46 protein-coding genes and 1 pseudogene are annotated in these 50,197 nt (G+C 38.5%); 20 read left to right on the top strand and 27 right to left on the bottom strand.

The features are described 5' to 3' along the window. Nucleotides 1–232 precede the first annotated feature (232 nt). On the bottom strand, nt 233–1,465 hold the full coding sequence (tyrS, locus tag C1642_RS00315) for a tyrosine--tRNA ligase (protein ID WP_000335558.1): 1,233 nt from the start codon (nt 1,463–1,465) through the stop codon (nt 233–235). A gap of 61 nt (nt 1,466–1,526) precedes the next feature. Here tyrS and C1642_RS00320 point away from each other — a divergent pair, with 61 nt between their 5' ends. Together C1642_RS00320 and C1642_RS00325 are read left to right on the top strand one after the other, a co-directional pair. After that, a complete protein-coding gene (locus tag C1642_RS00320; protein ID WP_001274580.1) occupies nt 1,527–2,654 on the top strand; it encodes an anhydro-N-acetylmuramic acid kinase in 1,128 nt (375 codons plus the stop codon). Nucleotides 2,655–2,781: 127 nt separating this feature from the next. Continuing rightward, nucleotides 2,782–3,627 (top strand): alpha/beta fold hydrolase, encoded by an 846-nt coding sequence (locus C1642_RS00325; RefSeq protein ID WP_103235749.1) that lies wholly within the window; start codon nt 2,782–2,784, stop codon nt 3,625–3,627. Between the two features lie 55 nt (nt 3,628–3,682). On the opposite strand, the gene erpA is transcribed toward C1642_RS00325, so the two are convergent. From erpA to C1642_RS00345, 4 genes are all read right to left on the bottom strand, one after another. Further along, nucleotides 3,683–4,018 carry an iron-sulfur cluster insertion protein ErpA gene (gene erpA / locus C1642_RS00330; RefSeq protein ID WP_000993572.1) on the bottom strand — a complete coding sequence of 112 codons (336 nt, stop codon included), beginning with the start codon at nt 4,016–4,018 and terminating at the stop codon, nt 3,683–3,685. 124 nt (nt 4,019–4,142) lie between these two features. Further along, nucleotides 4,143–5,147 carry a putative solute-binding protein gene (locus C1642_RS00335; protein ID WP_001212536.1) on the bottom strand — a complete coding sequence of 335 codons (1,005 nt, stop codon included), beginning with the start codon at nt 5,145–5,147 and terminating at the stop codon, nt 4,143–4,145. Between the two features lie 342 nt (nt 5,148–5,489). Continuing rightward, nucleotides 5,490–6,497, bottom strand: a complete 1,008-nt coding sequence (locus tag C1642_RS00340; RefSeq protein ID WP_000724999.1) for a putative solute-binding protein — start codon at nt 6,495–6,497, stop codon at nt 5,490–5,492. 255 nt (nt 6,498–6,752) lie between these two features. Further along, nucleotides 6,753–7,757 (bottom strand): putative solute-binding protein, encoded by a 1,005-nt coding sequence (locus tag C1642_RS00345; RefSeq protein WP_000746542.1) that lies wholly within the window; start codon nt 7,755–7,757, stop codon nt 6,753–6,755. 256 nt (nt 7,758–8,013) lie between these two features. Between C1642_RS00345 and C1642_RS00350 the strand changes: the two genes are divergently transcribed. Next, nucleotides 8,014–9,945 (top strand): ATP-binding cassette domain-containing protein, encoded by a 1,932-nt coding sequence (locus C1642_RS00350; protein ID WP_103235750.1) that lies wholly within the window; start codon nt 8,014–8,016, stop codon nt 9,943–9,945. A 250-nt stretch (nt 9,946–10,195) separates the two neighbouring features. Next, the gene (locus C1642_RS00355) at nt 10,196–10,753 is read left to right on the top strand and encodes a VTT domain-containing protein (RefSeq protein WP_001009198.1); all 558 of its coding nucleotides are present in this window, start codon (nt 10,196–10,198) and stop codon (nt 10,751–10,753) included. Nucleotides 10,754–10,836: 83 nt separating this feature from the next. Here C1642_RS00355 and cybC read toward each other — a convergent pair whose 3' ends face one another. The 5 genes from cybC to dnaA all read right to left on the bottom strand — a co-directional run bounded on the left by cybC (nt 10,837) and on the right by dnaA (nt 17,528). Beyond that, on the bottom strand, nt 10,837–11,229 hold the full coding sequence (gene cybC / locus C1642_RS00360; protein WP_000987632.1) for a cytochrome b562: 393 nt from the start codon (nt 11,227–11,229) through the stop codon (nt 10,837–10,839). A gap of 37 nt (nt 11,230–11,266) precedes the next feature. Continuing rightward, nucleotides 11,267–13,735, bottom strand: coding sequence for a DNA topoisomerase (ATP-hydrolyzing) subunit B (gene gyrB, locus C1642_RS00365; protein WP_000093729.1), 2,469 nt, complete (start codon nt 13,733–13,735; stop codon nt 11,267–11,269). 52 nt (nt 13,736–13,787) lie between these two features. Continuing rightward, nucleotides 13,788–14,870 (bottom strand): DNA replication/repair protein RecF, encoded by a 1,083-nt coding sequence (gene recF, locus C1642_RS00370; RefSeq protein ID WP_000550810.1) that lies wholly within the window; start codon nt 14,868–14,870, stop codon nt 13,788–13,790. A 14-nt stretch (nt 14,871–14,884) separates the two neighbouring features. Beyond that, entirely contained in the window at nt 14,885–16,033 is a 1,149-nt protein-coding gene (gene dnaN / locus C1642_RS00375) for a DNA polymerase III subunit beta (RefSeq protein WP_001237350.1), read from the bottom strand. Nucleotides 16,034–16,130: 97 nt separating this feature from the next. Continuing rightward, nucleotides 16,131–17,528, bottom strand: coding sequence for a chromosomal replication initiator protein DnaA (dnaA, locus tag C1642_RS00380; protein ID WP_000964768.1), 1,398 nt, complete (start codon nt 17,526–17,528; stop codon nt 16,131–16,133). A gap of 670 nt (nt 17,529–18,198) precedes the next feature. Between dnaA and rpmH the strand changes: the two genes are divergently transcribed. From rpmH to mnmE, 5 genes are all read left to right on the top strand, one after another. Then, nucleotides 18,199–18,333: a 50S ribosomal protein L34 gene (gene rpmH, locus C1642_RS00385; RefSeq protein WP_000831329.1), complete on the top strand. Its 135-nt coding sequence runs from the start codon at nt 18,199–18,201 to the stop codon at nt 18,331–18,333. Nucleotides 18,334–18,362: 29 nt separating this feature from the next. Further along, a complete protein-coding gene (gene rnpA, locus C1642_RS00390) occupies nt 18,363–18,755 on the top strand; it encodes a ribonuclease P protein component (protein ID WP_001240377.1) in 393 nt (130 codons plus the stop codon). A 10-nt stretch (nt 18,756–18,765) separates the two neighbouring features. After that, a complete protein-coding gene (gene yidD, locus C1642_RS00395; RefSeq protein ID WP_000251652.1) occupies nt 18,766–19,086 on the top strand; it encodes a membrane protein insertion efficiency factor YidD in 321 nt (106 codons plus the stop codon). Between the two features lie 5 nt (nt 19,087–19,091). Then, complete coding sequence (yidC, locus tag C1642_RS00400) at nt 19,092–20,852, top strand: membrane protein insertase YidC (RefSeq protein ID WP_001188089.1); 1,761 nt, start codon at nt 19,092–19,094, stop codon at nt 20,850–20,852. Between the two features lie 90 nt (nt 20,853–20,942). Then, entirely contained in the window at nt 20,943–22,298 is a 1,356-nt protein-coding gene (gene mnmE, locus C1642_RS00405; RefSeq protein ID WP_000556128.1) for a tRNA uridine-5-carboxymethylaminomethyl(34) synthesis GTPase MnmE, read from the top strand. Between the two features lie 45 nt (nt 22,299–22,343). Here the strand turns inward: mnmE and C1642_RS00410 are convergent, their stop codons facing one another. Next, nucleotides 22,344–22,607, bottom strand: coding sequence for a metal/formaldehyde-sensitive transcriptional repressor (locus C1642_RS00410; RefSeq protein WP_000018128.1), 264 nt, complete (start codon nt 22,605–22,607; stop codon nt 22,344–22,346). 57 nt (nt 22,608–22,664) lie between these two features. Here C1642_RS00410 and dmeF point away from each other — a divergent pair, with 57 nt between their 5' ends. Together dmeF and C1642_RS00420 are read left to right on the top strand one after the other, a co-directional pair. Then, nucleotides 22,665–23,621, top strand: coding sequence for a CDF family Co(II)/Ni(II) efflux transporter DmeF (gene dmeF / locus C1642_RS00415; protein ID WP_213064242.1), 957 nt, complete (start codon nt 22,665–22,667; stop codon nt 23,619–23,621). 95 nt (nt 23,622–23,716) lie between these two features. Further along, complete coding sequence (locus tag C1642_RS00420) at nt 23,717–24,415, top strand: DsbC family protein (RefSeq protein ID WP_000592161.1); 699 nt, start codon at nt 23,717–23,719, stop codon at nt 24,413–24,415. Nucleotides 24,416–24,466: 51 nt separating this feature from the next. Here the strand turns inward: C1642_RS00420 and C1642_RS00425 are convergent, their stop codons facing one another. The 8 genes from C1642_RS00425 to C1642_RS00460 all read right to left on the bottom strand — a co-directional run bounded on the left by C1642_RS00425 (nt 24,467) and on the right by C1642_RS00460 (nt 31,968). Beyond that, nucleotides 24,467–24,718 carry a GlsB/YeaQ/YmgE family stress response membrane protein gene (locus C1642_RS00425; RefSeq protein ID WP_000269732.1) on the bottom strand — a complete coding sequence of 84 codons (252 nt, stop codon included), beginning with the start codon at nt 24,716–24,718 and terminating at the stop codon, nt 24,467–24,469. Between the two features lie 172 nt (nt 24,719–24,890). Then, nucleotides 24,891–25,418, bottom strand: a complete 528-nt coding sequence (gene hpt / locus C1642_RS00430) for a hypoxanthine phosphoribosyltransferase (protein ID WP_000214980.1) — start codon at nt 25,416–25,418, stop codon at nt 24,891–24,893. Nucleotides 25,419–25,632: 214 nt separating this feature from the next. Beyond that, nucleotides 25,633–26,958, bottom strand: a complete 1,326-nt coding sequence (guaD, locus tag C1642_RS00435) for a guanine deaminase (RefSeq protein WP_086377756.1) — start codon at nt 26,956–26,958, stop codon at nt 25,633–25,635. Between the two features lie 56 nt (nt 26,959–27,014). After that, entirely contained in the window at nt 27,015–28,070 is a 1,056-nt protein-coding gene (locus C1642_RS00440) for an aromatic ring-hydroxylating oxygenase subunit alpha (protein ID WP_000991553.1), read from the bottom strand. A 290-nt stretch (nt 28,071–28,360) separates the two neighbouring features. Continuing rightward, nucleotides 28,361–29,521, bottom strand: coding sequence for a glutathionylspermidine synthase family protein (locus C1642_RS00445; RefSeq protein ID WP_103235752.1), 1,161 nt, complete (start codon nt 29,519–29,521; stop codon nt 28,361–28,363). A gap of 21 nt (nt 29,522–29,542) precedes the next feature. After that, nucleotides 29,543–29,908, bottom strand: a complete 366-nt coding sequence (locus C1642_RS00450; protein ID WP_001256727.1) for a hypothetical protein — start codon at nt 29,906–29,908, stop codon at nt 29,543–29,545. 188 nt (nt 29,909–30,096) lie between these two features. Beyond that, nucleotides 30,097–31,053, bottom strand: coding sequence for a TerC family protein (locus C1642_RS00455; protein ID WP_000447698.1), 957 nt, complete (start codon nt 31,051–31,053; stop codon nt 30,097–30,099). Between the two features lie 318 nt (nt 31,054–31,371). Next, the gene (locus C1642_RS00460; protein WP_000051335.1) at nt 31,372–31,968 is read right to left on the bottom strand and encodes an undecaprenyl-diphosphatase; all 597 of its coding nucleotides are present in this window, start codon (nt 31,966–31,968) and stop codon (nt 31,372–31,374) included. 135 nt (nt 31,969–32,103) lie between these two features. On the opposite strand from C1642_RS00460, the gene C1642_RS00465 reads away from it, so the two are divergent. Next, on the top strand, nt 32,104–33,354 hold the full coding sequence (locus C1642_RS00465) for a low temperature requirement protein A (protein ID WP_001266119.1): 1,251 nt from the start codon (nt 32,104–32,106) through the stop codon (nt 33,352–33,354). 69 nt (nt 33,355–33,423) lie between these two features. On the opposite strand, the gene mpl is transcribed toward C1642_RS00465, so the two are convergent. Beyond that, the gene (mpl, locus tag C1642_RS00470; protein ID WP_103235753.1) at nt 33,424–34,797 is read right to left on the bottom strand and encodes a UDP-N-acetylmuramate:L-alanyl-gamma-D-glutamyl-meso-diaminopimelate ligase; all 1,374 of its coding nucleotides are present in this window, start codon (nt 34,795–34,797) and stop codon (nt 33,424–33,426) included. A gap of 241 nt (nt 34,798–35,038) precedes the next feature. Between mpl and C1642_RS00475 the strand changes: the two genes are divergently transcribed. The 4 genes from C1642_RS00475 to C1642_RS00495 all read left to right on the top strand — a co-directional run bounded on the left by C1642_RS00475 (nt 35,039) and on the right by C1642_RS00495 (nt 39,183). Beyond that, nucleotides 35,039–35,401, top strand: a complete 363-nt coding sequence (locus C1642_RS00475; RefSeq protein WP_002018080.1) for a DMT family protein — start codon at nt 35,039–35,041, stop codon at nt 35,399–35,401. A gap of 183 nt (nt 35,402–35,584) precedes the next feature. Further along, on the top strand, nt 35,585–36,097 hold the full coding sequence (gene purE, locus C1642_RS00485; protein ID WP_000994662.1) for a 5-(carboxyamino)imidazole ribonucleotide mutase: 513 nt from the start codon (nt 35,585–35,587) through the stop codon (nt 36,095–36,097). A gap of 9 nt (nt 36,098–36,106) precedes the next feature. Continuing rightward, complete coding sequence (locus C1642_RS00490) at nt 36,107–37,228, top strand: 5-(carboxyamino)imidazole ribonucleotide synthase (protein WP_000361791.1); 1,122 nt, start codon at nt 36,107–36,109, stop codon at nt 37,226–37,228. A 662-nt stretch (nt 37,229–37,890) separates the two neighbouring features. Then, complete coding sequence (locus C1642_RS00495) at nt 37,891–39,183, top strand: lytic murein transglycosylase (protein ID WP_001252439.1); 1,293 nt, start codon at nt 37,891–37,893, stop codon at nt 39,181–39,183. A 49-nt stretch (nt 39,184–39,232) separates the two neighbouring features. Here C1642_RS00495 and C1642_RS00500 read toward each other — a convergent pair whose 3' ends face one another. From C1642_RS00500 to C1642_RS00525, 6 genes and pseudogenes are all read right to left on the bottom strand, one after another. After that, nucleotides 39,233–39,619, bottom strand: a complete 387-nt coding sequence (locus C1642_RS00500) for a hypothetical protein (RefSeq protein ID WP_001985173.1) — start codon at nt 39,617–39,619, stop codon at nt 39,233–39,235. Between the two features lie 101 nt (nt 39,620–39,720). Next, the gene (locus C1642_RS00505; protein ID WP_001216196.1) at nt 39,721–40,731 is read right to left on the bottom strand and encodes a M57 family metalloprotease; all 1,011 of its coding nucleotides are present in this window, start codon (nt 40,729–40,731) and stop codon (nt 39,721–39,723) included. An 81-nt stretch (nt 40,732–40,812) separates the two neighbouring features. Then, nucleotides 40,813–41,730 carry a matrixin family metalloprotease gene (locus tag C1642_RS00510; protein WP_103235754.1) on the bottom strand — a complete coding sequence of 306 codons (918 nt, stop codon included), beginning with the start codon at nt 41,728–41,730 and terminating at the stop codon, nt 40,813–40,815. 329 nt (nt 41,731–42,059) lie between these two features. Next, the gene (dnaK, locus tag C1642_RS00515) at nt 42,060–44,000 is read right to left on the bottom strand and encodes a molecular chaperone DnaK (RefSeq protein ID WP_001062605.1); all 1,941 of its coding nucleotides are present in this window, start codon (nt 43,998–44,000) and stop codon (nt 42,060–42,062) included. 153 nt (nt 44,001–44,153) lie between these two features. Next, nucleotides 44,154–44,708, bottom strand: coding sequence for a nucleotide exchange factor GrpE (gene grpE / locus C1642_RS00520; protein WP_001262789.1), 555 nt, complete (start codon nt 44,706–44,708; stop codon nt 44,154–44,156). A 128-nt stretch (nt 44,709–44,836) separates the two neighbouring features. After that, nucleotides 44,837–45,765, bottom strand: a pseudogene (locus C1642_RS00525) (LysR family transcriptional regulator). A 107-nt stretch (nt 45,766–45,872) separates the two neighbouring features. On the opposite strand from C1642_RS00525, the gene C1642_RS00530 reads away from it, so the two are divergent. Both C1642_RS00530 and C1642_RS00535 read left to right on the top strand, forming a co-directional pair. Further along, on the top strand, nt 45,873–46,739 hold the full coding sequence (locus C1642_RS00530; protein ID WP_000765233.1) for an MBL fold metallo-hydrolase: 867 nt from the start codon (nt 45,873–45,875) through the stop codon (nt 46,737–46,739). A 391-nt stretch (nt 46,740–47,130) separates the two neighbouring features. Further along, on the top strand, nt 47,131–47,361 hold the full coding sequence (locus C1642_RS00535) for a hypothetical protein (protein ID WP_000733015.1): 231 nt from the start codon (nt 47,131–47,133) through the stop codon (nt 47,359–47,361). Between the two features lie 174 nt (nt 47,362–47,535). On the opposite strand, the gene C1642_RS00540 is transcribed toward C1642_RS00535, so the two are convergent. Continuing rightward, nucleotides 47,536–47,862 carry a hypothetical protein gene (locus tag C1642_RS00540; protein ID WP_001274776.1) on the bottom strand — a complete coding sequence of 109 codons (327 nt, stop codon included), beginning with the start codon at nt 47,860–47,862 and terminating at the stop codon, nt 47,536–47,538. A gap of 210 nt (nt 47,863–48,072) precedes the next feature. Here C1642_RS00540 and C1642_RS00545 point away from each other — a divergent pair, with 210 nt between their 5' ends. Both C1642_RS00545 and C1642_RS00550 read left to right on the top strand, forming a co-directional pair. After that, on the top strand, nt 48,073–49,143 hold the full coding sequence (locus C1642_RS00545; protein WP_000123589.1) for an alpha/beta hydrolase: 1,071 nt from the start codon (nt 48,073–48,075) through the stop codon (nt 49,141–49,143). A gap of 143 nt (nt 49,144–49,286) precedes the next feature. Next, nucleotides 49,287–49,844, top strand: coding sequence for a peptidylprolyl isomerase (locus tag C1642_RS00550; protein WP_001986667.1), 558 nt, complete (start codon nt 49,287–49,289; stop codon nt 49,842–49,844). Nucleotides 49,845–50,197 lie beyond the last annotated feature (353 nt).

Raw genomic sequence — 50,197 nt, forward strand, 5'->3', positions numbered from 1 at the left:
AGAATCCAAAGAATCCAAAGAATCCAAAGAATCCAAAGAATCCAAAGAATCCAAAGAATCCAAAGAAATATTAGAGCAAATACTCTACCCTACTTTATATTTCTTCTTATTTTTTAATTTATTTTATTCTTAATAATACTTAGATGGTTCCACGTGGAACGCTTAATTGGTTTTTATAGTTCTGAAATAAAAAAAGCAGGATTACTCCTGCTTTTCTATCACTACATAACTTTTAGTCAGTGAAAGTTACACGTGCAATTGCTTTTTTCCCAGACTGAATAATAAAAGTCCCGTTTTCTTTTACAGAGAAACTTGCATCTACTACATTCCAGTCTACTTTTACTGCACCTCGTGCAACAGCATCTTTTGCAGCTGCTGCATTTGGATTTAATCCTGCTACGCGAAGTATCGTGGCAATAAAGATTTCACCACCAAACTCACCACGTGAAATAGTTACTTCAGGAGTATCTGCTGGCACTTCACCTTCTGTAATACGGTTACCAGCACTCTTATGAGCATTAGCAGCTGCTTCAGCATCATGGAAGCGTTCAACCAACTCGAGTGCAAGAATACGTTTTACTTCTTGTGGATTACGACCAGCCGCGATTTCATCTAATAAAGCTTTGATCTCATCTAGAGATTTAAAACTTAATAAATCGAAATAACGTTCGATTAAAGAGTCAGGCATTGATAATACTTTTTGGTACATTGCACCTGGCGCATCAAAAACACCAATATAGTTACCTAAAGATTTAGACATTTTATTTACGCCATCTAAACCTTCTAGAATTGGTACAGTGATACACACTTGTGATTCTTGGCCATAACGGCTTTGTAACGTACGGCCCATGAGTAAGTTAAAGGTTTGGTCTGTACCACCTAACTCAACGTCTGCTTCAAGTGCGATAGAGTCATAGCCTTGAACTAAAGGATATAAGAACTCATGAATTGCAATTGGCTGATGGTTGTTATAACGCTTAGTGAAGTCATCACGCTCTAACATACGTGATACTGTTTGCTGGCTTGCCAACTGAATAAGATCCGCAGCAGACTTTTGGTTAAACCACTCTGAGTTAAAACGTACTTTTGTTTTATTCGGATCTAAGATTTTGAAAACTTGTTCTTGATAAGTTTTAGCGTTAGCTTCAACTTGTTCGCGTGATAACGGCGGACGAGTTGCACTTTTGCCTGTTGGATCACCAATCATGGCTGTATAGTCGCCAATCAAGAAAGTAACTTCATGACCCAAATCTTGAAACGTTTTTAGTTTGTTAATAAGAACCGTATGTCCTAAATGTAAATCTGGAGCTGTAGGGTCAAAACCAGCTTTAATTTTAAGAGGACGATTCTCTTTAAGCTTTTTCAGTAAATCTTCTTCAGAAATAATTTCGTGCGTGCCTCGTTGGATGAGGGCAAGCTGTTCTTCGGCGGGCAAGAAATTTGACATCACAAAACCTAAACACATCAGTTATTCAATTTGTGCGATATACTAACATTTTTTCAGCGTCTTGCAGGGGAAGTTGCATATGAGCGCAATCTATATCGGCGTAATGACTGGCACTAGTATGGATGGTGTGGATATTGTTGCGGCTTCATTTGAGCCACTACAGCTTCATGCCACACTTACAGTTCCATTCGAACCCGAGTTACGTGATGAGCTTATGGCATTAACTTTACCCGATGACAATGAAATTGACCGCATGGGTAAAGCTGATGTTGCTCTAGCCAAAATGATTGGTCACGGGATTAATTCTCTCATTGAAAAGCACCAATTAGATCGTAGACAAATTAAAGCGATTGGGTCGCATGGACAAACCATTCGTCATCGTCCAGAGCATGGTTTTACGCTACAAATTGGCGATCCAAACATTATTACTGAGATCACTCAAATCCCGGTCGTTTCAGATTTTCGTCGTAGAGATATGGCAGCAGGTGGTCAAGGCGCTCCATTAGTGCCTGCATTTCATCAGGCATTATTTCAACATCCAAGCATTCATCGGGTGATTTTGAATTTGGGTGGCATTGCCAATGTGAGCATGTTGCCTGCCAATAATCCTGACGGCGTATTTGGGTTTGATACGGGACCTGCGAATATTTTGATGGATGCATGGTGTCATCGCCATACAGGTCATCCATATGATGAAAATGGCGATTGGGCAGCTTATGGTCATCCTATTCGCTCTTTACTCGACCGTCTTTATGCTCATGAGTATTTTTCTAAAGAACCTCCTAAAAGTACGGGACGTGAAGATTTCAATATTGACTGGTTAGATGATCAGTTAATCGATTGGCGTAATGATTTAACTTATGATGAGTTAGAAGATACACCTGAAAATATTCAAGCTACCTTATTAAAACTTACTGTACGTGCCATTCAAAAAGCGATCTATCGTTCTAATATGGAAACAGGTGAAGTTTATGTATGTGGAGGTGGAGCTTATAACTCCTATTTGTTAGAACAATTACGTTGGCGCTTACGTAAGCACAATTGGTCAGTTCAAACCACTGATGTTTTAGGACTCTCCCCTACTTGGGTTGAGGCTACAGCATTTGCATGGTTAGCAATGCGTTTTGTGGATGGTTTAAGTGGTAATTTACCTGCGGTAACAGGAGCTTCAGATTTTAGAATCTTAGGCACGATCACGGCGGTATAAAGCTACTTATTCGATTTAATTGGACTGATTCGACCTCATAACACATTTCCTGACCCGAAATGCTGTTATTAAATTGGTCATAAAAATTCATGATAAATGCCAACAAAAATAAGTAAGGCATGTTCTTATGGATCTGACCAAACGTATTCATCAATACACACGTGGGGCTTGGACATTCGATGTCATTGATTCAGGCCCTATAGATGGCCCTCTCGTGGTTTTATTGCATGGCTTTCCAGAAACTGCTCATAGTTGGGAGCAGACTTCGGAATTATTACATCAACATCAATTTAGAACATTTGCGATCCATCAACGTGGTTATAGTCTAAATGCTAGACCACAAAGCCGCTTTCATTACGCTTTAAGTGAACTAACTGAAGATGTTGCAGTTTTTATTAAGGGACTTGGTCAACCAGTTTATTTAATTGGGCACGATTGGGGTTCTGTAATTGCGTCTAGTGTAGCTATGAAGTATCCGCAGTATATTCAACATCTCACTTTAGTTTCCGTACCCCATCAAGCTGCTTTTTTAAAAGCCTGCTTAATTAGCAATCAACTACTAAAATCTTATTATTTTGCAGTTTTTCAGCTTCCTATTCTGCCCGAACTTTTATTTAAAAAGATGCCTAAATTAGGCCGTAACTTTCTTAAGTCATCTGGCATGACCGAGCAGCAAATTGAAATATTCGAGACTGAGTTTATAAAAGAAAATAGGCTAACTACGGCATTAAACTGGTATCGTGGCTTTTTTTGGGAAAAGCCTGAAAATCCTTTTAAAGCAATAGACGTTCCCACTCTTTTTATTTGGGGTAAGCATGATATTGCAGTAACAGAAAAAAGTGCCAAGTTAAATTCAGGTTATTTTAAAAATAATTATAAGGCTATTTTTATGAATGCCTCTCATTGGATTCCTTATCAAAATGCACCTGAACTCGTACAGTACTTTTTAGAATCTATACATGATCAAGCATAGTCTTATAAGTAAAAAACCTCTCATCATAGAGAGGTTTTTTTATTTAAAATTCTTTTTAAATTGAGAATGAAGAACCACAACCACACGTTGTTGTCGCATTCGGGTTCTGCACAATAAAGCGTGAACCTTCAAGGCCTTCAACATAATCAACCACTGAGCCAACTAAGTATTGATAGCTGAGCGAGTCAACCAGCATCTTTACATCGCCATTTACAAATTCAGCATCATCTTCATTTACGCTTTCGGCGAAATTGAAGCCGTATGAAAACCCTGAACACCCGCCTCCGGTTACATATACACGTAACATGAGATCGTCATTCCCTTCACTATCACGGAGTTGGCGTACCTTATTGGCAGCATTATCTGTCAAAACTAGAGCTTGGGCATTCATGATGATTGTTCCTCGGATTTTGCTGTGCCTTTCAAAATAAAAAAGACCCTATATTGAGTATAGCATAATCAATATAGGGTCTGTCTTCGAAGTTTAAAGCGAATCTTGAGTATTTTTATCAAGATTATTTGTAATTCTCATCTTGTAAGCCACATTCAAAGTTTTTCGCGTCTTGCTTACAACGGAATTGCCATAGTAGTTTCATCATGCGTTTATCATACACCCCGCGTTGTGTAAGGTTAATTCGAGACTCACGCATGAGCTTTTGATAACCCGGTTTATCGGCAGCTGGTACTTCCATCCAATATTTTTGCGGAATATCCGCTTTCATTTTACCCAAGATAGTAAAAGCACGCGGTAACTGACCAGCCACCCACTCTCTAGATTTCTGACCAAAACCAGCTGGGAATTTGTCTGGACGAATAATAATATTTCCAGTCACCTGTAAAATTGGATAGTTTACAATTGCCCCTTTTGTACCTAAGCCTTTTTGTAACTCTAAAGGTTTAAAAGCTGCTGCTGGCGCACCAATAATATCGACCTGATGATTGTTAAATTTGGCCCCGAAGTTAGTCACATCTGCACTCACTGCCTGAGCACCCACCTGCTGAACCATAATTTTTTGTGCTTCATCGTAGTCTAATACGGCGATTTTTTTACCGGCAGCTTTCGCTACGGTATTAATACTACGGTCGTTTACTAAAAGGTAAGCATCTCCTACCGGAATAACACCTACTACCTCATAGCGGCCATTGACCATATATTTACTAAAGGTTTGGCTCGCTAAACCTTGCATGACTTTAACAGCAAGTTTGAGATCTGGAATCGCGCCAATTGCATCTAATGATCCCGTAAATGAGTTGAATTGACGTCCGCGCATGCCTGATACACTAATACCATCACATTTGCCCGCTTTAAAATCTTCAGCAATCACTGCTTCATTCTGGTTTACTTTTAGTTCGATATCAGCTCCCCAGTTTTTCGCTGCAAGCTGATAGTCCTTCATGAGTGCATAGACATCGCCATTTTTACCAACAAAGTCAAAAACACATATGGTTTGTTTGGCCTCGGCTGCAAATGAAATTGTTGTGAGTCCCATCGCAAGTAAAAGCGTTTTGGAAAATCGCATATTCTTTTCCTTTCCTTGTAAATTTTTTGTTTTTGGCATCAAGAAATTTCACGCTGGTTGGCATGATTCTCATGAGATACGCTTCATCTAAGATTCACAATTTAGATATTGTTATGATCAATTCTGTTTATCCGAGCTCAATAAAAAATAACGGGTTAAATTCCCTTAGCTCTTTTAATGACTCACTTCCTTGTTCTATTTTCTAATATCTTCATATATCCAGATGAAGTTTTATCCTCAATTTAGATTAGCGTCTTTTTAATGAATCACAATGGCTGAATTGACAGTCTATAGAAAGCAAAAAAGCCTAGAATAAATCTAGGCTTTTAAGTTCAAAATGAATTATTCACCAGGCATTGAACATTCAAAGTTAGCTTTGTCTACAGAACAACGTGCTTTTTTCAATACAGACATCATACCTGCATCGTAAATACCGCGTTTAGTTAAATCCATACGGCCATCACGTAACATTTTTTGATATTTCAGTTTGTCTTCAGCACTTAGGTTCATTTTGTATTTACCTGGAATTTGTGCTTCTAAACGGTTAATCATTGCAAAGCTTTTTGGTAATTGTTTCACGAACCAATCACGAGACTTTTGACCAAAGCCTGCTGGGAATTTATCAGCACGCAATACTAAATCAGCCGTTACATGTAATACTGGGAAGTTCCACATTACACCGTTTGCACCCAAACCTTTGTTCAATTCTAATGGTTTGTAAGCATAAGCAGGCGCACCTACCATATCTACCTGACCATTATTAAATTTAGCAGCAAAGTTTGAAATATCAGAAAGAACTGCCTGAGCACCTACGCGCTGCACCATAATTTTTTGTGCATCGTCATAACCTAACACGGCGAATTTTTTACCAGCAGCTTTTTCAACTGAGTTGATGTTTTTATCACGTACAAAAATGAACGCTGAACCTAACGGAGAGATACCAGCAACTTCGTATTTTTTACCGCCAAGGTTAGTTGTCATTTTTGCAGCATTACGTGCATCTAATACATAAGTAATAGCACGTTGTGCAATTTGGTTATTAGGAACGCCGCCAAGCGAGTCAATTGATCCGGCAAATTTGTTATATTGACGAGCACGCATAGCTGTCATTGCTACGGCATCACATTTACCAGCTTTAAAATCATTATCTGCAACAGCCTCGTCCTGACGAGGAACTAAGTTAATTTCAGTACCCCAGCCTTTTGCAGCTAGAGCCCATTCTTCCATCATTTTATATGAGTCGCCTGCTTTTCCTAAGAGGTCGAATACACACACGGTACTCGCTGCTTGCGCTGAAGCAGAAAAACCAACAACAGAAGCGGCAGCCATAGCAAGTACGATTTTTTTCATTTTCTTCATCCTTCCACGGAACAGATTTTTTGTTTGAAGTTTCCTTTCAAACACAGATATTAATCATGTTTTTTAGAAAAAAATAGAGCTTTTACTCAAATATTTTTATCTCATTGAACCATTGTTTGTTCGACTTAAATTATTTATTAAAATGAAAAATCGCTAACTTTCCGTAAGTTATTTTTTATATTCACAATTTTCATACCCATATTCAGCTTTGAAATATCTGTAGGGTTTTTGTGATTAAAAAACAAACTACTCTCCAGTAAGCGTACATTCAAAATTTGTCCGTTCAATGGTGCATCGTGCGCGCTTGAGTACACTCATCATTGTCGCGTCATATACACCTTGTTTTGTTAAGCCAAGGCGACCTTCACGTAATATTTTCTGATATTTCAACTTATCTTCGGCTGAAAAATTTAATTTAATTTTAGGAGGAATACCGGTTTCTAACCGTTTTACCATTGCGAAGTTCTGTGGCAACTGTTTAATAAACCATTCACGAGACTTCATTCCAAAATTGGCCGGAAACTTATCACTTCTTGCAATTAAATCCCCTGTGACGTTCACCACAGGAAAAGTAAACATAGCTCCATTTGCTCCAATTCCCTTACCAATTTCTAACGGTTTATAAGCATAAGCAGGTGCAGCAATTGCCTCGACTTGGCCACTATTAAACTTTTTCACAAAATCGGTAATCTCAGAAGGAATAGGCTGGGCACCTACACTTTCAACCATAATTTTCTGGGCTGCGTCATATTGCAAAATAGCAAACTTAGTCCCACGTACTTTCTCAATTGAGTTGAGGTTTCTATCTCTTACAAATAAGTATGCTAGTCCAATCTGGACAATTCCAACCACCTCATAGTTTGTTCCATTTTGCGTGGTTAGCATGCGATGTTTATTACGTTGATCCAAAACATAACTAATCGCCTTTTGAGCAATAGCATTACTTGTCACGCCCCCAATTGCATCAATCGAGCCTGCAAATTTATTGTAGTTTCGTGCTCGCATTGAAGTCATATAAGCTGCATCGCATTTACCCTCACGCAGCCTACGATCTACTAGAGCTTCATCTTGAAATGGAATTAATGTAATGTCCGCTTGCCAACTTTTTGCCGCAAGTGCCCATTCTTCCATCATTTTGTAGGATTCACCTGATTTACCCAATAAATCGAATACACATACGTTTTGCCCCGCGTGTGTTGTCCCCATAGCACAGCAAATGACTGCACTTACTATCCCCAATCTTTTTTTCATTTGACTTTCCTTAGTCTGGTTTTATTAGTTAGTAGCTCATTTATCAACCAAGTTTTAAATTGTTTTTATTTTAGCCATATTTTTCTAAATGTGGCCTATCTTGCTCAAAATTTGGATATTTTCAGACGAATAGCTTTAATCGGGATCAGTGAAACCATGCAATCTCAGTATTTATAAACTAAAACTCCGAAAGTTTTGTCTTCATGATCAGTTCTCTTTAAAATACAGCATCCCTAACTCACCTCGATAAGACAAGATGATTCAATTTGACCAAGTTTCTTTACGCCGCGGTGGACGTGTTCTATTTCAAAAAGCGTCTATGCAATTACACCCAGGTTGGAAGATTGGTCTGACTGGGGTCAATGGTGCAGGTAAATCAACACTATTTGCAGCATTACTCGGTAGCTTAGGAGCAGATGAAGGCTCGCTTACTCGTCCTTCTGTATGGACTGTGGCCCATATGGCGCAAGAAGTTAAAGCCCTAGACATGCCTGCTATCGACTTTGTCCTTTCTGGTGATGAAGAATATTGGGATATTCAAAATAAACTTGCTCAACCAGAACAATTAACAGACTCGGATTTGGCTAAATTACATGGCCGTTTTGATGAAATTCATGGTTATTCTGCGCCATCTAAAGCAGCTCAGCTGATGGCTGGCTTAGGGTTTCTAGAACATCAATTACGTTTAAACGTTGCTAGTTTTTCTGGTGGATGGCGTATGCGTCTAAATTTGGCGCGTACATTGATGAGTCGTTCTGACTTACTCTTATTGGATGAGCCAACCAACCACTTAGATTTGGATGCAATTTTATGGTTAGAAGATTGGCTCAAAGCTTATGAGGGCACCCTCATTTTAATCTCGCATGACCGAGATTTCTTAGATGCAATTACAGACCATATTCTTCATATTGAGAATCAGGAACTTACTCTTTACACGGGTAACTACTCCACATTTGAGACCACTCGAAGTGAACGTTTAGCACAACAACAACAAGCTTTTGAAAAACAGCAAGAAGCCCGTGCTCATTTACAAAAGTTCATTGATCGCTTTAAGGCTAAAGCCACTAAAGCTCGTCAGGCACAAAGTCGTATTAAGCAACTTGAACGCATGCAGCAACTTGCACCTGCTCATGTAGATACACCGTTTACTTTTAGTTTCCGTGAACCTACCAAAATGAGTTCACCGTTGCTGACCCTAGAAAATGCCAGCATAGGTTATGGCGATAAAAAAATTGCTGAAAAAATTAAACTTCAAATTACGCCAAACTCGCGTATTGGCCTGCTTGGTATGAATGGTGCGGGTAAATCAACATTGATTAAAAGCTTGGTGGGTGATTTACCATTACTGGCAGGTGAACGTAAAGCTTCCGAGCTACTTAACATTGGTTACTTTGCGCAGCACCAAATGGACGCTTTAGATGGTCAAGCCAGCCCAATGCTTCAACTCGCTCGGATAGCCGATAAACAAATTAGTGAAGCAACATTACGTTCTTTTTTAGGTAGTTTTGGCTTTAGTGGCGAACGCATGGATACTCCATGTGAAAGCTTCTCTGGCGGTGAGCGTGCTCGTTTAGCCTTAGCACTCATTGTATGGCAGCGCCCAAATGTTTTAATTCTGGATGAACCAACGAACCACTTAGATCTTGATATGCGTCATGCGCTTAGTATGGCCTTACAAGATTTTGAGGGTGCAGTCGTTCTGGTTTCTCACGAACGTCAACTTATTGCCAGCGTTTGTGATGAACTCCTTTTGGTACACGGTGGCAAATGTACCGAGTTTGAAGGTGATTTGCAGGATTATGCTAAATGGCTACGTGAAGCACGTCAGCAACAAATCAATGCTCAGACTGCGGTAGCACAAAATAATTCATCTTCTGCCGCTCCAGCTCCCGCTAAAGTCGATAAAGAAGCACAGCGTAAAGAAGCAGCTCGCCGTCGTGAACAAACTCGACCAATCCGTAAAAATATTGAAAAGGTTGAATCTCAAATTGAAAAGCTTCAACCACGTCTTGCTGAAATCGAAGAAGCTTTAGCAGATACTTCACTATATGAAGCTAATCGTAAGGACGATTTGCTTAAACTAATGAATGAGCAAACCGAACTCAAAACTAAGCTTGAACAATATGAAGAGCAACTCTTAGAACTCATGATGGAACTTGAGGAAATGGAAGCCTCATTTGAAAACTAAATATCTTGGCCAGTACTCGTATATTTAAGTATCTGTACTGGCTTTTATTTTTATTAGCTTATAAAAATATGAACGATCTCTAATAAAGTTTCATTCAGCTGTTAAATTTTTGAGATAGATTCAAATTTGATAACATATAAAACTTAAGCTACATCTTAAGGGTTGCCATACACAGATAATTTAACTAAATTCTGTAACTTCGTTTTTACCCTTCTTGAGTAGGTATTTAATTCGGGATCAGACAAACTGAATGAATTTTATTGATTTTATTACTAATTTTGAACAATTTTTACCTATTTTGATTCAGGAGTATGGTGCATGGGTTTATGCCATACTCTTTTTGATTATTTTTTCTGAAACCGCGTTTGTGTTTATGTTCTTTTTACCTGGAGATAGCTTACTTTTAACTGTAGGTGCACTGTGCTCGGTGGTTGAACTGATGCATCTTGGTTATATGATCACTCTGCTCACCATTGCAGCAACATTAGGCTATATCGTCAATTATTCTATTGGCCGCCATTTTGGAAACCGTATTTTTGAAGCAAAATCACGTTTTATTAAGAAAGAATATTTGAATAAAACGAACCGCTATTTCTTGCAACATGGTGGTAAAACTATTCTTTTAGCACGTTTTATACCTTTCGCACGTTCTTTTGCACCCCTCGCTGCCGGCTCAAGCAATATGAGCTATGGAAAATTTTTGATTTACAATGTGGCAGGAGCTATTTTGTGGATCTGTATCCTCTTAACGGCTGGCTACCTATTTGGCCATGCACTCATTCAAGTTACAGATTTTGTAGAAAATTAATAAGTTTAGTTAAATGAATTTATATAGCTAAAAATAAAGGGAATGAATCAATCATTCCCTTTATTTGATTTAGAAAAGTAACTTTATCTAAACTTTTTGTGGTTTTCATTACGAATATTTACCAGATTAATTGCTTCAGTTTTGGCTTGGTCCAATTGTCCCTTATCAACAAAAACCGTAACCCGATCAATTTCAGCAACCAACTGATCTAAACCCGCTTGGTACTCTTTTACCTGTACATTTTCAGGGGGTAAACCTTCCAACTTATGAGGTAAAGATAATTTTGAAGATAATGCTGCCTGACGCATAATCACAAGCTGCTGTTTAGCGTTATCGATATCTTTTGCTTCAGCAAAGGCTTTAGTGCTCTTCGCTAAAGTTTTCATGTCGGCTTCCAAGTCTGCTGCAAATGCAGAATGACTCACTAAAGCCGCACATGAAATCAGCATACTTGCTAGAATTTTTTGACTCATCATCTTCTCTCCCTAGACTGATTTAGAATCTTGCTATCAATTAAGCATCAATATCCGCATTTAATGCATTTTCTTCAATAAAGGCACGACGTGGTTCAACATCATCGCCCATTAAGCATGAGAACATGCGATCAGCTTCAATTGCATCATCAATAGTCACCTGTAACATATTACGGTTTTCAGGGTCCATTGTGGTTTCCCAAAGCTGCTCAGCATTCATCTCGCCCAGACCTTTATAGCGCTGGATCATCATTCCACGGCGTGAATCTTGCAGAATGTGCTGCCATACCTGATGGAAATTAGCGACTTGAATACGACGATCACCTTTTTGTAAGTATGCGCCATCTTCAATTAACTTGAACCAACTCTTCGAGTTCTTCAATAAACGAGCATATTCCGCAGAATTCAATAAACCTGCGTCAAGTAAGTAAGCATGTGGCAAGTTATGAACATATACAGTTACACGTGGCCAGTAATGCGCAGATTTCTCGCCTTGAGCATTCTCGCGTTCAAATGTTTCAAGCGTAATTTCAGGGCGCAAACTTGGCTGTAGTCTTTGTACAGCTTCACGTACTTGATCTGCCCATTGTTGTACATAAGCTTGATCATGGTTTTGATCTGCTTTAAATGCGTCGACTTCGAGTAATGCATCCAGTAAGCTTGCTGGATAACGTAACGTTAAGCGTTGTAAGCTCTTTTGTGAAACTTGATAGTCTTGAATTACTTTTGCCAGCGCTTCACCTGTAATTGCAGGCGCATCAGCACTAATATGTAAAGCAAGCTCATCAATCGCATTTGAAATCAAGTAAGTTTCTAATGCGTCGTTATCTTTAATATATTGCTCTTGCTTACCTTTTTTGAGCTTATACAAAGGTGGCTGTGCAATATAAATATGACCACGTTCCACCAACTCCGGCATTTGACGGAAGAAGAATGTTAATAACAATGTACGAATGTGCGAACCATCGACATCGGCATCGGTCATAATAATAATTTTATGATAACGGAGCTTGTCAGGGTTATATTCTTCACGGCCAATACCACAGCCAAGTGCTGTAATTAATGTACCCACTTCCTGACTAGAGATCATTTTGTCAAAGCGCGCACGCTCAACGTTCAGGATCTTACCTTTTAAAGGTAGAATAGCCTGCATTTTACGGTTACGGCCTTGTTTGGCACTACCACCCGCAGAGTCACCCTCGACAAGATACAATTCAGACAGCGCTGGGTCTTTTTCCTGACAGTCAGCCAATTTACCAGGCAAACCTGCAATATCTAATGCACTCTTACGGCGTGTCATTTCACGTGCTTTACGTGCAGCATCACGTGCGCGTGCAGCATCAATAATCTTGCCTGCAATTGATTTTGCAGCTTGTGGATTCTCAAGTAAGTAAGCAGAGAACTCTTTGTTCATTGCTTGCTCTACCGCTGGTTTTACCTCACTTGATACCAATTTTTCTTTTGTCTGAGACGAGAATTTCGGATCAGGAACCTTAACAGAAATAATGGCTGTTAAACCTTCACGCGCATCATCGCCAGTCACATTCACTTTTTCTTTCTTGAGAATATTTTCATTTTCAAGATACTGATTTAAGCCACGTGTTAAAGCTGCGCGGAAACCTGCTAAGTGCGTACCACCATCTTTTTGTGGAATGTTGTTTGTGAAACAGCGAACATTTTCTTGGTAACTATCGTTCCATTGCAATGCTACTTCTACAGCAATGCCGTTGTCAGCATCGGCTGTGAAATGGAAGATTTCGTTGAGATGGTTTTTACCTTCGTTGATGTATTTTACAAACTCAGATAAACCGCCTTCATAGTCATACACATGCTCAAGGTTAATACGTTCATCACGTAAAACGATACGTACACCAGCATTCAAGAAAGAAAGCTCACGTAAACGGCGTGCTAGAATTTCAACATTAAAAATGGTTTGACTGAATGTTTCTGCACTTGGCCAAAAACGTACAGTTGTTCCGGTATTATCCGTTTCACCAATCACACGCAATGGATATTGCGGATCACCATGATGATATTCTTGCTCATGGATTTGACCAGCACGGTAAATTGTTAAATGCAATTTACTTGAAAGTGCGTTAACAACCGAAACACCTACGCCGTGTAAGCCACCTGAAACTTTATAGCTATTATCGTCAAACTTACCACCTGCGTGCAGAATCGTTAAAATTACTTCTGCAGCAGAAACCCCTTCTTCAGGGTGAATATCGGTTGGAATACCGCGGCCATTATCTGAAACACTGACCGATTCATCCTCGTGAATCGTGACAATAATTTCATCACAGTGGCCAGCTAAAGCTTCGTCGATTGCATTATCGACAACCTCAAACACCATATGGTGTAAACCGGTACCGTCGTCTGTATCCCCAATATACATACCCGGACGTTTACGAACTGCATCTAATCCACGTAATACTTTAATACTAGAGGAATCATAAGCCTTTTCATTGGTTTGTTCTGTTTGAGAGGCTGATTGAGACTCTGAACTCATGGTTTCTCCCTAGCAAATATAGGTTTATTCAAAGATGGGTAACATCAAAAAATTATGGCGCAGCAAGACTAACTTGACCGGATTCAACACTGAATAATTGATATGAAATAGACAGATCATGTAAATGTTTTTTTACCGATGCATGATCTAAAGTTGTCATAAAAACCTGGCTACCAAGTTGGCTTAATCGTTCAATTAAACGTTGTTGTGCGGTTAAGTCTAATTCTGCTGTCAGATCATCTAATAATACCACAGTTTCCTTATTACTCGCATGCAACATTGCAATTTGTGACAGTTTTAAGGCAATAATCAAGAGTTTTTTCTGACCTCTTGATAAAACATCATCAGCATGTCCAAATGGCGTTTTTAAGCGCAAATCTGCCCGATGAGGACCATACTCGGTATAGCGTCTCTCGATGTCTTTTTGATGCTGATTCAGCAAGTCTTGCATAAGCCCCTGCTCTGTATGAAAACCTGGGCTATATTCCAGCTCAATCTCCAAATCAGGCAGTAATTGACTTAAGTCATTTTGGAAATAAACATTCCATTGCTCGACAATACTTAAACGCTGTGAATGCAAAATCTCGCCATAATTACTCAACATTTTGTTCCACGGTTCTAAATCAGCTAATGAAAGATTACGCCGTGTTTTGAGTAAGGTATTACGCTGCTTTAGCGCACGAGAGTAATATTGCCACGCAAAATAAAATTCAGGTTCCACGTGGAACATAAGCCAATCTAAAAGTTGTCTTCTTGGCTTGGCACCATGATCAATAATATCCGTACTTTGTGGATCAATATGCTGTAAAGGAAGTAACTTTGCGAGCTGACCTTGAGTCGCAACGGTATCGCCATTCACTTTCATGAGTTGCTCACCAGAAGCGAGTTTCTGCATACCAATTTTTTCAGTTGCTGACTGAGCAAATACAATCGCGTCGTCAGCTTCATATTGAATATAATTTTTGGGTATATGTGTACGGAATGAGCGACCTGTTGCAAGCAAGTGGATCGCTTCTAAAATTGATGTTTTACCCGAACCGTTTGCGCCATAAAAGACATTAAACGGTTGCAACCCATGGAGTGCAACCGTTTTTAAATTACGCACACGTTCAATATTTAAGCGCGTAAGATGCATATAGTTAAACCAGATTAAACACGCATCGGCATAACCACATAGGTCTGGTCAGGATGAGCCGGATCTTGAACCAATACAGACTGATTCGCCTCAGTCATGCTCATATTTACATCATCACCATCTAATACACCCAACACATCGAGTAGGTATTGAGCATTAAATGACATTTCTAATGGGGCACTTTGATATTGGATCGCTAAATCTTCAATTGCTTCATCTTGTTCAGGGTTATTTGCACGAAGCTGTAAAGAATCCTGATTGAAGTTTAGGAAAACACCACGCAATTTTTCATTACTTAAAATTGCTACACGTTGTAATGATTGTTTAAATACGTCATGACCAATCAAAACATGTTTATCACCACCACGTGGAATAACACGGCGATAATCAGGGAATTTCCCATCAATCAATTTAGTTGTAAAACGAACTGTAATATCACCTTGTTCTTTATCACGGCTTGGCGTATTAATCGTTACATTTAATAATTCACGGCCAATAAGCAAAGTGAGCTGTTCATCTTCAATGCTGAGTAAACGTTGCAATTCGCCCACAGCTTTACGAGGCACAATCGCTTGTACCAACTGAGATGAAGTAGAGGAAGCCAAAATTTCACAAAGTGCTAAACGGTGACCATCAGTTGTTACTGCACGCAATTGATTTTCATCAATTTCTAATAAAGTACCAGTGAGGTAAAAACGTACATCTTGTACAGCCATTGCAAAAGCAGTTTTTTCAAATAAACGCTTTAATTCACGTTGAGTCACCTGTACTTGCGTACCCTGGCTATTCTCAGTGGTTAACAATGGATAATCTTCAGCCGGTAGTGTACCTAGCACAAAACGGCTATTACCAGATTTTAAAATACATCTTTGATCTTCAGTAATTTGTAAATCAATCAATGCAGCTGTAGGCAAAGATTTACAAATTTCCATCAATTTACGAGCAGGAACAGTTGTCTCGCCTGCCTCAAGGCACGCCCCTTCTGATAAAGCGGTGCTCGCTACGAGTTCAACTTCTAAATCGGAACCCGTAATAGTGAGCGCTTGAGCATTAGTCTGAATTTTGACGTTTGAAAGAATATTCAAGGTATGACGACGTTCTACCGCACCGACCACATGCGATAAAACATTGAGTAAACTTTCTTTAGCGATTTTCAAACGCACGATTCATTCCTCTAGCAACTTGGAGCAAACATTTCATTTTTTAGCTGTGTACTATGCTGCACTTACGTAGACTTTGCAACAACGTCTTATTATTTCATTAACTTTGAAGCAAACGTAATAAGTTCTTATAATCTTCATCAAAGATTGGGTCTTCTTCCCGTAAACTGACGACTTTTTCACAAGCATGCATCACTGTACTGTGATCACGCCCACCAAAAGCCATTCCAATTTCAGGAAAACTATCTCCCGTTAATTCACGGGCAAGCCCCATCGCCAACTGACGTGGTCGAGCATAAATTCGGGTACGCTTTGGACCTACCAGCTCTTTTAATGGAATTCGGAAATATTCACTCACTACACGCTGGATATTTTCTACACTAATTGTACGAGCACGGATCGCTAAAACATCTTTTAAAGATTCCCGTACGACATCAAGGTCAATTGGAGCACCTTTAAAACGTGAAATTGCGACAACTTTATTCAGTGCGCCCTCAAGTTCACGTACGTTCGCTACGACTTGTTGGGCAATAAACAACGCACAGTTTCTAGGTAAATCAACGCCACTATTTTCAGCTTTTTTAAGCAGAATTTCGATTCGAGTTTCAATATCAGGTGGTTCAACACCTACTGATAGCCCCCAGGAAAAACGAGAAACCAAACGAGGATCAAGTTCTGTTAATTCTTTAGGATATCGATCTGACGTTAAAATAATTTGTTTGGATTCATCAAGTAAGGCATTAAATGTATAGAAGAATTCAACGAGGCTTGCTTCTTTTCCTGCCAAAAGATGAATATCATCTACTAATAACAAGTCTAAAGAACGGCAATTTTTCTTAAACTCTTCTACCTTTCCTTTTTGTAATGAGCTCACAAAATCTTGTACAAAACTTTCTGAAGTCATATACATGACTCTTGCATTCGGCTTCGCTTGCAGTAAGGCATTACCAACTGCTTGCATTAAGTGAGTCTTACCAAGACCTGTCGGGCCATATAAAAACAAAGGGTTATGTTGAGAAGCACCTAACTGTGTTAATACTTTTCTACAGGTTTCTGCTGCCATTTGGTTAGAACGGCCTTCAACAAATAGTGAAAAAGTAAATTGTGGATTTAATAGTTTCTTTTTTGAACTCTTAGAACTAACCGCAGTATTAGCAACAGGTTCCGGTTCTCTTTTAACCTTAGCAGGTTGAGGTATAGGGGCAGTTTGTAAAGCTGCTGTAGTTGTTGCAGGCTGTTCACTAGAGGACAAAATACTACCAGGACGAGAATCTACCAAGATTTCAACCTGACGCACCCGCCCTTCTGACAATTGTTCAGCCAATATAGAAATTAACTCTAAATGATTCTCTTGAATATAACGCGTCCAATAAGGATTAGGAGCATAGAGACGTAGTATCCCCTCTACTTCTTCAGCTACTAAAGGGCGAATCCACATCGCAAAGACGTTATCAGAGAGCTCTTGTCGCAAGCGAGTTAAGCAGTCTGTCCAAAGCATGTGTATCCCCTATGTCTGCGTTTTAAATTCAAATCATTTAAAGATTAACCCTTCCTGATGAGAAGGGGTCGCCATTCTACCCAAGTTATCCACATCTGTCATGACGATTTCGTTTGATTTTGCCTAAAAAGAAATCTCTTGTGAATAAATTTAAATTCAAAATCAATTGTGAATAACTTTTTGTACATCCTGTGGATAAATTATCACATAAACTTATCCACAATCCATAAAGACAATAAAAACAGAGTTATCAACAGTTCAAATATATGTTTTTTAAATTTAAAACTGTGAAATCCACAAGAAAAGTCCACACTAATAAGAATAAATTTAAATTTTAAAATTTGAATTTATTTAATAGGGCTGATCCAAATTGTGGATAACTAAAAAATATGAATTTAAATTCAAATATACCAAATCAAAACCAACTTCACATCAAGGTTTGTTGATAAGTATGTAAATAAGAAGTGTATATCTTAAAAGTCTTAATAAAAATAAACAATTACTTTGTGCATAACTTTTAAATAAGAAAAATAGGCTAAATATAAAGAGAAGATAAAAAGTTAAAAATTTGACTTAAATACAAAACTTTCACGGTTTTTCATTGACAGCGTAAACATTGCACAATAAAATCGCGGACCTTTATAGAAAGATCATTTTTGGGAGTTTCGATATGAAACGTACTTTCCAACCATCTGAATTAAAGCGTAAGCGCGTTCATGGTTTCCGTGCTCGTATGGCAACTAAAGCTGGTCGTCAAGTATTAGCTCGTCGTCGTGCAAAAGGTCGTCATAGCTTAACTGTTTAATACTGTTACGCTGACCAGACTTGGGTGTGATGGCACTTTACAGTTTTAGCACAGATCTTCGTATACGCTGTGCTGCAGATTATAAAAGTGTATTTGATGGTGCGCTTTTTAAAGTGCATCAACCCCATTTTTTATTTCTTGCAAAATTAACCGAACAGCCTAACAGCCGTTTGGGTATTGTTGTTGCTAAGAAAAAAGTGCGTCGTGCGCATGAAAGAAATCGAATAAAACGTCTTGCTCGTGAGAGCTTTCGTCTACATCAGCCGAAATTTGGGTCAGACATAGATGTTGTTGTGATGCCTAAAGTTGGTATAGAAACGATTACGAATGCTGAGCTATATCAACAATTAGATTTTGCTTGGCAAAAATTACAACGCTTAGCGAAAAAACATTCTAAAGTTGTCCCAACCTCGCAGAATTAAGAGATGACCAATGGTTCGTATTTTGCGTTGGTTCATTCGACTGTATCAAATTGCGATTAGTCCGCTTCTTGGACCCCGTTGTCGTTATATCCCAACTTGTTCCCAATATGCGCTAGAAGCATTACAAACTCATGGTGCAATCAAAGGCGTTTGGTTATCTTCTAAACGTATTTGTCGTTGTCATCCGTGGGGAGGCTCTGGATACGATCCGGTACCGCCTAAAGCAATTCGTTTTATTTCGTTTCATCAAATAGATTCTCAAACGCATCATGTTGCTGTACCCTTTCGTGATCGTTTAATGAAGCAAAATCTCTCTAACCATTTGGGGTAATAGATATGCAACAATGGGCCAGGTTTGCAATTCTCGGGGCCATGTTTGTCACCGCATATTTGCTCATTTTGGCTTGGCAAAAAGATTATGGAAATGCTGCAACTGCACCGCAACAACAAGCGGCGGCTGTAAGTTCACATGAAGTATCTGCTGATTTGCCAAATGCTAAAACTGCAACAGTGGCTTCCGATGTGCCACAAGCAAATATTGCGCAGTCACAAACCACAGATGCAACTGCACCTGTGAATCAACAGCTTATTTCAGTACAAACTGACCTTTATCATCTTTGGATCAATCCAAAAGGTGGTGATATTGTTCGTATTGAATTACTCTCTCACGACAAGAGCAAAGACAGTAATCAACCATTTGTTATGCTTGAAAATGATGCCAAGCGTACTTATGTTGCTCAGTCTGGCTTAATTGGTTTGAATGGACCAGATAGCAGTCGTGGTGGTCGCCCATTATATGCTGTTGAAAAAACATCATATACTTTAGCTGATGCTAAAGGGGTACAAGATCAAAGTGGACATTCTGAGAAAGTTTTAACAGTTCCTATGGTGTTTAAGACACCAGAAGGCGTTGAAATTATTAAAACTTTTACATTTACTCAAGGTCAATATCCAATTGTTGTCAAACATCAAGTTGTTAACCGTAGCCAACAAAACTGGCAAGGTCAGATGTTTGGACAGTTGAAACGTGATAATTCGGAAGATCCAGGTAAGTCTTCTCAGGGTATTTTCACTTTAGGTACGTTCTTAGGTGGTGCATGGGGTACTCCAGATGCTCACTACAACAAACTTAAGTTTGCGAATTTCTCTGAAGAAAAACTCAATACCGAAGCTAAAGGCGGTTGGGTTGCAATGGTTCAGCACTACTTTGTAAGTGCTTGGATTCCAGGAAACCTTAAACTGACTCAAGCAAATGGTCAGCCTTATGTCGCTAAACTTGAATCTCGTCAGTCTGCGGATCATATGAATATTATTGGCTTTACTTCGCCAGTAATTAATGTTCCGGCGGGTACTTCAATGGAAGTCGATGCGAAGCTTTATTCAGGTCCAAAAGTACAATCTGAATTAAAAGATTTAGCGGTAGGTTTAAACCAGACTGTTGACTATGGTTGGTTATGGCCAATTGCGAAGTTATTGTTCCTAGGTCTTCAATTCTTCCATAGCATTGTAGGCAACTGGGGATGGTCAATTATCTTACTTACCATTATGGTGAAGATGATTTTATGGCCTTTATCTTCAAAAAGTTATCGTTCTATGGCGAAAATGCGTGTGATTGCACCAGAAATGCAACGCATGAAAGAAGAATTCGGTGAAGACCGTATGCGCTTCTCGCAAGAAATGATGGCGCTTTACAAACGTGAACAAGTTAACCCGCTTTCTGGTTGTTTACCGTTATTGCTACAAATGCCAATTTTCCTTGCTTTGTACTGGGTACTCATGGAAAGTGTGGAATTACGTCATGCACCGTGGTTAGGCTGGATTCAAGACTTGTCTGCGATGGACCCATGGTTCATCTTGCCATTAATTATGGGTGCGACAATGTTTGCTCAGCAAATGTTGAACCCGCAACCAGCTGATCCAATGCAGGCGAAAGTATTCCGCATTATGCCGATTATGTTTACGGTATTTATGTTGTTCTTCCCTGCGGGCCTTGTGTTGTACTGGATTGTGAACAACAGTATTACAATCTTACAGCAATGGTTTATTAACAAGAGTGTTGAGAAAAGTCGTATCAGTAAAGCTGAATCGGCATCTTAATCCTTGAACTTTTGCTGAATCAATCCGCTTAAGATGGTAATCTTAGGCGGATTTTTCTTTGGCTGTATTTTAGGTTTTTAGGTGAATAATATGCATAGTCAAACCACAATTGCCGCAATTGCAACGCCACCAGGGCGTGGTGGAGTGGGCGTGATTCGCTTATCGGGACCTAAGGCTTATGATATTGCTCAAAAACTGACGCAAAAAAACTTACCTGAAGCTCGGATGGCGGGTTTTCGTAAGTTTTATGATACTGATGGAAGTATCATGGATGAAGGCATTGTCTTGTGCTTTCCAAATCCACATTCTTTTACCGGTGAAGATGTTGTAGAACTTCAAGGCCACGGTGGCCCTGTCATTCAAAATGCCTTACTTGGCCGTTTATTTGAGCTTGGGGCAATTGCTGCAAAAGCTGGGGAATTCTCCATGCGAGCTTTTGAAAATGGCAAAATGGACTTGGTACAAGCTGAAGCAATTGCCGATTTGATTGATGCGACCTCTCAAGCTGCGGCTCGTTCGGCAGTCCGTTCTTTACAAGGCGCTTTTTCAACAAAAATTAATACAGTTTTAGAAAAACTGATTCATTTACGTCTGCACGTAGAAGCTGCGATTGACTTTCCAGAAGAAGAAATTGATTTTTTGGCTGATGGCAAAATTTTAGCTTTGTTGGAGGATGTTCAACAATCTGTACATGCCGTTCAAACCTCTGCACGACAAGGGCAATTACTCCGTGAAGGTCTACAGGTTGTTATTGCGGGTAAACCAAACGCGGGTAAGTCGAGTTTGTTAAATGCACTTGCTGGTGTTGAGCGTGCAATTGTGACCGATATTGCTGGTACAACTCGTGATGTTTTACATGAAAAAATTAGCTTAAATGGTTTACCAATCACCTTAACAGATACAGCAGGTCTTCGTGAAACGGGAGATGTAGTTGAGAAAGAAGGCATTCGTCGTGCAATCAAAGAAATTGAGCAGGCCGATTTGTTGTTATTGGTCTACGATTTAAATCAAGGCGATGATCCCTTAAAACTGGCTCAAGAATACTTTGCTGAACATATTGAACCGCGTCGTCTCATGTTAATTGGCAACAAATGTGATTTAACTGGTCAATCAGCCGAAATAAGCGATTATCAAGGATTCCGTCATATCACAGTTTCAGCAAAACAAGAGATGGGCGTACAAGGCCTCGTAGATGCGATTACAGCGCATGCAGGATTTCACCCTGAGGAAGATACATTTATTGCGAGAACACGTCATTTAGACGCAATGAAGCGCACTCAGCTCTATTTGGCAGAGGCACGTGAGCAACTTGTTGTATTTAACGCAGGTGAACTCGTTGCTGAATCACTACGTCTTGCTCAAAATGCTTTAGGTGAAATTACGGGTGACTTTAGTGCCGATGACCTATTAGGCAAAATCTTTGGTTCGTTCTGTATCGGAAAATAATAAAAAACTGGATGATGTAGAGTGCTATGTCATCCAGTACTTTTCTCAGCCGTATCTTTTTAAAACTTTTAAAAATTCATCTAGCTCATTTTGATCGACTTCTGCGCCTTTAAGTACGTGATGATGTAAGTGCTGTTCCATTAATTCACTCATCAAACCGTTTATTGCACCCTTTATGGCTGCAACTTGCTGCAAAATATCTATACATGAAGATTCTGGTTGTTCTATCGCATTTTCAATGCTGTTGATTTGCCCTTTTAGTCGTTTTACACGATTAACAATTTTTTTATCCTGACCAATGTGACTCATCTGTTTTCTCTTGTACAATTTAATATACTGGTAGGGAGTATATTGGGTTTAAATTTTATGCAGGATTATAGTGTATCACGTCATCATCAACATCAGTTTGATGAAGGAAATCCACTTGCACAAAAACGTATTTTGATTGCAACCATTTTAACGGCGTCCATGATGGTACTGGAAGTATTTGGTGGGTGGTTCTTCAATTCAATGGCACTACTGGCTGACGGTTGGCATATGAGTTCACATATGTTGGCCCTTGGTTTAGCCTACTTTGCCTATCGTGCAGCCCGTCATTATTCCAATGATCATCGTTTTAGCTTTGGAACTTGGAAAATTGAGATTTTAGCCGGCTATAGCAGCGCAATTTTGCTGATGGTTGTGGCTATTTTTATGGCTTTTCAGTCAGTTCAACGTTTATTTAACCCGGTTGAAATTTTTTATAATGAAGCGATTCCAATTGCAATTTTAGGTTTAGTTATTAACTTGATTTGTGCCTGGTTACTTCATGATGATGGTCACCATCACCATCACCATCACGAGCATGACCATGGGCATCATCACCATGATTTAAACCAAAAAGCTGCGTTTTTACATGTGGTTGCAGATGCAGTAACTTCTGTTTTTGCAATTGTAGCGCTTTTCGCAGGTAAATATTTTGGATGGGATTTTTTAGATGCACTTTTAGGAATTTTAGGTGCTATTTTAGTTGCAAAGTGGTCTTTTGGCTTAATAAAAGAGACAGGAAAAACCCTTCTAGATGCTGAAATGGACCATCCTGTAGTTGATGAAATTCGGGAAGTAATAGCTGAATTTCCGAAACATATGGAAATTACAGATATTCATGTCTGGAAAGTCGCAAAAGGTAAATTTTCTTGTATTTTGGCACTTGAAACTGACGATATCTCTTTAAATGCAGACCAGATTCGTGATGCTTTATCGATTCATGATGAAATTGTGCATATTTCAGTAGAAATTAATACCTTAAAACCTGTTTATGTTCCACGTGAAACATTGGCATAACTGAGTAGAAGTTTGGTTATAACTCGGTAATCGGTTCTGTTTTCTCTAACGGAACTGATTAAAATGTTCTCCTCTCCTGCCTCCGAGTCGGTTTTATGATTAAAAAATTAGGAATATTGGCGTTATTTAGTTTAACTACAAGTTTGAGTTTCGCTAATGTAGATACTGTTCGGGAAAATATTAAAAAACAATATCCTAATTTGAAAATTAGTAATATTCAGAAAACCGAAATGCCTGGACTATATAGTGCTAATCTGGACCAGCAAATTATTTATCTTGGTGAAGATGGGCAGCACATGTTTGTAGGCTCTATGATTCGGTTAAAAGACCAAAAGAACTTAACTAAAGATCTGGTTTTAGGACAGAACTCAATTGATTGGAAACAGTTGCCTTTAAAAGATGCTATTAAAACAGTCAAAGGTAATGGCCAGCATGTTTTAGCAGTATTTTCTGATCCAAACTGCCCTTATTGTAAACAGCTTGAGCCTGAACTCGACAAGCTGAAAGATGTGACTATTTACACGTTCATCTATCCTTTAAAACCTCAGTCTATTGTGGTTTCTAGACAAGTTTGGTGTGCACCGAATCAATCATATTCATGGAAAAAATTAATTGAGCAAGGTGTTAAACCAACGGTTGCGAGCTGTACAAACCCGATTGACCGTAACTTGGAATTAGGGAAAAAATTAGGTTTTAATGGCACACCTACTCTCATTTTTGCTAACGGATTTAAACTCGTCGGAGCGCGCTCTGCTGAAGAAATTCAGGCAGTTTGGAAAGAGTTAGGTTTATAAAATGACTTAAAAAAAGCACCATTCGGTGCTTTTTTAAATTAAATTTCCTACTTAGCTTTTTCGTGCAATTAGGTTATAGATAAAGAGAATAATGACGGCACCAATGACAGAAGCAATAAAGCCCGCCGCTGAATTTTCTCCATAAAGACCAAGTAAGCGACCGCCATAAGTGGCTAGAAGTGAACCTGCAATACCAATTAAAGTAGTAACAATAAAACCTGCTTTATCATCACCTGGGTGTAAAGCACGAGCGATTAAGCCAGCGAAGAAACCAACCACAATAGCAACAATAAGTGACCACATATTTGTTCTCCAGTTGTTTTTTTGATGAAGTTAATGATTTTGCTTCATATTCTATCGTGCGGTAGAGTGATCTGTTTTGTCTGTAGCAGATTGCGACTTTTTGTGTCTTTTTTGTTCAAAGCTCAGCCTTTATATAAAAAAATAGCACCTTGCGGTGCCATTTTTATAAAATTTATAGGCCAATTTCACCAATAAATGGTAAGTGACGATATTTCTGGTCGTAGTCTAAGCCATAACCAACAATAAATTTATCTTCAACTTCAAAACCTAAAAATTTAACTTCTAAATCAATTTCACGGCGAGATGGTTTACTCACTAATGTGCATAATTGAATTGAATTTGGTTCGCGAGTTTGCAACATTTCCACGACTTTGCTTAAGGTGTTGCCTGAGTCAATAATATCTTCAACCACAAGCACGTCTTTACCACGAATTTCACCATCAAGATCTTTTAAGATTTTAACGTCTCGACTTGAAGTGGTACCGCCGCCATAGCTAGACACTGTCATAAAGTCGAGTTCATGTGGTTTGGTAATCGTACGGCATAAGTCTGCCATGAAAATAACAGAACCACGAAGTAGACCAATCAGAACCAATTCTTTGTCACTATTTGCATAGTGAGAATTGATTTGCTCGCCGAGCTCTTTGACTTTTGCTTGAATTTCTTCGGTTGAAATCATGATGCTCATTGCAACAGTCATGGCAGATTCCTACAAGATATAAAAGAAAAAATAAAAAAGGTGTTGACCAGCAACACCTCGAAAATCTGAGTTAATGGTAAAATTTTAAAGCAAAATGACGTTTCATGCACCCTTTGATGGCTGTGAAATTTTATCATTTTGCGGAATATGTCGATCACGTTTTAACGCAATAGCACATATTCCAAATAATAACAAAAACTTAACAATGCCTTTTTTATTTGGCTGTTTCTTTTTGATAAGCACGGTTTCCATAAATATAAGTCGCCTCAATATTACGGTCATCACCTAAAGTGAATAATGCAAACAGTGAATCTTCAACAGACTTAGATTTAGACTGGCGAAGTTCCTGTAATGCTGTTGGCTTTAAGTTTAGTACCACAAAGTCTGCTTCTTTACCGACGTTGAAGTTACCTAACTGATCCTGCAAATCGAGTGCTTTTGCTCCGCCTAGGGTTGCATGATAAAGCGCTTCATAAGCTGAGAGTTTATCACTTTGTAACTGCTGAACCTTATAAGCCTCGTTAACAGTTTGCAGTAAGCTAAACGATGTACCAGCCCCAATATCTGTCCCTAAGCCTACTTTCACTTGTTTTTCCCAAGTTTTTTTCAATGGAAATAAACCACTGCCTAAGAACAAGTTTGAAGTTGGGCAAAATGCGATAGCCGATTGTGTATCATGCATACATTGCCATTCTTCATCTTCTAAGTGAACGCAATGCGCAAACACAGAACGCTTACCAGTCAGGCCATAATGTTGATAAACATCTAAATAGCCTGCTTGTTCCGGGAATAAAGATTTCACCCAAGCAATTTCATCTTTGTTTTCACTTAAATGCGTATGGACATACACATCCGGAAATTCTTGTTTTAACTGCCCTGCTCTTTCTAATTGCTCAGGTGTAGAAGTCGGCGCAAATCGTGGCGTAATTGCATACAGAGCACGGCCTTTACCATGCCATTTTTCAATGAGCGCTTTAGTGTCGCTGTAAGCCGTTTCTGGCGTGTCACACAACGCTTCTGGAGCATTACGGTCCATAAGTACCTTGCCGGCAATTAAACGCATCTGAACGCGCTCTGCGGCTTCAAATAAGGCATCAACAGACTCGGGATGAACTGTACAGAAAACGAGGGCCGTGGTTGTCCCATGTTTTAAGAGTTCCTGAACAAAGAACTGGGCAATTTCGCTTGCATATGTTTTGTCTTGAAACTGGATTTCAGTTGGGAAAGTATAAGTATTAAGCCAGCTTAAAAGTTGTTCGCCGTAAGCTCCCACCATTTCGGTTTGCGGAAAGTGAATATGGGTATCAATAAGGCCGGGTACAATCAATTGTTCTGGATAATGTTGAACCTCAACTCCAGCAGGTAGATGCTGTTGAGCATCTTCCCATGCACCAAACCATTTGATCTTTCCGTGTTCACTAATCAATACACCATCTTCCAAATAACGTACTTGATTTGGAATATCAGTTGGCTCAGAGACAGTTTGTTGAATATCTAAAAAACGACCACGCACAACGGTGGTATTTGCGATCAATGACATGGAAAGCCTATATATTTTCACTTTTTTCGATTGATTGTACCCCAGTTAGCCAAGATTTAAACGGTATAACGTTTACTTAGTCCCCATTCAGCCAAAATCCGTCGATAAGTCGTTGATGAACGGTCTGCTTCAAAATGTGCTTCCATCATTAGATCAAGCGGTAGTTCTTCTGGTTTTTGTGATTCGACCATGTCTTGGTCTTCGGCAAAAATTTGCGCATTAAATGCATATACTTTTTCTAAATCACCTGTTTGGTCAAAGTTACGTGTGAGTGGAACAAATAAGCGGGTTTTATTACTTGAGATAGGACAACAGGCATTTAAAATTTTTAAGATCCCACCTTCTGGAAAATCGACAGTAAGCACGGCAGAAAATGGCGGATAAACCTCAAAAGTACGCTTCCATAAAAAGCCTTCTGGTTCGAGATGTTTCAGTTCATGCGGATAATTACTGACATTGCTGATATAGACCGTTTTTAAGCCATAGTTAGTACGTTCAGTGTGATATTTTGGGACGATGGGATTATCACGATTCGCAAAGGCGTTGTGATGCACCCATGCAAAATGAGCGACATCAATAAACCCTTCAAGCTGACGACCACTAGAACCACCAATATCCACAAAAGGTGGCAAAATCGCTTGATGCTCTGCATCATCCCAAGTATCTAATACAGGAATATTGGCTTTAGCAATATCACGACCATGAATACTGGTCCAAATGAGGCCATATCTTTGCACAACCGGAAATTTGGTCAGAGAAAAACGATCAGAAATTTTAGTTAGTTCGGGCTGAGCTGGTATTTGAGTACATTTCCCTTCAGTGTTATAGCGTAGACCGTGATAAGGACAAACAATCTCCTCACCATCGACCCAACCTTTGGTTAAAGGCACGCCACGATGTGGGCAAATATCTCGAACCAGATGAATTTCTCCACTTTCTGTTTTGTATAACGCCATATTGACGTCTAGTAGCTTGACTCGTTGAGGTGCAGTAGAGACATCTTGAATACGCGCAACCGGATACCAATGGCTCGATAAAATTTCCCAATCTTTTGCTTCAAAACTGCTGTTACACGGCATGGCAAGGGGAGTTAAAGTTGGAATCGCATTCATGGCATCACTCCTTAAAAAAATCAGGGCTCTCGCGAGCCCTTAAAATCTAGGCTTTTTTCTTTTTAGGAGATGCAAAGAGCTTGCCAATATTGAATTTTAAGAAAGTAAACTAGAATAAAAAATTTAAAATACATAGAGTTAAATCATTATATTTTTGAATTTTTGTTCTAATTTAGCTTTAAAAGCGAACATTGATTATTCGCTATATATTTAAAATGCACTGATTGACTGCGTCGAAGGCACAATAAAAAAGCACCTAAACAGTGCTTTTTTAAATCTCTATTCGCTTATTACTCGACAAAATAATGTGCTGCAAAGTGGGCATCATTACCAATGATGTCATAACAATCTTCACGAATAGACATGCCTGCACATTGATGTCCAACCATCCATAAACCAAGAGTAGGTAGTTGTCCTGAAAATAATGGGGTATCTACCCATTTCTGTACGACATAACCATATTTGTCATATTCATCAAAATAAAAGCTACCAGAAGCCGCGCCTTGGTCATGGCCGTCTTGTAAAACCCGAATATTGGCCCCTTCCCTTGCTAAAATCGGCTTTTTCACCCATTTACCGGACAAAGCTTGTTGCGGGTCATAGGTATGGGTTTCAACCAATAATGGATGGTTTGGATAACGCTTCCAAAGCTCAACCAAAATCGCTTTATTTGAAAGTAACATTTTCCAGCAAGGTTCAATCCACTGTGTTTGTGGGTGGATATATTGAGAAAATGCTTCTTCCCAGATCCATTCCCATGGATAAAGTTTAAATATGTTCTGAATGGGCTGATTATGGAGATCAACAAAATCTTGCCCGTTCCAACCTATGTTCTCCATAGAAAGCTCGGAAACTTGTAGATGAGCTTGGTAAGCGGTATCCATCAAATACTCTAGATTGCCCCAGTCTTCCCTTCCAGCTTCCTGACAGGCAGCAAAATGCACATGGCTACCACGCGGTAAAATTGTCTTCCAGTGTTTAATCAGATCTTCATGAATGCTATTGAACTGGTCTCGGTTTGCAATGCCCGAGACTTGTTCTATCCACAGCCACTGTGCGACAGAAGCTTCAAGTAAGCCAGTCGGTGTGTCGGCGTTATATTCCAGCATTTTGATATTTCGCCCATCGTAAGCGAAATCAAAGCGGCCATACAGCATGGGAGCATTTTGTTTCCATGAGTGTTCAATATGGCTTATGGCTGTTTCTGGAATTTGAAAGTAAGCTGGATAGTCCCCGCGTTGAATGAGATCTCCTACTATCGATAAACACATCTGATGTAGTTCATTTGCCGCATCTTCAAGTTGTTCAATCTGTTTAAGGGTAAACTCATACGCAACCCCTTCAGACCAGTAAATTGAGCCATCGAGAGAAGGTAAATTAAAATAATCAAAACCAATATTTTGATGTTCCACTTGCCAGTCTGGACGTGGAGTAAATATTTTTCTTTTCATATTAAGTGAATGCCTAAAGACTTAGCCGCCGAAAGAGAAACCGCTACGACCAAACCCCCCACGTATTGGGGATGAAGAAGACGCGCTTTTCGCCGTACTTGAAATAATGGGGCGACCTACACTCAAATTGCTGTAAGGATGTAAGGTATTTCCGTGATAAGAAACTTCCCGATTATTTTGATAATACGCAGGCCCTAAATAGCGGCTTCCAACATAGCTAGACCCATGTCCACTTGAGCTATTTTCTTGTTTACATGTTTCATTATTCCAGTCGCGAGCACAGTCATATTGGTTGTTATATACGTCTTGTACTAAAGGACCATCATTATGGCTACATGCCGTGAGTAATAACGGGACAACGACAAGATTAATTTTTTTAGAACGCATGAGACTCCACACATTTTAATAAATATATTCGGCATAAAATACCGATTAGCTGTTATCTATTATGTTTCTGATTAGGAAAGATAAATTTTAGGTTGGCATATGATATTGATCTGTTTTTTTAAAGTACAGTCTCTTTTGAAGATTTAGATAACAAGGCATCTTACATGTAGATGCCTTGTTGTGATGAATTAAGACTGCAATTGCTTTTTGTTGTGTCGTAAAGAGAGGTAAGCAGTGATTGCTAACACTATGACGATAAAGCTTAATGAGATCCAGATTGGCATGTGGAATACATCAAGCAACAACATTTTTGCACCAATGAACAATAAGATAATGCCTAAGCCGTATGGCAAGTAATGCAATTTAGTCGCAGCGCCAGCAAGTAAAAAGAACATTGCGCGTAAACCTAAAATTGCCATTAAGTTCGCCGTTAAAACAATAAACGGGTCGCTAGTTACCGCGAAAATAGCAGGAATAGAATCTACTGCGAAAATCACGTCTGAAGCTTCAACCAAAATCAAAACTAGAAATAACGGTGTTGCCCATAATAAACCGTTTTGGCGTACAAAAAATTTGTCACCTTCAAGCTGTGGCGTAATACGCATATGGTTACGTAACCATTTTAAAAGCTTGATATCTTCAATATTGGTTTCTTCTTCTTGGCCTTTTAAGAACTTAAAACCTGTATATACCAAGAACGCGCCGAAGATATAAAGTACCCAAGAAAACTCTTGAACGAACCATGCACCAATAAAAATAAAGAGGGTACGCAATACGATTGCGCCCAATACGCCGTAGAGCAAAATTTTACGTTGTAGCGCAGCCGGTATAGCAAACGCTGCGAAAATCATTAACCAGACGAAAACGTTGTCAATTGCGAGGGACTTTTCGAGTAAGTAACCTGCAAAGTATTCCATGGTTTTTTGGTTTGCTAAGGTCACCCCAACTGTTTGTTGTAGGTAAAGCCATAAACCACCACCAAATAAAGCTGCAACGCTTACCCACGCCACGCTCCAGTAAGCAGCTTGCTTAATTGAAACATCTTGACCTTGTTTTTGCTTAAAGCCCAAGAAGTCAATCAGAAGCATCACAATGACTATGCCAAAGAATGCTACGTACAGCCATAAATTGCCGATTGTTTCCATAAATCCTCCATACATCCGGCAATTGGGCATAAAAAAACCTCGACCAGTTGCCAGATGAATTAAACATCTGTATCAACATGATCAAGGTCTTGCCTACACCATGAATTTCACGATGCTCAGATACCGACTTTTTAATAAAAGTGTATTGACGATATCTGACACATAACATTGCTGTTATGTTTGGAGGAGGCTACTCCCCTTGTCAAACTAAATTCTGTTTTGGATAAAACATATCCAAGTCCACATAGAATGGCAGATTTTTTTGTATTACGCAACTGAACTTCATGTGGTGGTTTTACTACATAAAAGCTCTAGAGGTTATTTAATCAAACCACGGTCTAAAAGCGGTTTGCATATAATCTGGTAAAGGTGAATAAAGAATGCTGTTAAAGGCGTACCATAAACATTCCAGAAGTAATAACCGGCTGTGTTGACTAGTAACGCGACAATAAAAGCACCCAACATATCTAAAGGGAAATGCACACCTAAATAAATACGTGACCACGCCACCACAAATGACAAAAATAAAAGAATAATTCCAATTATTTTGCGCTGAGCAAACAAATAAGACAGGGCAATGGTGCTAAAAATTAGCATATGATTACTTGGAAAAGACGCTGTTGGCGCATGTTCAATAAAGGTGGTGCCCACACCCATCACAAACGGTCTTGGGTGATGGTAAAACAGAGAAATAACGTAACCGACTAAAAGCGATACACAGGTTAGAAAGACAGATTTAATGACCCTATTTTTTAAATCTTGATCGCCATAAAACCATAAAAAAGTAAGTATGAATAAAAGAATATAGAGGAGATCATTAGCAAAAAAGATAGCAAGACGAATGATAAATTGACTCGCATCCTGAGCCCCATTAATGACATGGAATAAGCTAAGGTTGAGTGTTTCTAAAGACATTCATATTCCAAACAAGAACAAAAACGTGAGCTATGATAAAGAATTAAGCTTAAGGTCTTGATAAAGAATTGTCACAAAAATGAAATATAGTTTATTTGTGAGTAAATAATAGACAGTAAGGCTAGATAATTTTTAATGCGTGTTCGGAGCGTTAATATTAAAGTGTTAACGTGTTGGCACTTTATTCGAGAACGTTATTTTATGACTACTCAAGAAAAACAGAAAAAATTAAGTTTGAGGCCCCTATCTCCAAGAGATCCAGAACAGCCGCATAGAGCAGCAACTCCCCTCGAATTATTATTCGATTTAATTTTTGTGGTCGCGATTGCAACAGCGGGTCAGCAGCTACATCATGCAATTATTGAAAATCATCTATGGCATGCATTACCAAGTTATCTGATGGTATTTTTTGCGCTGTGGTGGGCATGGATGAATTTTTCATGGTTTGCTTCGGCTTACGATAATGACGATGCATTGTATCGGTGTCTTACCTTTGTACAGATTGTAGGGTCATTAGTCATGGCCGCAGGTATTCCTGATGTGTTCCATAGTCAGGATTTTGACATCATTATTGTCGGCTATGTGATTATGCGTTTGGCTTTAGTCACCCAGTGGCTAAGAGCCGCAAAACATGACCCTGAACGGCGAATTACGGCGTATCGTTATGCCGTAGGTATCGTATTGGTACAAATTGGTTGGCTTGTTGCTAACTTTGCTCATGCCCTTTCAATTCCTTTATTTTTACTTCTGGTTGTGGTCGAGTTATTTGTTCCTATCTATGCAGAAAAATATTCGCCTACGCCGTGGCATCCTCACCATATTGTAGAGCGCTATGCCCTTCTTACTATTATCGTTTTAGGGGAATCCATCGTAGGTAGCTTTAATGCCATTCGTGATGCGCTTGCGGCTCAATCTATTAATATTCCGGCTGTTTTTTTAATGATTGGCGGATTAATGTTGATGTTTGCAATGTGGTGGGCTTACTTTGACCGCAGTGAACAGCATCATCATGTTAAAGGTGTACGTCCGTTTGTTTGGGGATATGGCCATTATTTTGTTTTTGTGAGTGTTGCTGCCGTAGGTGCTGCCCTTGCTGCTGCTGTGGATGTTACCACCCACCATGCCCATATTTCTGATTTATACATGGGTGTAATTGTCGCGGTGAGTGTGGTGCTTTATACCAGCTGCATATGGATACTTTACGAGTTTCAGTGCTTATCTGGAATTACTAAATGGTTTTATCCTATTACTGCACTCATTATTTTATGTATTCCGTTTATTTGTAATAACGTGGGATATAGCGTGTTTGCGATGGGTATTGTCTATACGTTACGTTTATTCATCTCGAATAAATTTATGGAAAATATAGAGCCAAAACAGGTTTAAAAAATAATTAAACTAAAAAACGGGTTTCAATTTGAAACCCGTTTTTTATTGAATCATCTGGAGCGAAAGTTAAGCAGCTTTTGCTTTTAATGCGCTCATAAGTTTTTGATGTAAGCCACCAAAACCACCATTCGACATAATTACAACGGCATCACCCTCACCTGCTTCATTGACAATACGGTCAATAATTTCATCAAGTGAACGGCTGACTTGGGCATGGTTAGTCGCAGCTTCAATCACAGGTTGTAAATCCCAATCTAGGCCTTCTGGCTGATACCAGATCACTTCGTCTGCTAAACGTGCAGAATGTGCCAAGCCATCTTTATGGCTACCCATGCGCATGGTATTTGAACGTGGCTCAATAATGGCCCATAAACGACGTTCGCCTAAACGTTTACGTGCGCCATCTAAAGTCGTGTCGATTGCTGTGGGATGGTGAGCGAAGTCATCATAAACCTCAATACCATTGATCGTGCCGAGTAACTCCATACGGCGTTTTACACCGCCAAAGTTAGACAAAGCTTCACATGCCTTTTCAAGCGAAACGCCTACATGCTGAGCGGCTGCAATCGTTGCCAATGCATTCGCTACGCTATGTTGCCCTGTCATGCTCCATTTCACTTCGCCAACAATATTGCCATTTTCGAGTAATTTAAAATGGCTGCCATCAATTGAAATTAATTCGGCAGACAAAGCCGCTTTTTCATTTGCTTCTAAACTTGTACGAATCACTGGTGTCCAGCAGCCCATTTCAAGTACTTCATCAATATGAGTTTCGGTAATTGGCGCAATAATACGGCCTTCACTTGGAATAGTACGAACCAGATGATGGAATTGCTTTTGAATCGCTGCCAGGTCATCAAAAATATCGGCATGGTCAAATTCAAGGTTATTTAAAATCGCCGTTTTTGGATGATAATGAACAAACTTAGAACGTTTATCGAAGAAAGCTGAGTCATATTCGTCGGCTTCAACCACAAAGTATTTGCCACCGCCTAAACGAGCGCTTTCACTAAAACCAAGTGGAACACCGCCAATTAAAAAGCCCGGGTTTAAACCCGCCTGATCAAGTACCCAAGCAAGCATGGTTGTCGTAGTTGTTTTCCCGTGAGTACCCGCCACACCAAGCACATGTTTACCTTGTAAAACGTGATCAGCAAGGAACTGTGGACCAGAAATATATGGCAGACCTTCATTTAGCATGTATTCGACAGCATCTATACCACGTTTCATGGCATTGCCGACAATAACCAAGTCCGGATGAGGCTGTAAATGGCTACGGTCATAGCCCTGCATGAGTTCAATACCTGCATTTTCTAACTGGGTAGACATTGGCGGGTAAACGTTTGAATCGGAACCTGTTACCTTATGTCCTAAATCACGAGCTAAAAGTGCTAAAGAGCCCATAAAAGTGCCACAAATACCCAAGATATGCAGATGCATTGCTCGCCTTCTCCACTGCTTTTGTACACAGTATTAATGTGAATTACTGTGTTTTCATTATTGATAAATTTGCCAGCAACGATAGCAAGGCTCAACTGGAAAAGATAGTCAAAATTCGTTGTTGTTCTATGTGTTTGAGGCGTTCATAAAAGTACAGCTTTATTTTTTAGATTTAAGCTGAATTATAGTTTTATCTTTTATAATATTTTCGATCCATATTAATACTTACATCATCGTGATGATGAAGGATGTGCCTTTGAGCCCAACGGTTTTAGCTTTCGTTCTGTTAATTATTTCTAACTGTTTTATGACACTTGCATGGTATGGGCATCTTAAGTTTTTGCACCACGCACCATTCTGGCAAGCGATTTTATTTGGTTGGACTATTGCCCTGCTTGAATATAGTTTTATGATTCCGGCAACTCGACTCTTGAGTGACCAAGGTTGGACTTTGGGTGAAATGAAAATTACCCAAGAAGTTGTCACGCTTATTGTATTTGTTCCATTTATGGTGTTGCTATTTAAGCAGCCGTTCAAGCTAGACTATGTTTGGGCTATGTTATGCTTGTTTGGTTGTGTCTATTTTGTATTTAGAAGCCAGTAAAATTATATGAAATTGGGTTTTCAGACAGATCGTTGTTAAATCCATCGGAATCATGCTTTTTCCACATAAACTTGGGCTTTGGGGTGAGTGAAAAAACAGCTATAATATTGGCCTCATCTTTTTCTCTCATGCTTGGCTTGGTACAAGTCGAGTTTTTACCATTTTTACGCTTTGGAAATGCCAATGAACGCGGTCGCAACAGATACCCAACCTTTAGTCGGAATTATCATGGGTTCCCAGTCCGATTGGGCAACGCTTGAACATACTGCCAATATGCTTAAACAACTTGGTGTCCCATTTGAAGCGGAAGTGGTATCTGCTCACCGTACTCCGGACCGTTTGTTTGAATATGCAGAAACTGCGCGTGATCGTGGTATTCAAGTGATTATTGCAGGCGCTGGTGGAGCTGCGCATTTACCAGGTATGTGTGCGGCAAAAACTGATTTACCTGTATTGGGTGTACCAGTTAAATCATCAATTTTAAATGGCGTAGATTCATTACTTTCAATTGTACAAATGCCAGCAGGTATCGCTGTAGGTACTTTGGCAATTGGTCCGGCTGGTGCGACCAATGCTGCGATTATGGCTGCTCAAATCTTAGGTTTAACTCGTCCTGAAATTGCAAAAAATGTTGCAGATTTCCGTGCTGCACAAACTGATAAAGTTGCAAACAACAATATTCCGGGACAGGTTTAAGAGGCTGAAATGGATAAAACTATCGGTATTTTTGGTGGTGGGCAATTGGGCCGTATGATGGCGCAAGCAGCTTTACCATTAAATATTCAATGTACTTTTTTTGAAGCAAATACAGATTGTCCAGCAGGTGTTTTAGGCCAAGTTTTTTCTAGTCAAGATGAACAAGGTTTAAAGCAGTTTATTGAAAGTGCTGATGTTTTTAGTCTTGAGTTTGAAAATACACCTGTTGCAGATGTAGATGTGTTAACACAAACTAAAACACTGCACCCTCCCCGTATTGCTTTAGCAACTGCGCAAAATCGTTTGTCAGAAAAAGCATTGTTTGATGAACTTGAGATTCCTGTTGCGCCGTATCGTGCTGTAGATAGTCTAGAAAGCTTGAAAAAAGCTGTTGCTGAGCTTGGTTTGCCGATTGTACTTAAGACTGCAACTGGCGGATATGATGGCAAAGGTCAGTTTGTACTTCGTTCCGAAGACCAAATTGATACAGCTTGGGCAGAGCTTGGTCCTGCAAAAAGTTTAGTGGCTGAAAGCTTTGTGAAATTTTCTCGCGAAGTTTCGATTATTGCAGTACGTGGTCAAAATGGTGAAGTAAAAACTTGGCCATTGGCTGAAAACCACCATCACAACGGTATTTTGTCTCACTCAATCGTACCTGCACCGAATAGTGAAGCTCTACAACCTATTGCTCAAGACTACATTACGCGTTTGTTAAATCATCTCAACTATGTAGGTGTACTAACTCTCGAGCTATTTGTGACAGAACAAGGCTTATGCGCGAATGAGATGGCACCGCGTGTGCATAACTCAGGCCACTGGTCAATTGAAGGCGCGGTTTGTTCTCAGTTTGAAAACCATATTCGAGCTGTTGCAGGATTACCATTAGGCTCAACAGAAGTTATTCGCCCAACGGTTATGATCAATATTATTGGTCAACATCCTAAAACTGAGGATGTTTTGGCACTGAATGGCGCTCATCTGCACCTTTATAATAAATCGGAACGTGCGGGCCGTAAGTTAGGTCACATTACGTTAATGCCTGTGGATAGTAATGAATTGACGAATTTATGCCGTCAGTTAGCGAAAATTTTGCCAGAACCACTCGCTTTAACAGATGATATGATCATTTAAATAAGTTAAATTTTCTAAAAAGCGATCTTCGGATCGCTTTTTTTGTCTTTTAAATTTAAAAAATATTAAAATCCTGTTATTTGCTCACTGTGGATAACTTTTGTTGAGCTTTTGAATTTAAAAATGAAATAAGTTGTTTTGAGAGTTTTTGAATTTAAAATAAGTTATCCCCAATACTTAAAGTTTGAATTTAAATCTGGTACTCCAGCTTGTGTTTGTTTTGAATTTAAAAAGATGCATGTTGTCTAAGTGATATTTTGAATTCAAAACTGCGCCTGACTTTTAAATTTAAAACGTATATTCATGAGTAGCCAAGGGTTTGTACTTCACAAGAGTTATGAAAAGCATAAAGAATATAGTGTGTAAGGCGCTTTAGGTGTGTGGTTTTATGAGTTATCCACAAGTGGATGGGGCATGGATTTTTAAATTTAAAATGAACTTTTTGAATTTAAATTAGAGGGCGGATTTTGAATTTAAAAATTAATTCATCTTGTGAGGAAAGTTTTAAATTCAAAAATAGAGGGGAGATTTGAATTTAAAATTCTGGAAATGAATTTAAAGAAGTAATTATGAATTCAAATTTACGATTTCTCTCTGAAAAATTTGAGTCCATAATGGTATGGTACTTACAAATTTAAATTTAAAAATTGAACTAGGATAATATGCGACGTTTTTCTTGTATTGTTGGGTCTGTATTTTTGGCGATGACCCAGGCTCAAGCAGAGCTGGTAATTAATGGTTCTACAATATCTAGTAATGCGACTGTTCCAGTAACGAATAGTGATACTTATACGCCTAATAATAATTTCCAGAGTTGTTTGGCAAATTTACGTTCACAGGCTATTGCTGCTGGTGTTTCAGGTAGCACTTATGATCGCTATACGCAAAATTTAACACCAGATTACTCGGTGATTGATAAGTTAAATTACCAACCAGAGTTTTCGACACCGATTTGGGATTATTTGTCTGGTCTGGTAGATGAAGAACGTGTTGCACTTGGAAAACAAAAACTTGCACAACACCGTGATGTTTTAAATCGTGCTTCTCAAGTGTATGGTGTGCCTGCGGAAACCATTGTGGCAGTATGGGGCGTTGAAAGTAATTTTGGTGATATCTCTGGAAAATATCCTTTATTACAAGCGCTTGGAACTTTAAGTTGTGAAGGGCGCCGGCAAAGTTATTTTCGTACCGAGTTTTTTGCCACAATGCGTATTTTACAGCGTGGTGACTTAACTGAAGATCAACTTAAAGGTTCGTGGGCAGGAGCATTTGGTCATACTCAATTTATGCCATCAACTTATGAACGCTTAGCGGTTGATTTTGATGGAGATGGCCGACGCGATTTAGTATCGAGTACTGCAGATGCATTGGCATCAACGGCTAATTTCTTGAATAAAGCAGGTTGGCAGACGGGTATGCCTTGGGGCTTTGAAGTTCAAATTCCAGCAGGCATGTCAATTGATGGAGAAGGACGACGCTCGAAAAAACCATTAAGCAGTTGGAGTGCGCGAGGAGTAACACGGATTGATGGTTCGCCACTAATACAAGGTCCTTTGTCTGGTAGTACGCCAGCCGGTTTAATGGCTCCAGCAGGACCAAGTGGACCAGTATTTTTAGTATTTAAGAATTTTGATGCTATTTATAGTTACAACGCTGCGGAAAGTTACGGGCTAGCAATTGCACATTTGTCTGATCGCTTAAGAGGAGCAGGTCCATTTGTTAGCTCTTGGCCAACTGATGATCCTGGTACTTCACGTGCAGAGCGTCGCGAAATTCAGCAATTTTTGATTAATCGTGGTTATGATATTGGTGCTGTTGATGGATTGATTGGCGATAAAACCCGTGTTGCTATTCGTCAGGAGCAAACCCGTTTAGGTTTAAATCCAACAGGACGGGCAGGGCAACAAATTTTACGTGCATTCCGCCAAGAACAAGCACGAAAAATGATGCAATAAAATATTCAATAAAAAAGGTCTGCATATGCAGACCTTTTTTATTGAACAGCTAAACTATAGATTGATCTAGCTTAACTGCTTCCAATATATCAAAAATAACTGAGGTAACATCTTGGCTTAAATCACGGTCATTAAAGATTTCATAAGCAGTAATTGTGACATCAGTATCACTTGGTAGCTGCTTTTGTTCTTCTTCAATTAGGTGCTCGATAGGCAATAATGTCTGCTTAACTTCCAGATGTAAAATATCTTTATATTCAATATTTTCATCTTCAAGCTCAATTTCTTGCTCATTGAAGTAAGGTAATAAAATAGAATGAAGGTAAGGTTTAAGTTCAATAATATCAAATAGTTCGATATCTCGAGTTTGCTCAATCGTACTAATGTGATCATTTACTTCAATCAGGATATGATAATAACTCATCTTGATCTCCATTCTATTTTAGACGGCTCTTACAACCACAATAACATGACTTTGACATGAATTTCGATGTATCTATTTATAAAATAGATACATCGTATGAGTTCAGTATCTAATTATTGAGGTAAAGCGCTTAATAGATCACGATCAGCATCAGTTAAAATATTACTTTTTTTATCGCTATCTTTTCGAACTGAGTACATTAAAGCACCCGGTTGATCACTATGTTTTAAGCCAAGTGCATGGCCTAATTCATGAGCAATTGTTAAACGTAAATCATCAATAGAACTATATTCATAGATCATGATTTGTTTACCGTTATAAATACCTTTCTTAAATACATCAGCTTGGGCATTTTGCTTAAACTGATTTAATGATTGATTGAATTCATCATTAATCTGGTTAAAGTGAGTAACCTTTTTATTTAAGTCTGCAGCTTGCTGATTATAAGCAGCGATATCTTTCTTTAAAGCAACTGTCTGTTTCTGTAAATCTTTCTGAGTTTTCGAAAGTGATTTTGCAGTGTATTCAGGAGCTAATTTTCCTTCCTTAAACTGCATCATCTGTTGATCAAAATTCTTCAATTTTTCATTTAAGATCTGTTTTTTATTTTCAAGATCCGATTGAGTTTGACTTAAATTTTGCTTCAACTGTTTAATTTGTTGTTGCTCATCAATTACACGTTGTTGGTCTTGTTTGAACTGAGAAGCGATTTTTTGACGCTCTGCTGAACGATTTTGGCTGTCATCGTATACAAGACGAATTTCTAACTTTGCATTTGGGTCATAAGTAAAGTAATTTTTACCTGTACCTTCTTTCCAAATATCAGCAGCTTGCTGTGTAATCTGGATCAATTGCTCTTGACTTAAACCAAAACGAGGGTCAACTTCAGCAATTTTATATGTCAAATGTTGAACATTTTTTTGCTGAACTTGGGTGTGTAGGGGAGTCGCAAGATTAGCATTAGCCTGAAAATTAGAAAAAGCAAAGGCCATGCCTAATAACAAAGAAGTTAAACGCATAATCAAAGGGGGGAGATTTGAAAAAAAACGTATTATAAGAATATAAAATGAAAAATCAATCAAAAAATATACAATTTCGACAAAATAATGAGACTTGTGTCTCATTATTTTTTACCAAATGCCAAATTATTTTTTAGTAAAAATTGAATAGTTTTTATTTTATTTAGTTTATTTAATCAGTTAGTTTTAATGATTTTCGTCATTTGAACCATATAATGTAGCCAATAGATCTAAATCTGAATTTGTTAATTTGAAGTTATGAATATCCTGCTCTCTTAAAAGAGGGTACATCAAAGATTTAGGATCATCGGTGTGTTTTAAACCTAATGCATGTCCAAACTCATGAGCAAGTGTTAGGCGCAGATCATCGAATGAAGTAAAGCCATAAATCTGAATTTGGTTTTGACTAAACAAGCCTTTATGAAAAGTTTTTGAGCCAGAAGTCGTGCTCAAATTAAATTTCTCAATAGATTGATTAAGCAAGCTTTGTTGTTGATTTATTTGCTTAATTTGTCTATTAAGCATTTCTATTTTATTGCTATGTTGAGAAAACTTTGTTTGTAATTCTAACGAAAGCTGGCTTAACTCAGCTTGGCGTTTGTTTAAACTGCTTTGAGTAAATTGCCTATAGTTTCCTTGATTAAAAAGAGATACATCTTTTTGATATAGTTCGAATTTATACTTGAGATTCTCTTTTTCTTTATTCAAAAGAGAGGTTTCCTGATCAATTTGTTGTTTAAATAAAAGAATAGCTTTATTTTTCTCTCTCCATTCTTCCTGCTGCTTTAATAGCTCATTTATACTATTTTTTCTTTCATTTTGAGTAGCTTGTTGATTGTCCAATACTAAATTAATAGTAAGCTCTGCTTGAGAATCATAAATAAAATAGGTTTTTCCAGTTTCTTTTTGCCAAATTTCAGCTGCTTCTTTACCAATTTGAATAAATTGTTCTTTCGTTAATTCAAAACATGGATCTATATAATCAACCCTATATTTTAAAGGCTGATTAAAAGAAATATTTGATAAATTGCTTTGAGCAAAAACAGCTACCTGTAAGCTTATACTGAAGTATAAACTTATTCCCCACCATAGAAATTTTTTCATGGCAAAAATAAAAATATAAATAAATTCTTATTGTTAGGATGTAATCCTTATTCGTCAAAGTGATAAAAATGACCAGAGATAGCGATTGTTTTGTGAACTTGCTAAAGAAAGAGAATAAATAAATACATGTGTTTGGCATTAATGGAAAAATTAATGGATTTCATAACAGTGATTTTAATTTTTTAAAATATCTATAAATAATAAATAGTTAATTTTTATAATTGACTATTATGCCTATTAAGTTCATGGAAATATATAAAAATATTATTGTTACTTTTTGTAAATAATAAAAAACCGCGCCTTCGCGCGGTCTTTTTTAAAGAGACAAATTATTTTTTGTCATCTTTTACTTCAGTGAACTCAGCATCTACAACGCCATCGTCTGCTTTTTGTTGACCAGCATCACCACCTTGGAATGCATTTGGGTCGAAACCTTCAGCACCGCCAGCTTGTTGCGCTTGTTCATAAGCACGTTGAGTGATCGGCATTAAGATGTTTTGTAAAGCTTCTGTTTTCGCTTTGATTGCTTCAACATCATTTTCTTTTGTTGCTGCTTCAAGTTCAGAAACTGCTGTATTTACCGCTGTTTTTTCATCTTCAGTTACTTTGTCACCAAGATCTTTAACAGCTTTGTTTGAGCTTGAAATTAATGCATCAGCTTCGTTACGAGCTTTTGCAAGTTCTTCAAACTTACGGTCTTCTTCAGCATTTGCTTCTGCATCTTTAATCATCGCTTCGATTTCAGCATCAGATAAACCTGAGTTTGCCTTAATCTGGATCGATTGCTCTTTACCAGTGCTCTTGTCTTTTGCAGACACTTTCAAGATACCGTCAGCGTTAATATCGAAAGATACTTCAATTTGTGGCACACCACGTGGAGCAGGTGGGATGTCACCTAACTGGAAGTTACCCAACAATTTGTTTTGTTGAGCCATCTTACGTTCACCTTGGTAAACTGAAATATCTACCGCTGGTTGGTTATCAGCAGCAGTAGAGAACACTTGTGATTTCTTCGCAGGAATCGTTGTGTTTTTCTCAATAATTGGTGTTAATACACCACCCATTGTTTCAATACCTAAAGTTAAAGGTGTTACGTCAAGAAGCAATACGTCGTTCTTGTCACCAGACAATACAGCACCTTGAATTGCAGCACCGATTGCAACTGCTTCGTCAGGGTTCACGTCTTTACGTGGCTCTCTACCGAAGAATTCTTGTACTTTTTGTTGTACAAGTGGCATACGAGACTGACCACCAACTAAGATGACGTCAGAGATGTCAGAAGTCGAAAGACCAGCATCTTTAAGTGCAATCTTACAAGGTTCAATAGTACGAGCAACTAAATCAGCAACTAAACCTTCAAGTTTTGCACGAGTTACGTTGATCACTAAGTGTTTAGGACCAGTCGCATCAGCAGTGATGTATGGAAGGTTGATTTCAGTTGCATTCGAAGAAGAAAGCTCGATTTTTGCTTTTTCAGCAGCTTCTTTCAAACGTTGTAACGCAAGTGGATCGTTTTTCAAGTTTACGTTTTGTTCTTTCTTGAATTCTTCAACCAAGTATTCAATTAACGCGTTATCGAAGTCTTCACCACCAAGGAAAGTATCACCGTTAGTTGATAACACTTCAATTTGTTGGTCGCCATCAAGGTCCGCGATTTCAATGATAGATACGTCGAATGTACCACCACCTAAGTCGTAAACTGCAACTTTACGGTCGCCTTCTTTTTTGTCCATACCGAACGCAAGTGCAGCAGCAGTTGGTTCGTTAATGATACGTTTAACATCTAAACCAGCGATTTTACCCGCATCTTTAGTTGCTTGACGTTGAGCATCGTTAAAGTAAGCAGGAACGGTAATTACCGCTTCAGTTACTGTTTCACCTAAATAATCTTCTGCAGTTTTTTTCATCTTTTTCAAGATTTCAGCAGAGATCTGTTGAGGTGCTAGTTTTTTATCGTTTACTTCAACCCAAGCATCACCGTTGTCTGCTTTGATGATTTTATAAGGTACAAGACCGATGTCTTTTTGTACTGCTTGATCTTCATAACGACGACCAATTAAACGCTTGATCGCGAATAATGTATTTTTAGGGTTTGTTACTGCCTGACGCTTAGCGCTTTGGCCCACTAAGATCTCTCCATCTTTATACGCAATGATCGATGGAGTTGTACGTGCGCCTTCTGCGTTTTCGATTACTTTTACTTTATCGCCTTCAAGTACAGCAACACATGAGTTGGTAGTACCTAAGTCAATACCAATAATTTTTGCCATTTGGTGTGTTCCTCTAAAATTCTGTTGCAATGTTTTTGCTTGTTATTCGATATGAGAGTCAATCGGTTTTTTTCAAGCATTTTTATGAAAAAAAATCAAAAAACTCTCAAATTCTTGGGCTTTTAGCAAAGAGATGCTTTGCTTTTGCTCATTTTATTGACCAACCATAACCATAGCAGGGCGCAATAAGCGGCCATTTAAGGTATAGCCTTTTTGTAAAACGGTACCGATTTCATTTGCTTTTGCATTTGGATCAATGCCAACAGCTTGGTGTAAATCTGCGTTGAAACCATTTTGAGTATCAGCTTCTACAACGCCAAATTTCTCAAGAGTCGTTAAAAGTGACTTTAAGGTTAACTTAACACCTTCAAGTACAGGCGTTTCTTCATCGCCAGCTGCCTGAATTGCGCGTTCTAAATTGTCGACAGAGTCCAACAATTCTTTTGCAAATTTCTCAAGCACAGTCTCTTTATGCTTCTCAGACTCACGCTGAATACGCTCTACACTTTTTTGTGCTTCGTAAACTGCATTGGCAGTACGAGCTTTTTCAAGCTTAAGGTTTTCTTCTAGTTTAGTGATTTGCGCTTGTAAAGATTCAACGGTAACGTCGTTTGCTTGCTCTACACCTTCAGCCTGAGTTTGCTCGTTAGATTGCTCAACTTGCTCATTTTGAATGTCTTGAGCTTGCTCGTTTTGCTCATTAGCCATTGATGATCTCCGTTTAAATGGGTTTTTAAACATGTACAGTCCTTTTTGGCATCAGTATTTACTGTGTAAAACCTGAACTGCCATGCATATGCTGTAATTCATTAATAGGGATGAAGTATGGGCATTGCCTAAAAATTCAAGCGTACACGGCAATTTAAAGCTTTTAATTTTGCGGTTTTAAGTAAAAATCTAAATTTTCGATCATAAAAGCTATAAATTCTTGAGTAATCCGGGGTAAATGTTGTCTAGAAGCATACACGACCGACAAACTTAACTCGGGGGCCGTAAAATTTTTAAATAAAGCTTTTAAGCGTTTTTCTTTTAAATCTCTCTCAACTAATAATGTGGGCAACATTGCAACTCCCTGTGCATGTAAGCACATATCGTAAAGTGCATTCACATCATTACTTTTAAAAGTGACATTTAAAGGATAGTTCTGAGGTTGTTGTTCATTATCAAAAAGTGTCCAGAATTGATGCTGGCTATGATGTGCAATACATTCGTGTTGAATGAGTTGACGAGGATGGAGTAGGGGACTGTGCTGTTTTAAATAATCAGGATGAGCACAGAAAACGGATTCAATTTGACAAACTGGCCGTGCAATTAAACCATCTGCGACTTTTTGAGTAATGCGTAGTGCCAAGTCCACTTGTGCATCTATAAGATCCATCGTGCTTTCAGTCAGGTACACATCAAACTGAATATGAGGATGCTGTCTCTTAAATTGCCGAATACATTCCGCAACCCCAAGTTCAAATAGAAATAATCCGCATGTAAAACGGATTGTACCGTTGTGTTGTTCAGGTGCTGCGAGTTCTTGTAAAAGTTGTTGCTGCTGTAAAATATTTTCGCAGTAGAGCAGGGCTTTTTCACCTGCGGGTGTAAGAGATATTTTTCGGGTATTTCTCTGAAATAGTCGAGTTGAGAACGTATGTTCAAGGTGCTCAAGATAACGCGAAACCATTGCACGAGAATAATTAAGATGCTCTGCGGCTTTAGTTAAATTACCGTGTTGTGCAATAGAAACAAAGACCTGAATGGCTTTTAAAGTATCCATATGTCTAGCTATTATTACAATATATGCAACAGTTTATCTTAAATTAGTGCGTTTATCTTACATAAATTGCAATTTAAAGTGTTCTTCATGAAACAGGAGAATACCTAATGAAATTATTTAAATTATCCGCTTCCGCACTTGCTACTGCTACGGCATTAACTATGGCTCAGTCAGCTCTTGCTCAAGATCTGAAAATTCAGAGTTTTCTGGCTAAACCAGAGCACTTTGGTGTCACCTCAACCTTAATAGAAGGCGACAAAGAAGTTTTACTGGTTAATGCACAATTCTCAAAATCTGAAGCATTACGTATTGCTGCAAATATTCTCGATAGCGGTAAAACATTAAAAACTATTTTCGTAAGCTATGGCGACCCGGATTATTATTTCGGCTTAGATGTATTTAAACAGTATTTCCCGAATGTACAGATTATTGCTACGCCGGAAACAGTAAAGCATATTCAGGATACTCAAGCGCTTAAAGTTAAATATTGGGGGCCACAAATGGGTGCAAATGCACCTAGCCAGATTATTGTGCCTCAAGCTTACACTGCTAAAACTTTAAAACTTGAGAATGAGTCAATCGAAATTAAAGGTAAAAAAGAGCTTACTTATTTATGGGTTCCTTCTGCAAAAGCAGTTGTGGGTGGTATTCCGGTATCTTCAGGTATTCATTTATGGATGGCAGATACACCTAAAACCAAAGATCGTGTGGAAGTCATTCAATCTTTAGAAAGCATCAAAGCACTACAACCTAAAATTGTTGTACCTGCTCATATGGTTGAGGGAGCTCCACAAGGTTTAGATGCTGTTAACTTTTCGATTAACTATTTAAATAGTTATGAAAAAGCAGCTAAAGCAACTAAAAATGCTACTGAGCTGAGCAAGCTCATGCAGAAGCAATACCCAACGCTTCAAAGTGTTGATAGCTTAGAGCTCGGCGCTAAAGTGGTAAAAGGTGAAATGCAGTGGCCATAATCTAATGTTTAAGCCATATTAACTTTCAAGAAAGCCGTGACAATTCACGGCTTTCTTACAGAAAAATCAATTTTAAAAGTCAAAAAGCTCTGTAACAATCTACGCAACTTGTATTGCGTTTCTATAAAGGGAAATATTTTGAATATATCTGTCAAATAGAGAAAAAATAAAAAATTGATAAAATTAAACAAGTGCTTATCTATAGTTTCATTTATAAAATAATATAGTTGATTTAAGAAAGTAATTTTAATAAAAAATTGCAGAATTTGTACCGCTATTACTACAAAAGACAACCAATGATACGCACGTTGAGAAAAAAAATTGTGAATTATAGGCAGCGCGAAGATGAACTTTGCATTTAAATGTTTGTCGTAATGAAAGGAAAGCTATCATGAAAAAATTAGGTCTTATCTCTGTAGTACTTGCTGGTGTTGCATTTACAGCTGTTGGTTGTGCATCAGAAGCTGGTTTAAATGCTTCTGGTTCTGCTCAAACAAGTGCTAGCCCATCTGGCGTACAAGCTGGTGTTGGTGTAGATGCAGGTGTTTCTGGTCAAGCTCAACCAGGTCAAGTTGATGCTGGCGCTTCTGGTTCAGTTTCAGGTTCTGCAACTGCTCAGTAATTTGCTGCTAAAAATAAGAGATATGAGTTTATAGAACGTATATGTTCAAGATGCCGATACATATATGAAATGAGCTGCTACTCATTTTTCTATAAATTAGAGAGAATTTATATTCCTCAAAAAAAGCCCCAAGAGACTTATTGCTTTGGGGCTTTTTATATAAAAGTAGTATGTTTAGTCATCATGACGATAATCTCTATGATCATGATCTCGGTCTTCTAAGCGTTTCTTCTCCCATTCACGGTGTCGTTTTTCCCATTCACGACGATCCTTTTCCTGTTCACGAATATCTTTGCGTTGTTGTTCATATAATCTTTTACGCTCTTCCCAACGTTTGCGTTCCCACTCACTATATCGACGTCCATCATTACGGTCATAGCGATCGTCATCATGATCATGGTAACCATAACCACCGCGATAATAAGGGTCATCTGTATAAGCAACACAGCCTACAGTTAAAAGACTGGTTGCTAACAAAGTAACAACTAGTTTTGCTGACATAGCAGTACCTCTTTTTGTCTGTTACCAATAATTGGCAAAAAAGTCCTGTTTTAAACGACAGATTTGTTAATGACATTTGCTATAAATCAGATTAGCGTAGATTGGTTTTTACCTTTGTATCTTGATTGCATGAGTTGTATGCGAATATAGTCAAACAACAAAGAATTCTGTAGAAAATATGAAGGATAAGAGGGATTCAAGGAGACAGGCATGACAGCATTTAATCAAAAAATTCAAACATTGCTAGATAAGGGGCAAGGTCCTGCTGCTCGAGCACTTGATAGGTTACCTCGACTAGCTCAAGAGTCTCTCGCTAAAATTTTAGGATACTCTTATCAATATCCAGATCTCGATTCATTTACGAAATGCATGATGGCTGTGCAAATTAAACAGGGGAGAGTGGGATTTATTGGTTCAGACCCAATTGAATCAAGAAGAGCATTCGATGCACAAATGCAGGCCATACGCCAAAAACCAACTGATATTGAGTTAGTAGAAGATATTCGCTTACCCCTACAAAGCGGGACTATCTTTGCTAGACATTATCATCCTGCCCCTAACAAAAAACTGCCCTTAATCGTGTTCTATCATGGAGGTGGTTTTGTTGTAGGTGGTTTGGATACTCATGATGAGGTTTGTCGCTTATTAGCAAAATATGCAAAAGTACAGGTGCTCAGTATCGACTATCCTTTAGCACCTGAAGTTTCACCACAACATTTAATTCAATCGTGTGAAGATGCATTAGCTTGGGTTTATCAAAACCGCAGACAATTAAAAATATTAAAAAGTAGAATTGCTGTCGCAGGGGATAGTGCTGGCGGAAATATTAGTACTGTCGTGGCGCAAAGATCAGTAAATAAAGCTTATGCTCCGCAGGCACAATTATTGATTTATCCTACAGTCGACTTCAAAAGCAGACATCCTTCATTTTATGCTTATAACGAAGGGTTAGTCTTAACAAATACTGATATTGACTATGTCACACAATATTATGCAACGCATCATAATGTAGAACTTGATGATCCAATAATTTCACCTACCTATGGCAATCTAAAGAAAAACCCACCCGCTTTTGTGATTACAGCGGGGCATGATGTCTTACATGATGAAGCTAAAATATATAGTCATAAGTTAAGACAAAATGGCGTGAAAATGCATTATGAAGAATTTCCGGATCAGACCCATGGCTTTATTAACCTGACTCCGATTTCTAGAAAAGCAAAACGTTATACGATCGAAATTAGTAAAAACTTTAGAAAGTTTTGGGATAAAAATAGTTAAGTAAGCTGATTAATCCATGTTTCACGTGGAACGTGGATTAATATAAAAGCTATATAAAGCTATTAATAAATACTCACTAGAATTGTTTGCCGTAGGCGATTAGATTTAACGGTTAATTATTTATAAAGTTGTTGTAGGGCAATATGAAAAAATTATTGATGTTGTTGTGTTTAGGAGTAAGTAGTCACTCAGTGTGGGCGAATACCTTAGTTGAGATGCAAACAAATTTAGGCAACATCGAAATAGAATTATACGATGATAAAGCACCAATGAGTGTGAATAACTTTAAAGGCTATATAAAATCTGGTTTTTATAAAGAGACCATCTTTCACCGTGTCATTCCAGGATTTATGGCTCAAGGTGGCGGAATGACTGCGAACATGCAGGAAAAGTCAACACGAGCACCTATTAAAAACGAAGCGGGAAATGGTATTGCAAATACACGAGGTACTTTGGCGATGGCCCGTACTTCAAATCCTGATTCAGCAACTAGCCAGTTTTTTATAAATGTTGCAGACAATAATTTTCTTAACCGTTCACCAGGAAATCCGGGATATGCCGTTTTTGGTAAAGTGGTCAAAGGAATGGATGTAGTTGACCGTATTGTTCAGGCTCCTACATCAAACTATGGCATGCATCAAAACGTACCAAAACAGCCTATAAAAATAGTAGATATAAAGATTAAAAATTTTCAAAAATAAATTAACCATATAAATCAGTTATTTAATTATTTTTAAAATTTTATTTGGCTGAAAAAGAACCGGTCGAGCGCGCATATTTATAAAAGTGCTTGCGTACCGGTTTTTTTTCCCTATAATGCACTCATCCCGACGCGATACACGAGAATATCTTAGCTTACAGGGTTAAGATGAAGGTTTTGTATTGCGTTGAATTCTGTCTCTGATGAGGAGCAGAAAAATCATTAAGAGAATTGAAGAACAACTTGTGTGGATTTTTACTGATTGATTAATCGAAATAATTTTCATTGATTGATTGGTTTAAATTACTCGAAGTTTATTTGAGCGAAATTTAAGTCAGTAATTGATGAGCCAGA

Source organism: Acinetobacter sp. AKBS16 (assembly GCF_002899995.1).
GTDB lineage: Bacteria > Pseudomonadota > Gammaproteobacteria > Pseudomonadales > Moraxellaceae > Acinetobacter > Acinetobacter baumannii.

Excerpts from the sequence above, each read along its gene's own strand:
- tyrS (WP_000335558.1), bottom strand. The coding sequence starts at position 1,465 with ATGTGTTTAGGTTTTGTGATGTCAAATTTCTTGCCCGCCGAAGAACAG.
- C1642_RS00320 (WP_001274580.1), top strand. The coding sequence starts at position 1,527 with ATGAGCGCAATCTATATCGGCGTAATGACTGGCACTAGTATGGATGGT.
- C1642_RS00325 (WP_103235749.1), top strand. The coding sequence starts at position 2,782 with ATGGATCTGACCAAACGTATTCATCAATACACACGTGGGGCTTGGACA.
- erpA (WP_000993572.1), bottom strand. The coding sequence starts at position 4,018 with ATGAATGCCCAAGCTCTAGTTTTGACAGATAATGCTGCCAATAAGGTA.
- C1642_RS00335 (WP_001212536.1), bottom strand. The coding sequence starts at position 5,147 with ATGCGATTTTCCAAAACGCTTTTACTTGCGATGGGACTCACAACAATT.
- C1642_RS00340 (WP_000724999.1), bottom strand. The coding sequence starts at position 6,497 with ATGAAAAAAATCGTACTTGCTATGGCTGCCGCTTCTGTTGTTGGTTTT.
- C1642_RS00345 (WP_000746542.1), bottom strand. The coding sequence starts at position 7,757 with ATGAAAAAAAGATTGGGGATAGTAAGTGCAGTCATTTGCTGTGCTATG.
- C1642_RS00350 (WP_103235750.1), top strand. The coding sequence starts at position 8,014 with ATGATTCAATTTGACCAAGTTTCTTTACGCCGCGGTGGACGTGTTCTA.
- C1642_RS00355 (WP_001009198.1), top strand. The coding sequence starts at position 10,196 with ATGAATTTTATTGATTTTATTACTAATTTTGAACAATTTTTACCTATT.
- cybC (WP_000987632.1), bottom strand. The coding sequence starts at position 11,229 with ATGATGAGTCAAAAAATTCTAGCAAGTATGCTGATTTCATGTGCGGCT.
- gyrB (WP_000093729.1), bottom strand. The coding sequence starts at position 13,735 with ATGAGTTCAGAGTCTCAATCAGCCTCTCAAACAGAACAAACCAATGAA.
- recF (WP_000550810.1), bottom strand. The coding sequence starts at position 14,870 with ATGCATCTTACGCGCTTAAATATTGAACGTGTGCGTAATTTAAAAACG.
- dnaA (WP_000964768.1), bottom strand. The coding sequence starts at position 17,528 with ATGCTTTGGACAGACTGCTTAACTCGCTTGCGACAAGAGCTCTCTGAT.
- rpmH (WP_000831329.1), top strand. The coding sequence starts at position 18,199 with ATGAAACGTACTTTCCAACCATCTGAATTAAAGCGTAAGCGCGTTCAT.
- rnpA (WP_001240377.1), top strand. The coding sequence starts at position 18,363 with ATGGCACTTTACAGTTTTAGCACAGATCTTCGTATACGCTGTGCTGCA.
- yidD (WP_000251652.1), top strand. The coding sequence starts at position 18,766 with ATGGTTCGTATTTTGCGTTGGTTCATTCGACTGTATCAAATTGCGATT.
- yidC (WP_001188089.1), top strand. The coding sequence starts at position 19,092 with ATGCAACAATGGGCCAGGTTTGCAATTCTCGGGGCCATGTTTGTCACC.
- mnmE (WP_000556128.1), top strand. The coding sequence starts at position 20,943 with ATGCATAGTCAAACCACAATTGCCGCAATTGCAACGCCACCAGGGCGT.
- C1642_RS00410 (WP_000018128.1), bottom strand. The coding sequence starts at position 22,607 with ATGAGTCACATTGGTCAGGATAAAAAAATTGTTAATCGTGTAAAACGA.
- dmeF (WP_213064242.1), top strand. The coding sequence starts at position 22,665 with ATGCAGGATTATAGTGTATCACGTCATCATCAACATCAGTTTGATGAA.
- C1642_RS00420 (WP_000592161.1), top strand. The coding sequence starts at position 23,717 with ATGATTAAAAAATTAGGAATATTGGCGTTATTTAGTTTAACTACAAGT.
- C1642_RS00425 (WP_000269732.1), bottom strand. The coding sequence starts at position 24,718 with ATGTGGTCACTTATTGTTGCTATTGTGGTTGGTTTCTTCGCTGGCTTA.
- hpt (WP_000214980.1), bottom strand. The coding sequence starts at position 25,418 with ATGACTGTTGCAATGAGCATCATGATTTCAACCGAAGAAATTCAAGCA.
- guaD (WP_086377756.1), bottom strand. The coding sequence starts at position 26,958 with ATGTCATTGATCGCAAATACCACCGTTGTGCGTGGTCGTTTTTTAGAT.
- C1642_RS00440 (WP_000991553.1), bottom strand. The coding sequence starts at position 28,070 with ATGAATGCGATTCCAACTTTAACTCCCCTTGCCATGCCGTGTAACAGC.
- C1642_RS00445 (WP_103235752.1), bottom strand. The coding sequence starts at position 29,521 with ATGAAAAGAAAAATATTTACTCCACGTCCAGACTGGCAAGTGGAACAT.
- C1642_RS00450 (WP_001256727.1), bottom strand. The coding sequence starts at position 29,908 with ATGCGTTCTAAAAAAATTAATCTTGTCGTTGTCCCGTTATTACTCACG.
- C1642_RS00455 (WP_000447698.1), bottom strand. The coding sequence starts at position 31,053 with ATGGAAACAATCGGCAATTTATGGCTGTACGTAGCATTCTTTGGCATA.
- C1642_RS00460 (WP_000051335.1), bottom strand. The coding sequence starts at position 31,968 with ATGTCTTTAGAAACACTCAACCTTAGCTTATTCCATGTCATTAATGGG.
- C1642_RS00465 (WP_001266119.1), top strand. The coding sequence starts at position 32,104 with ATGCGTGTTCGGAGCGTTAATATTAAAGTGTTAACGTGTTGGCACTTT.
- mpl (WP_103235753.1), bottom strand. The coding sequence starts at position 34,797 with ATGCATCTGCATATCTTGGGTATTTGTGGCACTTTTATGGGCTCTTTA.
- C1642_RS00475 (WP_002018080.1), top strand. The coding sequence starts at position 35,039 with ATGAAGGATGTGCCTTTGAGCCCAACGGTTTTAGCTTTCGTTCTGTTA.
- purE (WP_000994662.1), top strand. The coding sequence starts at position 35,585 with ATGAACGCGGTCGCAACAGATACCCAACCTTTAGTCGGAATTATCATG.
- C1642_RS00490 (WP_000361791.1), top strand. The coding sequence starts at position 36,107 with ATGGATAAAACTATCGGTATTTTTGGTGGTGGGCAATTGGGCCGTATG.
- C1642_RS00495 (WP_001252439.1), top strand. The coding sequence starts at position 37,891 with ATGCGACGTTTTTCTTGTATTGTTGGGTCTGTATTTTTGGCGATGACC.
- C1642_RS00500 (WP_001985173.1), bottom strand. The coding sequence starts at position 39,619 with ATGGAGATCAAGATGAGTTATTATCATATCCTGATTGAAGTAAATGAT.
- C1642_RS00505 (WP_001216196.1), bottom strand. The coding sequence starts at position 40,731 with ATGAGACACAAGTCTCATTATTTTGTCGAAATTGTATATTTTTTGATT.
- C1642_RS00510 (WP_103235754.1), bottom strand. The coding sequence starts at position 41,730 with ATGAAAAAATTTCTATGGTGGGGAATAAGTTTATACTTCAGTATAAGC.
- dnaK (WP_001062605.1), bottom strand. The coding sequence starts at position 44,000 with ATGGCAAAAATTATTGGTATTGACTTAGGTACTACCAACTCATGTGTT.
- grpE (WP_001262789.1), bottom strand. The coding sequence starts at position 44,708 with ATGGCTAATGAGCAAAACGAGCAAGCTCAAGACATTCAAAATGAGCAA.
- C1642_RS00530 (WP_000765233.1), top strand. The coding sequence starts at position 45,873 with ATGAAATTATTTAAATTATCCGCTTCCGCACTTGCTACTGCTACGGCA.
- C1642_RS00535 (WP_000733015.1), top strand. The coding sequence starts at position 47,131 with ATGAAAAAATTAGGTCTTATCTCTGTAGTACTTGCTGGTGTTGCATTT.
- C1642_RS00540 (WP_001274776.1), bottom strand. The coding sequence starts at position 47,862 with ATGTCAGCAAAACTAGTTGTTACTTTGTTAGCAACCAGTCTTTTAACT.
- C1642_RS00545 (WP_000123589.1), top strand. The coding sequence starts at position 48,073 with ATGACAGCATTTAATCAAAAAATTCAAACATTGCTAGATAAGGGGCAA.
- C1642_RS00550 (WP_001986667.1), top strand. The coding sequence starts at position 49,287 with ATGAAAAAATTATTGATGTTGTTGTGTTTAGGAGTAAGTAGTCACTCA.